This window comes from Microbacterium hanjuni (assembly GCF_043556395.1).
In the GTDB taxonomy this organism is placed as follows: Bacteria; Actinomycetota; Actinomycetes; order Actinomycetales; family Microbacteriaceae; genus Microbacterium.
Genome location: NZ_JBIGIK010000001.1, coordinates 1 through 56,740 on the forward strand (window position 1 = coordinate 1; position 56,740 = coordinate 56,740).

At 70.0% G+C, this 56,740-nt stretch carries 54 protein-coding genes, 1 tRNA gene and 1 rRNA gene (1 of these 56 cut by a window edge); 46 read left to right on the forward strand and 10 right to left on the reverse strand.

Features of this window, described 5'->3' with window-relative positions; genetic code table 11:
* The 21 genes from rrf to ACFXP5_RS00105 all read left to right on the forward strand — a co-directional run.
* A 5S ribosomal RNA gene (gene rrf / locus ACFXP5_RS00005) occupies positions 1–80 on the forward strand; the annotation flags it as partial.
* A gap of 95 nt (positions 81–175) precedes the next feature.
* Positions 176–667 (forward strand): hypothetical protein, encoded by a 492-nt coding sequence (locus tag ACFXP5_RS00010; RefSeq protein ID WP_394542986.1) that lies wholly within the window; start codon positions 176–178, stop codon positions 665–667.
* The gene (locus ACFXP5_RS00015; RefSeq protein ID WP_394542987.1) at positions 664–1,386 is read left to right on the forward strand and encodes a tetratricopeptide repeat protein; all 723 of its coding nucleotides are present in this window, start codon (positions 664–666) and stop codon (positions 1,384–1,386) included. Before ACFXP5_RS00010 ends, ACFXP5_RS00015 begins: the two co-directional genes overlap by 4 nt.
* Complete coding sequence (locus ACFXP5_RS00020; RefSeq protein WP_394542988.1) at positions 1,386–2,417, forward strand: HAD-IIA family hydrolase; 1,032 nt, start codon at positions 1,386–1,388, stop codon at positions 2,415–2,417. Before ACFXP5_RS00015 ends, ACFXP5_RS00020 begins: the two co-directional genes overlap by 1 nt.
* Before the next feature lie 18 nt (positions 2,418–2,435).
* Positions 2,436–2,603 (forward strand): hypothetical protein, encoded by a 168-nt coding sequence (locus ACFXP5_RS00025; protein WP_394525924.1) that lies wholly within the window; start codon positions 2,436–2,438, stop codon positions 2,601–2,603.
* Entirely contained in the window at positions 2,600–3,400 is an 801-nt protein-coding gene (locus ACFXP5_RS00030) for a TlyA family RNA methyltransferase (RefSeq protein WP_394542989.1), read from the forward strand. Before ACFXP5_RS00025 ends, ACFXP5_RS00030 begins: the two co-directional genes overlap by 4 nt.
* Positions 3,397–4,320: an NAD kinase gene (locus tag ACFXP5_RS00035; RefSeq protein WP_394525928.1), complete on the forward strand. Its 924-nt coding sequence runs from the start codon at positions 3,397–3,399 to the stop codon at positions 4,318–4,320. The genes ACFXP5_RS00030 and ACFXP5_RS00035 overlap by 4 nt, the downstream gene beginning before the upstream one ends.
* Positions 4,317–6,014, forward strand: a complete 1,698-nt coding sequence (gene recN / locus ACFXP5_RS00040; RefSeq protein ID WP_394542990.1) for a DNA repair protein RecN — start codon at positions 4,317–4,319, stop codon at positions 6,012–6,014. Before ACFXP5_RS00035 ends, recN begins: the two co-directional genes overlap by 4 nt.
* Positions 6,015–6,064: 50 nt before the next feature.
* Positions 6,065–8,935 (forward strand): hypothetical protein, encoded by a 2,871-nt coding sequence (locus ACFXP5_RS00045; protein ID WP_394542991.1) that lies wholly within the window; start codon positions 6,065–6,067, stop codon positions 8,933–8,935.
* Between the two features lie 49 nt (positions 8,936–8,984).
* Positions 8,985–10,694 carry a CTP synthase gene (locus ACFXP5_RS00050; RefSeq protein WP_394544154.1) on the forward strand — a complete coding sequence of 570 codons (1,710 nt, stop codon included), beginning with the start codon at positions 8,985–8,987 and terminating at the stop codon, positions 10,692–10,694.
* Position 10,695: 1 nt separating this feature from the next.
* Positions 10,696–11,283, forward strand: coding sequence for an NUDIX domain-containing protein (locus ACFXP5_RS00055; protein WP_394542992.1), 588 nt, complete (start codon positions 10,696–10,698; stop codon positions 11,281–11,283).
* Position 11,284: 1 nt separating this feature from the next.
* Positions 11,285–12,208, forward strand: a complete 924-nt coding sequence (gene xerD, locus ACFXP5_RS00060; protein ID WP_394542993.1) for a site-specific tyrosine recombinase XerD — start codon at positions 11,285–11,287, stop codon at positions 12,206–12,208.
* A gap of 100 nt (positions 12,209–12,308) precedes the next feature.
* A complete protein-coding gene (locus ACFXP5_RS00065; protein ID WP_394542994.1) occupies positions 12,309–13,952 on the forward strand; it encodes a M28 family peptidase in 1,644 nt (547 codons plus the stop codon).
* Positions 13,953–14,050: 98 nt separating this feature from the next.
* Positions 14,051–14,938: a ParA family protein gene (locus ACFXP5_RS00070; protein ID WP_394525939.1), complete on the forward strand. Its 888-nt coding sequence runs from the start codon at positions 14,051–14,053 to the stop codon at positions 14,936–14,938.
* Positions 14,874–15,749 (forward strand): segregation and condensation protein A, encoded by an 876-nt coding sequence (locus ACFXP5_RS00075; protein ID WP_394542995.1) that lies wholly within the window; start codon positions 14,874–14,876, stop codon positions 15,747–15,749. The genes ACFXP5_RS00070 and ACFXP5_RS00075 overlap by 65 nt, the downstream gene beginning before the upstream one ends.
* Positions 15,739–16,332: an SMC-Scp complex subunit ScpB gene (gene scpB, locus ACFXP5_RS00080; RefSeq protein ID WP_394542996.1), complete on the forward strand. Its 594-nt coding sequence runs from the start codon at positions 15,739–15,741 to the stop codon at positions 16,330–16,332. The genes ACFXP5_RS00075 and scpB overlap by 11 nt, the downstream gene beginning before the upstream one ends.
* Entirely contained in the window at positions 16,329–17,159 is an 831-nt protein-coding gene (locus tag ACFXP5_RS00085) for a pseudouridine synthase (protein WP_394542997.1), read from the forward strand. Before scpB ends, ACFXP5_RS00085 begins: the two co-directional genes overlap by 4 nt.
* A 39-nt stretch (positions 17,160–17,198) precedes the next feature.
* Positions 17,199–18,329, forward strand: a complete 1,131-nt coding sequence (locus ACFXP5_RS00090; protein WP_394542998.1) for a prephenate dehydrogenase — start codon at positions 17,199–17,201, stop codon at positions 18,327–18,329.
* The gene (gene cmk, locus ACFXP5_RS00095; RefSeq protein WP_394525945.1) at positions 18,326–19,027 is read left to right on the forward strand and encodes a (d)CMP kinase; all 702 of its coding nucleotides are present in this window, start codon (positions 18,326–18,328) and stop codon (positions 19,025–19,027) included. Before ACFXP5_RS00090 ends, cmk begins: the two co-directional genes overlap by 4 nt.
* On the forward strand, positions 19,017–20,540 hold the full coding sequence (der, locus tag ACFXP5_RS00100; RefSeq protein WP_394525947.1) for a ribosome biogenesis GTPase Der: 1,524 nt from the start codon (positions 19,017–19,019) through the stop codon (positions 20,538–20,540). Before cmk ends, der begins: the two co-directional genes overlap by 11 nt.
* Before the next feature lie 125 nt (positions 20,541–20,665).
* Entirely contained in the window at positions 20,666–21,565 is a 900-nt protein-coding gene (locus tag ACFXP5_RS00105; RefSeq protein ID WP_394542999.1) for an NUDIX domain-containing protein, read from the forward strand.
* Between the two features lie 596 nt (positions 21,566–22,161).
* On the opposite strand, the gene ACFXP5_RS00110 is transcribed toward ACFXP5_RS00105, so the two are convergent.
* Together ACFXP5_RS00110 and ACFXP5_RS00115 are read right to left on the reverse strand one after the other, a co-directional pair.
* A complete protein-coding gene (locus ACFXP5_RS00110) occupies positions 22,162–22,533 on the reverse strand; it encodes an RNA-binding S4 domain-containing protein (RefSeq protein WP_394525950.1) in 372 nt (123 codons plus the stop codon).
* The gene (locus tag ACFXP5_RS00115) at positions 22,530–23,234 is read right to left on the reverse strand and encodes a lysoplasmalogenase family protein (RefSeq protein WP_394543000.1); all 705 of its coding nucleotides are present in this window, start codon (positions 23,232–23,234) and stop codon (positions 22,530–22,532) included. Before ACFXP5_RS00115 ends, ACFXP5_RS00110 begins: the two co-directional genes overlap by 4 nt.
* Positions 23,235–23,287: 53 nt before the next feature.
* Here ACFXP5_RS00115 and ACFXP5_RS00120 point away from each other — a divergent pair, with 53 nt between their 5' ends.
* The 3 genes from ACFXP5_RS00120 (at position 23,288) to ACFXP5_RS00130 (ending at position 25,261) form a co-directional block, all read left to right on the forward strand.
* Positions 23,288–24,475: a low temperature requirement protein A gene (locus tag ACFXP5_RS00120; protein WP_394543001.1), complete on the forward strand. Its 1,188-nt coding sequence runs from the start codon at positions 23,288–23,290 to the stop codon at positions 24,473–24,475.
* A 26-nt stretch (positions 24,476–24,501) separates the two neighbouring features.
* A tRNA-Pro gene (locus ACFXP5_RS00125) sits at positions 24,502–24,575 on the forward strand.
* A gap of 200 nt (positions 24,576–24,775) precedes the next feature.
* On the forward strand, positions 24,776–25,261 hold the full coding sequence (locus ACFXP5_RS00130) for a GNAT family N-acetyltransferase (protein WP_394543002.1): 486 nt from the start codon (positions 24,776–24,778) through the stop codon (positions 25,259–25,261).
* A gap of 36 nt (positions 25,262–25,297) precedes the next feature.
* Here ACFXP5_RS00130 and ACFXP5_RS00135 read toward each other — a convergent pair whose 3' ends face one another.
* Together ACFXP5_RS00135 and ACFXP5_RS00140 are read right to left on the reverse strand one after the other, a co-directional pair.
* Entirely contained in the window at positions 25,298–26,035 is a 738-nt protein-coding gene (locus tag ACFXP5_RS00135; protein WP_394543003.1) for an SDR family oxidoreductase, read from the reverse strand.
* 137 nt (positions 26,036–26,172) lie between these two features.
* Positions 26,173–26,922: an SDR family NAD(P)-dependent oxidoreductase gene (locus tag ACFXP5_RS00140; RefSeq protein WP_394543004.1), complete on the reverse strand. Its 750-nt coding sequence runs from the start codon at positions 26,920–26,922 to the stop codon at positions 26,173–26,175.
* On the opposite strand from ACFXP5_RS00140, the gene ACFXP5_RS00145 reads away from it, so the two are divergent.
* The 3 genes from ACFXP5_RS00145 to ACFXP5_RS00155 all read left to right on the forward strand — a co-directional run bounded on the left by ACFXP5_RS00145 (position 26,842) and on the right by ACFXP5_RS00155 (position 30,112).
* Complete coding sequence (locus ACFXP5_RS00145) at positions 26,842–27,957, forward strand: AraC family transcriptional regulator (protein ID WP_394543005.1); 1,116 nt, start codon at positions 26,842–26,844, stop codon at positions 27,955–27,957. The two genes, ACFXP5_RS00140 and ACFXP5_RS00145, sit on opposite strands and share 81 nt — an antisense overlap.
* A 163-nt stretch (positions 27,958–28,120) precedes the next feature.
* Positions 28,121–29,140, forward strand: a complete 1,020-nt coding sequence (locus ACFXP5_RS00150; protein WP_394543006.1) for an aldo/keto reductase — start codon at positions 28,121–28,123, stop codon at positions 29,138–29,140.
* Positions 29,141–29,188: 48 nt separating this feature from the next.
* A complete protein-coding gene (locus tag ACFXP5_RS00155) occupies positions 29,189–30,112 on the forward strand; it encodes a lipase family alpha/beta hydrolase (RefSeq protein ID WP_394543007.1) in 924 nt (307 codons plus the stop codon).
* A gap of 1 nt (position 30,113) precedes the next feature.
* Here ACFXP5_RS00155 and ACFXP5_RS00160 read toward each other — a convergent pair whose 3' ends face one another.
* The gene (locus ACFXP5_RS00160; RefSeq protein ID WP_394525966.1) at positions 30,114–31,865 is read right to left on the reverse strand and encodes a DEAD/DEAH box helicase; all 1,752 of its coding nucleotides are present in this window, start codon (positions 31,863–31,865) and stop codon (positions 30,114–30,116) included.
* Between the two features lie 93 nt (positions 31,866–31,958).
* Between ACFXP5_RS00160 and ACFXP5_RS00165 the strand changes: the two genes are divergently transcribed.
* The 8 genes from ACFXP5_RS00165 to ACFXP5_RS00200 all read left to right on the forward strand — a co-directional run bounded on the left by ACFXP5_RS00165 (position 31,959) and on the right by ACFXP5_RS00200 (position 37,431).
* The gene (locus ACFXP5_RS00165; RefSeq protein WP_394543008.1) at positions 31,959–32,408 is read left to right on the forward strand and encodes a ribosomal maturation YjgA family protein; all 450 of its coding nucleotides are present in this window, start codon (positions 31,959–31,961) and stop codon (positions 32,406–32,408) included.
* Positions 32,405–33,427: an NADPH:quinone reductase gene (locus ACFXP5_RS00170; RefSeq protein WP_394543009.1), complete on the forward strand. Its 1,023-nt coding sequence runs from the start codon at positions 32,405–32,407 to the stop codon at positions 33,425–33,427. The genes ACFXP5_RS00165 and ACFXP5_RS00170 overlap by 4 nt, the downstream gene beginning before the upstream one ends.
* A gap of 60 nt (positions 33,428–33,487) precedes the next feature.
* Positions 33,488–34,414, forward strand: a complete 927-nt coding sequence (locus ACFXP5_RS00175; RefSeq protein ID WP_394543010.1) for a L,D-transpeptidase — start codon at positions 33,488–33,490, stop codon at positions 34,412–34,414.
* A gap of 2 nt (positions 34,415–34,416) precedes the next feature.
* Complete coding sequence (locus ACFXP5_RS00180) at positions 34,417–34,716, forward strand: DUF1905 domain-containing protein (RefSeq protein WP_394543011.1); 300 nt, start codon at positions 34,417–34,419, stop codon at positions 34,714–34,716.
* A 5-nt stretch (positions 34,717–34,721) separates the two neighbouring features.
* Positions 34,722–35,210 (forward strand): prepilin peptidase, encoded by a 489-nt coding sequence (locus ACFXP5_RS00185; protein WP_394527535.1) that lies wholly within the window; start codon positions 34,722–34,724, stop codon positions 35,208–35,210.
* Between the two features lie 60 nt (positions 35,211–35,270).
* Positions 35,271–36,284 (forward strand): YhjD/YihY/BrkB family envelope integrity protein, encoded by a 1,014-nt coding sequence (locus ACFXP5_RS00190; protein ID WP_394543012.1) that lies wholly within the window; start codon positions 35,271–35,273, stop codon positions 36,282–36,284.
* A gap of 65 nt (positions 36,285–36,349) precedes the next feature.
* Positions 36,350–36,637 (forward strand): DUF4287 domain-containing protein, encoded by a 288-nt coding sequence (locus ACFXP5_RS00195; RefSeq protein ID WP_394543013.1) that lies wholly within the window; start codon positions 36,350–36,352, stop codon positions 36,635–36,637.
* Positions 36,638–36,717: 80 nt separating this feature from the next.
* Positions 36,718–37,431, forward strand: a complete 714-nt coding sequence (locus tag ACFXP5_RS00200; RefSeq protein ID WP_394543014.1) for an NAD(P)H-hydrate epimerase — start codon at positions 36,718–36,720, stop codon at positions 37,429–37,431.
* A gap of 7 nt (positions 37,432–37,438) precedes the next feature.
* Here the strand turns inward: ACFXP5_RS00200 and glgP are convergent, their stop codons facing one another.
* Positions 37,439–39,985: an alpha-glucan family phosphorylase gene (gene glgP / locus ACFXP5_RS00205; RefSeq protein WP_394543015.1), complete on the reverse strand. Its 2,547-nt coding sequence runs from the start codon at positions 39,983–39,985 to the stop codon at positions 37,439–37,441.
* Positions 39,986–40,060: 75 nt separating this feature from the next.
* On the opposite strand from glgP, the gene ACFXP5_RS00210 reads away from it, so the two are divergent.
* Positions 40,061–40,288, forward strand: a complete 228-nt coding sequence (locus tag ACFXP5_RS00210) for a response regulator (RefSeq protein ID WP_394525982.1) — start codon at positions 40,061–40,063, stop codon at positions 40,286–40,288.
* Positions 40,285–40,935 (forward strand): CYTH domain-containing protein, encoded by a 651-nt coding sequence (locus tag ACFXP5_RS00215; RefSeq protein WP_394543016.1) that lies wholly within the window; start codon positions 40,285–40,287, stop codon positions 40,933–40,935. The genes ACFXP5_RS00210 and ACFXP5_RS00215 overlap by 4 nt, the downstream gene beginning before the upstream one ends.
* Positions 40,936–41,016: 81 nt before the next feature.
* Here the strand turns inward: ACFXP5_RS00215 and lpdA are convergent, their stop codons facing one another.
* Complete coding sequence (gene lpdA / locus ACFXP5_RS00220) at positions 41,017–42,414, reverse strand: dihydrolipoyl dehydrogenase (protein ID WP_394543017.1); 1,398 nt, start codon at positions 42,412–42,414, stop codon at positions 41,017–41,019.
* 9 nt (positions 42,415–42,423) lie between these two features.
* The gene (locus ACFXP5_RS00225) at positions 42,424–43,089 is read right to left on the reverse strand and encodes a copper resistance CopC family protein (RefSeq protein ID WP_394543019.1); all 666 of its coding nucleotides are present in this window, start codon (positions 43,087–43,089) and stop codon (positions 42,424–42,426) included.
* Positions 43,090–43,173: 84 nt separating this feature from the next.
* Here ACFXP5_RS00225 and ACFXP5_RS00230 point away from each other — a divergent pair, with 84 nt between their 5' ends.
* The 3 genes from ACFXP5_RS00230 (at position 43,174) to ACFXP5_RS00240 (ending at position 45,018) form a co-directional block, all read left to right on the forward strand.
* On the forward strand, positions 43,174–43,674 hold the full coding sequence (locus ACFXP5_RS00230; RefSeq protein WP_394525989.1) for an FHA domain-containing protein: 501 nt from the start codon (positions 43,174–43,176) through the stop codon (positions 43,672–43,674).
* Positions 43,674–44,363, forward strand: coding sequence for a transcriptional regulator FtsR (gene ftsR, locus ACFXP5_RS00235; RefSeq protein ID WP_394525991.1), 690 nt, complete (start codon positions 43,674–43,676; stop codon positions 44,361–44,363). Before ACFXP5_RS00230 ends, ftsR begins: the two co-directional genes overlap by 1 nt.
* 109 nt (positions 44,364–44,472) lie before the next feature.
* The gene (locus tag ACFXP5_RS00240) at positions 44,473–45,018 is read left to right on the forward strand and encodes a MerR family transcriptional regulator (RefSeq protein WP_394543020.1); all 546 of its coding nucleotides are present in this window, start codon (positions 44,473–44,475) and stop codon (positions 45,016–45,018) included.
* Between the two features lie 332 nt (positions 45,019–45,350).
* On the opposite strand, the gene ACFXP5_RS00245 is transcribed toward ACFXP5_RS00240, so the two are convergent.
* A complete protein-coding gene (locus ACFXP5_RS00245) occupies positions 45,351–46,160 on the reverse strand; it encodes a ParA family protein (protein WP_394525995.1) in 810 nt (269 codons plus the stop codon).
* A gap of 73 nt (positions 46,161–46,233) precedes the next feature.
* Here ACFXP5_RS00245 and ACFXP5_RS00250 point away from each other — a divergent pair, with 73 nt between their 5' ends.
* The 3 genes from ACFXP5_RS00250 to ACFXP5_RS00260 are packed head-to-tail and all read left to right on the forward strand — an operon-like array spanning position 46,234 to position 51,899.
* Positions 46,234–49,641 carry a pyruvate carboxylase gene (locus tag ACFXP5_RS00250; RefSeq protein WP_394543021.1) on the forward strand — a complete coding sequence of 1,136 codons (3,408 nt, stop codon included), beginning with the start codon at positions 46,234–46,236 and terminating at the stop codon, positions 49,639–49,641.
* 48 nt (positions 49,642–49,689) lie between these two features.
* On the forward strand, positions 49,690–51,405 hold the full coding sequence (locus tag ACFXP5_RS00255; RefSeq protein ID WP_394543023.1) for a MinD/ParA family ATP-binding protein: 1,716 nt from the start codon (positions 49,690–49,692) through the stop codon (positions 51,403–51,405).
* Between the two features lie 2 nt (positions 51,406–51,407).
* Positions 51,408–51,899, forward strand: coding sequence for a peptide deformylase (locus tag ACFXP5_RS00260; RefSeq protein WP_394525999.1), 492 nt, complete (start codon positions 51,408–51,410; stop codon positions 51,897–51,899).
* Between the two features lie 351 nt (positions 51,900–52,250).
* On the opposite strand, the gene ACFXP5_RS00265 is transcribed toward ACFXP5_RS00260, so the two are convergent.
* On the reverse strand, positions 52,251–54,077 hold the full coding sequence (locus ACFXP5_RS00265) for an AMP-dependent synthetase/ligase (protein ID WP_394543024.1): 1,827 nt from the start codon (positions 54,075–54,077) through the stop codon (positions 52,251–52,253).
* Positions 54,078–54,219: 142 nt separating this feature from the next.
* On the opposite strand from ACFXP5_RS00265, the gene ACFXP5_RS00270 reads away from it, so the two are divergent.
* The 3 genes in view from ACFXP5_RS00270 to ACFXP5_RS00280 are tightly spaced (at most 9 nt apart) and all read left to right on the forward strand, a layout consistent with a single transcriptional unit that may run on beyond the window.
* The gene (locus tag ACFXP5_RS00270) at positions 54,220–55,155 is read left to right on the forward strand and encodes an ROK family glucokinase (protein WP_394544155.1); all 936 of its coding nucleotides are present in this window, start codon (positions 54,220–54,222) and stop codon (positions 55,153–55,155) included.
* 1 nt (position 55,156) lies between these two features.
* Positions 55,157–55,870 carry a lysophospholipid acyltransferase family protein gene (locus ACFXP5_RS00275; protein ID WP_394526002.1) on the forward strand — a complete coding sequence of 238 codons (714 nt, stop codon included), beginning with the start codon at positions 55,157–55,159 and terminating at the stop codon, positions 55,868–55,870.
* Positions 55,871–55,879: 9 nt separating this feature from the next.
* Positions 55,880–56,740 carry the 5' portion of a class II 3-deoxy-7-phosphoheptulonate synthase gene (locus ACFXP5_RS00280; RefSeq protein ID WP_394543025.1) on the forward strand. 477 nt of this gene lie beyond the right edge of the window, so 861 of the gene's 1,338 nt are visible here — the first part of the coding sequence; its start codon is at positions 55,880–55,882; its stop codon lies off the right edge, out of view.

Sequence of the window (56,740 nt, forward strand, 5' to 3'; positions counted from 1 at the left end):
TTCCGAACCCGGAAGCTAAGCCTCTCAGCGCCGATGGTACTGCAGGGGTGACCCTGTGGGAGAGTAGGACACCGCCGGACTTCTTCCGAGAAATGGCCACCCAACGATGGGTGGCCATTTCGCGTTATACGGGCGATCATCGTTCCGGAGAGGATTGTCCACATGGCTTCCGATGATGGCGACCGCCCGAACGGCGACGAACGTCGCGATCGCGCCCCCCGCCGTGACTCCGGTTCCGGTCCATCCCGCGCCGGTGCACCGCGCCGTGATGGCAAGCCCGCTTTCGGGGGAGCCCCGCGTCGCGATGGCGCACCTTCGCGTGATGGAGCACCTCGCCGTGACGGTGCGCCTGCCCGCGGCGGAGCCCCGCGCCGCGATGGCAAGCCCGCTTTCGGGGGAGCCCCGCGTCGCGATGGCGCACCTTCGCGTGATGGAGCACCTCGCCGCGATGGTGCTCCTGCCCGTGGTGGCGCCCCGCGCCGCGACGGTGCACCGGCCCGTGGTGGCGCTCCGTATCGCGACAGGGCTCAAGGTCGCGACGGTGGCTCGACCGGGCGTCCTCCCGAGCGCGGGGGCCGACCCGCGTTCGGCGGGGGAGACCGCGACCGCGCCTCTCGTCCACCCGAGCGGTTCCGCGAGTCGGGGCCGGAGCTCCCCGATGACGTGACTGCTCGCGACCTCGCGGGCCCGGCGCGCAACGAGCTGAAGACTCTGAGCAAGGAGAACGCCGACAACGTCGCCCGCCACCTCGCCATGGCGGCGCGGCTGATCGACGACGACCCCGCACTCGCTCACGAGCACGCCCTTGCCGCCACGCGGCGCGCCGGGCGCATCGCGGTGGTGCGTGAGACGGCCGCGATCACGGCCTACGCGGTCGGCGACTTCGCCCTGGCACTGCGCGAGTTGCGCACCTACCGTCGCATCTCGGGTCGTGATGATCAGATCGCGCTCCTCGTCGACAGCGAACGAGGAGTCGGACGTCCTGATCGCGCTCTCGAGGTCGGCCGGGGGGTCGACCGTGCCTCGCTGCCCGTCGGCGCCCGCGTCGAGCTCGCGATCGCCATGTCCGGCGCTCGGCTCGACCTCGGCGAGACCGAGCGCGCCCTGCAGGAGCTGGACATCCCCGAGCTCGATCCTGATCGCGCCTTCGAATGGAGCCCGGCGCTGTTCGCGGCGCGCGCGACCGTGCTCGAAGAACTCGGTCGGGACGAGGAAGCCGCGCAATGGTACGAGCGCGCCGACGTCGCCGCCGACGCGCTCGACACAGCATCCGGAGCCGCCGACCTCGAAGTGATGGTCGTCGAGGAGACGGGCGAGCCCGACGACGCTCCCGCCCCGGCTGCGCCTGCGCCGGCAGCGACCGACCCGGAAGAGCCCGCGAACTGATGTGGGGCAAGCGCGCCGTCGACCCGACCCCGTTAGAGGGGGTCGACGTGGTGCTGGCCGACCTCGACGGTGTCGTCTACGCGGGAGCTGGACCGATCGCCTACGCCGTCGAAAGCCTCAACCGCGCGCGGGAGGGCAGGCGCCTCGGGTACATCACCAACAACGCCTCGCGCACCGACGCGTCTGTGGCTGCGCACCTGAGCGAACTCGGCCTCCCCACCGCCCCGAGTGATGTCGTCACGAGTCCGCAGGCCGCGATGCGGCTTCTGGTGGAGGTCGTGCCGCCCGGCTCGACGATCCTCGTCGTGGGCGGCGAGGGTCTCGTCGTCGAGGTGGAGAAGGCCGGTTTCGTCGTGACGCGATCGGCCGACGACGCGCCGGCGGCCGTGGTGCAGGGATTCGCCCCCGACGTCGCGTGGGTGCATCTCGCCGAAGCCGCATTCGCCCTGCAGAAGCCGCTGGATGAGGGCGGCATCCCGTGGATCGCCACGAACACCGACTGGACGATCCCGCAGGCACGCGGTATCGCCCCGGGAAACGGCACGCTCGTCTCGGCGGTCCACACGGCCGTCGGGCGCCTCGCGACCGTCGCCGGCAAGCCCGAGGTGCCGATCTTCCACGAGGCGGTGCGCCGGTTCGACGCGGTCAGTCCGCTGTTCATCGGCGATCGCCTCGATACCGACATCAAGGGCGCGGTCGCCGCGGGGATGCGCTCCGCCGCCGTGCTCACCGGTATCGATCGCCCCAAGCACCTTCTCGCAGCACCGCCCGACTCGCGGCCCGACTACATCCTGGGCGATCTGCGCGAGCTGTTCGAGCCCTATCCCGCCACGCTGACGAAGGGCACCCGCACGACGGTCGGCGGGGCAGTCGTCGAGGTCGACGGTGCGGACCTGCGGATCATCACCGCCGGTGACCGCCCCATCGACCTGGTGCGCGCCGGATGCGCGGCCGTCTGGGACTCGGGTCGGGCGATCTTCGGCTTCCGGGTGCCGGATCGGCTGTATGCCGACCCCTTCGCTCGGCGCTGAGGTCGTTACGATAGCGGCATGACCGACGCCACGTTCGCGGACGACGCCGGGCCGGAGCTGATCAGCCGCCTTCGCGTCATCGAGGGCCAACCGCTCGCCGACCGTGCCGCCGCATACGCGGGATTGCACGAGGAACTGGCTCGCCGACTCGAGTCCGGACCCGCGGATCGCGGCGCTGCCGGATGACGCCGCGCCTCGACACCCTTCTCGCCGCCTCCGGGCTCGCCCGCTCGCGCACCCAGGCCGCGCAACTGATCACCGACGGGCTGGTCACGGTGGACGGCACGATCCTGGTCAAGCCTTCGGCCGCCGTTTCCGAGACCGCTCGGATCGAGGTCGCGGGCGACGACCACTACGTCAGCCGGGCCGCACACAAGCTGATCGCCGGCCTCGACGCCTTCGACATTCCCGTGGCGGGTCGTCTGGCGCTGGACATGGGCGCCTCGACCGGCGGGTTCACCCAGGTGCTTCGCGAGCGGGGGGCGGAGCTCGTGCTCGCGGTCGACGTCGGCCACGGCCAACTCGCGCCGCGCATCGCGGAAGACCGGGGAGTCATCCTCGTCGAGGGGTTCAACGTGCGCCACATGGACGCGGCGTCCCTCGCAGCGGCGACGGGAGTCGACCGCGCGCCGTCCCTCGTCACGGGCGACCTGTCCTTCATCTCCCTCGTGCACGTGCTCCCGGCCGTGGCCGCCGTGGCCGCGCCCGACGCCGACATCGTGCTCCTCATCAAGCCGCAGTTCGAAGTGGGCCGTACGGCCGTCCGCGGCGGCCTCGTCACCGACCCGGCCCTGCGAGCGGACGCGGTCTCGACCGTGCTGTGGGGCGCCTGGGACGTGGGGCTGCGCACGGCGGGTATCATCGCTTCCCCCGTCGTCGGACACCACGGCAACCACGAATACGTGGCGTATCTCTCCTCCTCGCGAGGCAGCGATCCGTCGGAATGGGCAAGCACCGTGAACGAACTGACCGGAATCCGATGAGCTCTCCCGTACGCAACATCCTCGTCGTCGCCCACGCGCGCCGCGACGACACGGTCGCCGCCGCTGCGCGCGTCATCGCCCTGTTGACCGGAGCGGGAGCCCGTGCGGTGCTGTCGCCCGATGACCGGCAGGATCTCGAGGGCGCGATCCCGCTCGACGGCGTCGGCACCCTGGGCATCGACATTCCTCTCGACGACATCGAACTCGCGATCGTGCTCGGCGGCGACGGCACGATCCTGCGCGCCGCCGAGCTGGTGCGCGGGGGGACCGCGCCGGTACTCGGCATCAACATGGGTCACGTCGGTTTCCTCGCGGAGAGCGAGCGCGACGACATGGACGACGCGGTGCGTCGCGTGATCGAGCGCGCCTACCGGGTCGAGGAACGCCTCGCCCTCTCGGTGCGCGTGAAGGACTCCGCCGACGCCGTCATCTACGAGACCTGGGCGCTCAACGAGGCCACCGTCGAGAAGGCCAGCAGAGAGCGGATGCTGGAGGTCGTCATCGAAGTCGACGGTCGCCCCCTGTCGTCCTTCGGCTGCGACGGCGTGGTCGTCGCGACGCCGACCGGCTCGACCGCCTACAACTTCTCGGCGGGGGGCCCGATCATCTGGCCGTCCGTCGAAGCGATGGCCGTGGTGCCGCTGTCGGCGCACGCCCTCTTCGCCCGCCCGCTCGTCGTGGGCCCGGAGGCACCGATCGCGATCGAGGTGCTCGAACGCACGAGCGGCACCGGCATCCTGTGGGCCGACGGTCGGCGCTCGCACGAATTGCCGCCGGGCGCGCGCGTGGTGGTGCGGCGCTCGACGACGCCGGTGCGCCTGGCGCGCCTGCATCCGCCCGCGTTCACCGATCGTCTCGTGCGCAAGTTCCGACTGCCGGTCGCGGGCTGGCGTGGTCCGGCCGGACCGGTGTCTCCGTGATCGAGGAGATGCGCCTGCACGATCTGGGCGTCATCGCCGACGCGACCTTGCAGATCGGGCCGGGATTCACCGCCATCACGGGGGAGACCGGAGCAGGCAAGACGATGGTCGTGACCGGTCTCGGCCTGTTGCTGGGCCAGCGGTCCGATTCGGGGGCGGTGCGCTCGGGCGCGGCCCACGCCTCGGTCGAAGGAGTGTGGGCGGTTCCGGCCGCGGGCCGGGTCGTCGATCGCGTCCGGGAGGCGGGCGGCGATGTCGAGCCGATCGGCGACGGCACGGCCGAGCTGATCCTGGGCCGCACCGTGTCGAGCGAGGGGCGCGGTCGGGCAACGGTGGGCGGTCGCTCGGCGCCGGCTGGAGTGCTGGCCGACCTCGCCGACGATCTCGTCGTCGTGCACGGCCAGTCGGAGCAGCTGCGCCTGCGCTCGGCGGTCGCGCAGCGCGACGCGCTCGACCGTTTCGCGGGAGCACCGGTGAGCGAGGCCCTCTCGGTCTATCGCGCACAGTTCGAACGGTGGCAGGAGCTCGATGCGGAGCTGACCGGTCTGCGTGAGCACCGCGGTGCCCGCGTCCGCGAAGCGGAGGATCTCCGCGCCGCCCTGGCCGAGATCGACGCGGCCGCTCCGGTCGCGGGGGAGGACGCCGACCTCGCCGCCCGCGCCGAACGGCTCGCCAACGCCGAGGAGCTGCGACTCGCGGCGGCGACCGCTCATGAGGCGCTCTCGAGTGAGACGGATGCTGCAGACGCCCTGGCCTCGCTTGCCGAGGCCCGACGCGCGCTCGAGCGCGGCAGCATCCGCGATGCGACCCTCGAGTCCCTCGCCGAGCAGGCCGCCGACCTCGGGTATCGGACCGCCGACCTCGCCACTGCGATCTCGGCCTACCTCGCCGACCTCGACGAGACGGGCCCCCACGAGTTGGCGGCGGTCGAGGAGCGGCGCGCCGTGCTCGGTGCGCTCGTGCGCGCCCACGGCTCGCTCGAGGCCGCCCTTGCGCTGCAGGAGAGCGGCTCGGCGCGACTGGCCGAACTCGACGACGACGACGATCGCGTCGAGCGGCTCACCGCCGCGCGTGACGCCGCCGAGGCGAACCTCGACGAAGCGGCGCAGGCGGTGACCGCAGCCCGGGAAGCTGCGGCCGTGCGCCTCGGCGCCGCCGTCACGGAAGAACTGCACGCCCTCGCCCTTCCCGACGCCACCCTGCTCGTGCGCGTCTCGCCCGGCGCGCCCTCGGCCGCCGGTCGTGATGAGGTCACGATCCTGCTCGCCCCGCACCCCGGTGCCGAAGCGCGGCCGGTCGCCCGCGGGGCCTCCGGTGGTGAGCTCAGTCGCGTCATGCTCGCGATCGAGGTCGTCATCGCCGGTGTCGATCCGGTGCCCACCTTCGTGTTCGACGAGGTGGATGCCGGGATCGGCGGCGCCGCGGCCATCGAGGTCGGTCGCCGGCTGGCGCGACTGGCACAGACGTCGCAGGTGATCGCCGTCACGCACCTGGCGCAGGTCGCCGCCTTCGCCGGGAACCACCTGTCCGTCGTCAAGACCAGCGACGGTTCGGTGACCGCCTCGAGCGTGCGCCGCCTCGAAGGGGCGGAGCGCGAGGCCGAGATGGCCCGTCTGCTGTCGGGTCTCGCGGACTCGGACGCTGCACTCACCCACGCTCGCGAGTTGCTGGCCGCAGCGCTCGCGCGCCAGTGAGACCCTCGCCGCCCGAGAGTTCGGGTGGGGCGCACCTCCCCGATGGCGCGGTGCGCATCGCCCCGTCCCGACAGACGCCGCTCTACCAGGCGCTGTCGCGCTGGATGCTGCGTGCAGAGGCGCGCTCGCGCGCCCGGGGTTCGCGCCGGGTGCGGGCCGTGGTGCGGTCCATCTGGGTGGCGGTCGCTCTCGTCGGGGTGTTCCTGCTCTTCGGCCCGGTGATCAACGCTCCCATCACGCTCGAAGACATCACGTCCGCGGCGGAGGACGTCGATGAGCGATGGATCGCCGCGTCCTTCGACGCCGCCCACACCGTCGAACGCTCCGCTGACGGCAGGCTCGTGCTGCGGGTCGAGGAGACGATCGAAGCGGTCTTCCCCGACGAAGTCGACGAGCAGGGGATCGAGCGCACGATCGCGTCGCTGTACGAGGGGCATGACCTGCATCCCGCCGACGTCAGCGCCGAGGTCGACGGGCAACCGATCACCGTCGACGTCTCGAACAGCCCGACGCGGACCACGTTCGCGCTCGACACCGGAGCCGAACTCGACGGGCGTCACACCTTCGTCCTCCGTTACGCCCTGCGAGATGTCGCGTCCTCGGTGCTCGACGAGTCGACCGGGCAGCGGCGCGACGTGCTGCGGTGGGACATCTTCGGACCGGCGTGGGCGCAAGGACTCGGGGGGTCATCACTCACCCTCACCCTGCCGACCGAGCTCGACGCGGAGTTGCTGCAGCCCCCGTTCGCCGCGGTCGCCTGGGCGATCGTCGGCGACAGCGAACGACTCACCCCCGACAGCGAGACCGCGTCGACGGTCACCTACGTCGTCGACAACGATCAACGCCTCCCTCCGCACGCGGAGTTCTGGTTCAGCCTCGATTTCCGCGACGGCACGTTCACGATGCCCCCGCCCTCGCCCCTGTACTGGGTGCTGGTGGTGGGCCCGTTCCTGCCGCTCCTCCTACTCGGGGTTACGCTGGTGTTCTCCCTCGCCGCCCGGGCGGTGGCGTGGAGCGATGCGCGCGGTCGGGCATGGTTCGTCGCGCAGTCCGAGCCCGACCCCGACATCTCGGCCGACCTCGCGGCGCGCCTGAGCCGCTCCGTGCTCACCGCTCCGCTCGTGTCCGCCGTCGCCCGGTACGCCGCTGCCCCTTCCGACGCGACGGCGCGCGCCGCCCTCGGGCGTTCCGCCGCGCGCGCCGGCCGCTGGGGCGACCTGGCGAACGCGTGGCGGGTCTATCTCGGCGGGCCGGCGTGGGCCGAGCAGTTCCGTCGGGGCCTGCGCCGGGTGCCGCGCGGCGTCGTGCGCGACACGTTCATCGGCGCGAGCCTCGCGCTGACAGTGGTGCAGTGGGGGCTGGTGCGCCAGCTCTCGCACCAGATCTCCCTCAGCGAGTACTGGTGGCCGTGGGCGATCGTCGCGCTCTCCGCGGTTGCGGGCGTCGTGGTGCTCACGATCGCGCTCACCGCGCGCCCCTTGACCCGTCCCGGCGCGTTCGCGGCAGAGCGCTTGCGGGGGGTGCGGCTGTTCCTCGAGCAGACGAGCGCCGCCGGTCGCATCACCCTGCGCGATCCCTTACTGCCCTATGTCGCGATGTTCACGCCGCCCCGGGCCGCCGGCGAGACCATCACGGACCTGCTGCGTCAGGACGGCCATGCCGAGGTCTCGGCGGGGCAGGGCTTCCTGACCGCGCCTCGACTCATCGTTCGCGCCGTCGCCGTGGCATCTCTCCTCGCGATGCTCGTCGTCGCGTTCACCCTTCCCTCGCCCTCCGAGCGCAGCCCCGAAGAGGACGTGTCGTACTCGGGCGACCTGCCCGGCGGGCGCGGCTGGGTGGTGAGCGACGCGGACCTCGACGCCCACCTCTCGCGCGGACAAGACGGTCGGGCGCACATCGAGGCCACGGAGACCCTGCAGGTCCTGGTCGACGGGGATCGGCTCGAGATGCCCCAGCTCATGCGTCAGTACCGGGATCGGGTGAACGGAAACGACCTGGGCTTGGCGATCGTCTCGGTGCGCCTGGACGGCGAAGACGCCCCGTACGAGCTGCGCCGCGAGCAGGGGATGGCGTTCCTGCAGACGAGGTTCCTCGACCCGTGGGCGGGCGAGCACGAGATCGAGATCCGCTACGAACTGGCCGATGCGGCGACCGCCGTCGAGACCGCCGACGGCTGGCGGGACCAGGTGCAATGGACCGGCCTCAACGAAGGATGGGAGAGCGCCTGGTCGTGGCAGGAGGAGGGCGCGATCGAGCGCGTCGCCGCGCAGGTGAGCGTGGACGCCGTCCTCGATGCCTCGATCGAGGACGATGCGAGCGGGTGGCTCACCTGGTACCGCTCGAGCCGGGCCACCGACCTCACGCCCCTCACGGGCGGAGTCGCCGCGGACGACGAGGTCGTCCGCTCCTGGGAGCTCGAGGTGGAGGACGACGGTTACTGGTCGAGCGACGCGAATCGGGATGTGGGCGTGCGACTGACGTTCCCGGCGGGCACCTTCGATGAGACCGACCGCGGTGCGTGGTACCGGGCAGAGATCGCCCGAGCCGCCCCCGTGGCGGTCTCACTCGTGCTGTCCGCCCTCTCGCTGGTGTTCGGCGCGTGGCCTCTTCTGGCGCGATCGGACGAGAGGCGGCGGCGATTCCAACAGGGCGGGATGCGACGCGACCTCGTCCGATGGATTCCGGGATGGTTCGCAGCATCCGCTCTCGTCTCCTTCGTCTGGGTGACGGCGGATGCTGTTCCCGAAGATCCGGTGCTCCCGCTCGTGGGCCTCCCGGCGGTCGCTGCGTGCGTCGTCGGCGTGATCAGTCTGGTGAGAACCAGGCAGAAGGCCCTCGTCGTCGTACCCGCGCCTCGTACGAAGAGCGGGCGTCCGTCGTCGTCACGGCGGAAGAAGCGTGGCAGACTTCGCAGGAAGTGAGCGCCTGCCGCACCGCGACCGGATCGGACCGATAGGATTGAAGCCCGTGATGCAGAATTCAGAAGCGGGACGTTCCACCGGCTCCACAGAGCACCAGACCCAGACGACGAAGCACATCTTCGTCACGGGTGGTGTCGTGTCGTCCTTGGGTAAGGGACTCACCGCCGCCAGCCTCGGCAACCTGCTCACCGCGCGGGGTCTCCGCGTCGTCATGCAGAAGCTCGACCCGTATCTCAACGTCGATCCGGGAACGATGAACCCGTTCCAGCACGGCGAAGTCTTCGTCACCGACGACGGCGCCGAGACCGACCTCGACATCGGCCACTACGAGCGGTTCCTCGACATTCAGCTGAGCCAGGCGGCGAACGTCACCACAGGCCAGATCTATTCGCAGGTCATCGCGCGCGAACGCCGGGGTGAGTACCTCGGCGACACCGTGCAGGTCATCCCGCACATCACCGACGAGATCAAGCGGCGCATGCGGCTGCAGGCGAGCGAAGACCCCCAGCCCGACGTGATCATCACCGAGATCGGCGGAACGGTGGGCGACATCGAGTCGCAGCCGTTCATCGAGTCGGCACGGCAGATCCGCCACGAGCTGGGCCGCAATAACGTCTTCTTCGTGCATGTCTCGCTCGTGCCGTTCATGGGCGCGTCGGGGGAGCAGAAGACCAAGCCCACCCAGCACTCCGTCGCCACCCTGCGCTCGATCGGTATCCAGCCCGACGCTCTGGTGCTGCGCAGCGACCGTCCGGTCACCGAGTCGAACAAGCGCAAGATCGCGCTCATGTGCGACGTGGACGAATCGGCCGTCGTGAACGCCGTCGACGTGCCCAGCATCTACGACATCCCGACGATGCTGAACGAGCAGGGCCTGGACGACTACATCGTGCAGTCCCTCGGACTCGCCAAAGCGGCCGACGTCGACTGGTCGCGGTGGGAGCGCGTGCTGCAAGCGGTGCACAACCCGAAGCACGAGGTCACGATCGGTCTCGTCGGCAAGTACATCGACCTGCCCGACGCGTACCTCTCGGTGACCGAGGCGCTCAAGGCGGGCGGGTTCGCGCACGAGACGCACGTCAAGGTCACCTGGATCCCCTCCGACCAGTGCGAGACGCCCGAGGGTGCGGAGAAGGCGCTCGGCCACCTCGACGGCATCGTCATCCCCGGCGGCTTCGGCATCCGCGGCATCGAGGGCAAGCTCGGCGCGCTGCGTTTCGCCCGCGAGCAGATGATCCCCACCCTCGGCATCTGCCTGGGCCTGCAGTGCATCGTCGTCGAGTACGCCCGGAACAAGGCCGGCCTCGAGCAGGCATCGTCGAGCGAATTCGATCCCGACACCCCGCACCCGGTGGTGGCCACGATGGCCGAGCAGGTCGACATCCTCGACCGTGGCGACCTCGGGGGCACCATGCGGCTGGGGCTGTATCCGGCCGACCTCGCCGCCGGGTCACTGGCGGAGGAGGTGTACGGGGCGCCGCAGGTGTCGGAGCGTCACCGTCACCGCTACGAGGTGAACAACGCCTACCGCGAGCAGCTGGCCGACGCCGGCCTGGTGTTCTCGGGCGTGAACCCCGACCTCGGGCTGGTGGAGTACGTCGAACTGCCGCGAGACGTGCACCCGTACTACATCGCCACCCAGGCCCACCCCGAGCTGCGATCGCGCCCGACCACCCCGCATCCGCTCTTCCGCGGACTCGTCGAGGCTGCCCTGGAACGCCACCGCGCGAGCGAGCTGTTCGACGTCGAGGAGAACTGACGTGGATCCGCGCACCCTTCACGACGAAGACGTGCAGCCCGAGGTGCTCGCCTCCGAGCAGGTCTTCACCGGCGCGATCTGGAACGTACGCTCCGAGACCGTGCTCTACGGTGACGGCCAGATGGAGCGCCAGTACGTCGAGCACCCGGGCGCGGCCGCGATCGTCGCGCTCGACGCCGACGACCGGGTCGTGCTGATCCAGCAGTACCGCCACCCGATCCGCTCGCGCGATTGGGAGATTCCGGCTGGCCTGCTCGACGTCGCGGGGGAGGACCCTGCGGCGGCTGCTGCCCGCGAGCTGGCTGAGGAAGTGGACCTCATCGCCGCCCGGTGGCAGTTGCTCAGCGCCGTGCACACCTCGCCCGGCGGCAACGACGAGGTCGTGCACCTCTTCCTGGCCCGCGACCTGTCGCCCACGGACGACGCGTTCGAGCGCGAAGACGAAGAGGCGGACATCCAGGTCGAGCGCGTCGCGATCGACGAAGTGATCGCCGCGATCCTCGACGGTCGGGTGCGCAACGCCATCCTGATCACCGGAGTGCTGATGACGGCCGAAGTGCTGCGCCGGGAAGCCGACACGGCGGGCTGACGTGCGCATCGAGCGGGCGGTGGACGCGTACCTGCGGCACGTCACGCTCGAGCGCGGTCTGTCCGACCACACCGCCGCCGCATACCGCCGCGACCTCGAGGTGTATGCGCGGTGGCTGGCCGGACGTGCCATCACCGACACGGAGGCGGTGACGCCCGCCCTCATCGCCGACTTCGCCGCTGAGCGCGCCTCGTCCGTGCCGGCGCCCGCGGCGTCGTCGCTCGCGCGCATCCACTCCTCGGTGCGGGGGCTGCACCGCTTCCTCGTGCGCGAGGGGATCGAGTCCGAGGATCCCAGCGGACGCCTCCGCCCCCCGAAGGCGCCGCGACGGCTGCCGAAGGCGCTCACCATCGAGCAGATCGAGAGGCTCCTGGATGCTGCGGGCCCCCCGCCGGGGGAGGACACGGCCGCCGAGCCGGTCGCGGTGCGTGATCGCGCCCTCCTCGAGCTGTTGTACGCCACCGGAGCGCGCGTCTCGGAGATCGTGCAGCTCGACGTCGACGACCTCGCCCACGGCGAGATCCTGCGGGTGCGCGGCAAGGGCGATAAGGAACGCATCATCCCCGTCGGCTCGTACGCGCGCGCGGCGCTGGAGGCGTACCTCGCTCGAGTGAGACCCGAGCTGGCGCGGCGCGGGCGGTCGAGCCCGCGCCTCTTCCTCGGACTGCGGGGAGCGCCGCTGTCGCGCCAGAGTGCGTGGCTCGTCATCCAGCAGGCGTCGGAGCGAGCCGGGATGGAAGCCCACGTCTCACCGCACACGTTCCGCCACTCGTTCGCGACGCACCTGCTGCAGGGCGGTGCCGATGTGCGCGTCGTACAGGAGCTCCTCGGCCACGCCTCGGTGGCCACCACCCAGATCTACACCCACGTGAGCGTCGACGCCCTGCGCGACGTCTACGCCACCTCCCACCCGCGCGCACGGTAGGCATTGTTTCCGGGCCGTGACGTTTCCGTCCGGCACGGTCTTGCTGCCCTAGCCTCCGACACAGGGGCGAGGTCAGGGTCGACAAGAGGAGAACCACATCGTGGTGAAGGTGCAGCGCCGTTGGGCGCCCGTGGGAATCGGTATGGCAGCGGGGCTGCTGATGGTCGGCGTGGGTCTCACCCCCGCGATGGCGGTGGATCCGGAAGATCTCGAGGACCGCGTGACCGTCGCGGGTGTGCGGGCGCATCTCGACGCGCTGCAGGCGATCGCAACGGCGAACGGAGGCAACCGCGCAGCGGGGACCACGGGCTACGAGGCGAGCGGGCAGTACATCGAGCAGGTGCTGATCGCCGCCGGTTACGAACCGGTGCGGCACGACTTCGAAGCGACGACGCAGAGCATCGACGATTACTCCCTCGCCATCGACGGCATCACCTTCACCGACGACGAGGACGGCGACGGCGCCCCCGGCCCGCTCGGCCTGCCGATGGAGTTCACCCCGTCGACACCGGTCGCGGGCCTGACGGACGTGCCTCTCATCGCCCCTGCCGTCGCGACCGGATGCGACGACAGTGAATGGGGCGACGTCGATGCGACCGGGCAGATCGCCATCGTCTCGCGCGGCGTCTGCGCGTTCTCGGAGAAGTCGGCAGCGGCCGGTCGCGCGGGTGCGCTCGCGGTCATCGTCTACAACACCGAGGCGGTTCCCCTCGCCGGCACACTCGGCGAGCAGACTCCCGACCTGATCCCCTCCGTCGGGATCCTGCCCTCGCAGGGACAGACCATCCTGGCGGCGATGGCGCTCGGACCGGTCACGGCCGATCTCCAGCTGCAGCAAACGGTCTCGGTCATCCAGACGTTCAACATCACCGCGGACACTCCAACGGGTAACCCGGAGAACACGGTCATGCTCGGCGCGCACCTCGATTCCGTTCTCGAGGGGCCGGGAATCAACGACAACGGTTCGGGCTCGGCGGCGATCCTCGAGACCGCGGTGCAGCTCGCAGCATCCGGTCCTCTCACCAACCGGGTGCGATTCGCGTGGTGGGGCGCGGAGGAGCTCGGGCTGTTCGGTTCGGCGGACTACGTCGCCCGGTTGAGCGACGAAGAGGCGGCAGACATCGTCACGTACCTCAACTTCGACATGATCGGCTCGCCCAACTACGTCATCTCGGTGTACGACGCCGACGAGTCCACCTACGAGGCGCCGGTCGAGGTGCCCGCAGGCTCGATCGAGACCGAGGACGCGCTGACCGACTATTTCGACGAGATCGGCCAGCCCTGGATCGACACGGCCTTCGATGGGCGAAGCGACTACGACGCGTTCATCTCGGCGGGGATAGCAGCCTCCGGACTGTTCACCGGCGCCGACGACGTCAAGACGGCCGATGAAGCGGCCCTCTTCGGCGGAACCGTCGGTGAGGCGCACGACCAGAACTACCACTCCGCCGGCGACGACATCGACAACATCAACGACACCGCGCTCGGGATCATGATCGGTGCCATCGCGCATGTGACGGCCGAGTTCGCGAACGACGTGTCGGGGATTCCGGGTGCCGTCCTGGCTCCCGTCCCGCCGACCCCCACCCCGACACCGACCCCGATCCTGGCGATCGCGGACCCGGAGCTGCTCGCCGAGAGCGGCGGCGAGGCGGAGACGGCCTGGGGCGCCGGCGCTGCGTTGCTGCTGGGGCTGGGCGTGCTCACCCTCGTGGCGGCCCGGCGTCGCACCCGGATCTCCTAGCGGGGCGCGCCGAGTGGGCCGAGCCCGGTGTGCCCCGCGGGCCACCGGGCCGGCACGTCGGTAAGATCGAGCGGACGGCAGCGAAGGCAGGAGAGTCCGTGGCGGTTAGCGCAGCGAAGGGATCGGCGAAAGCCGGCGGCGACGAGGTCACCCTCGGACCCACCGGGCGCCCGTATCACGGTTTCGCGACGCCCCCGAAGCTCGACAGCCATGGCCCGGCGCGCATCATCGCGCTGTGCAACCAGAAGGGCGGGGTCGGCAAGACGACCACGACCATCAACCTGGCGGCCGCTCTCGCCCAGTACGGGCGGAAGGTGCTCGCGATCGACTTCGATCCGCAGGGCGCCCTCTCGGCCGGGCTCGGCATTCAGACGCACGACGCCCCCACGATCTACGATCTGCTGCTGGACACCAAGCGTGACCCGTACGACGTCATCGTGCCCACGCGGGTCGAGGGCCTCGACATCATCCCGGCCAACATCGACCTCTCCGCGGCCGAGGTCCACCTGGTCAATGAGGTGGCCCGGGAGTCGATCCTGGCCCGGGTGCTGCGCAAGGTCACGGCCGACTACGACGTCATCCTCATCGACTGCCAGCCCTCGCTGGGCCTGTTGACCGTCAACGCCCTGACGGCGAGCCACGGTGTCGTCATCCCGCTCGAGTGCGAGTTCTTCGCCCTCCGCGGTGTGGCCCTCCTGATCGAGACGATCGACAAGGTGCGCGACCGGCTCAACCCCTCGATCACCCTCGACGGTGTGCTCGCCACGATGTACGACCCTCGCACCCTGCACTCCCGCGAGGTGCTCGAGCGCGTCGTCGACGCCTTCGGTGACGACGTACTGGAGACCGTCATCGGACGAACGGTGAAGTTCCCCGACGCCTCGGTGTCGGGGATGCCCATCACCGAATTCGCGCCCGAGCATGCCGCGGCCCAGGCCTACCTGCGTCTGGCGCGGGAACTGGTCGCCCGTGGCGCTGTCGCCTGACGCTCCGATCGGGGCGCAGGACGCGGATGCTGCGGGGTTCCGCGTCTCACTGAGCGTTTTCGACGGACCCTTCGACCTGTTGCTGACGCTCATCTCCAAGCATGAACTCGACATCACCGAGGTCTCGCTCAGTCAGGTGACCGACGAATTCATCGCGTACCTGCGCGCCCTCGGGCCCGACGGCGATCTCGACGAGGCATCCGAGTTCCTCGTTGTGGCGGCGACCTTGCTCGACATGAAGGTCGCGGGCCTCCTCCCGCAGGGAGAGCTCGTCGATGCGGAGTCGGTCGCGCTGCTCGAGGCGCGCGACCTGCTGTTCGCGCGCCTGCTGCAGTACCGCGCCTTCAAGGAGGCGTCGGGCTGGTTCGCGTCGCGCCTGCAGGGGGAGGACCGCCGGCACGTCCGCGCGGTGCGCCTCGACGAGAAGTACCGCGCCGCGGTCCCCGAACTCGTCTGGACGCTGAGCCTCGAGGACTTCGCCGCGCTCGCCGTACTCGCGTTCTCCCCGCGCGAGATCCCGACGGTCGGGCTCGATCATCTGCACGCCCCGCTCGTCAGCATCCGCGAACAGGCCGCGGTCGTGGTCACCTTGCTGCGCAGCGCCGGCACCCTGACCTTCCGTGACCTCATCGCCGGGGTCGCTCAGCCGGGGGTCGTGGTGGCACGGTTCCTCTCCGTGCTCGAGCTGTATCGCCACGCCGCCCTCACCTTCGAGCAGCTGGAACCGCTCGGTGAGCTCACCCTGCGCTGGAGCGCCGAACGCTGGTCGGATGAGAACCTCGCCGCCCTGGGAGCCGACTATGACCGATGACCCCACTCCTTCCGCCGTCTCGGACGTCGCCCGCCGGCTGGAAGCGATCCTGCTCGTGATCGAGGAGCCGCAGAGTCTCGTGAGCCTCGCCGCGGCCGTTGCCGCGCCCGTGGCCGCGGTGCGCCAGGCCGTCGAGACACTCGTCGACGACTACGACGGCCGGGGCGCGGGTCCTCGGCGCGGTTTCGAGTTGCGCGAGGTCGGCGGGGGCTGGCGGCTGTACGTGCGGGCGGAACACGACGACCTCGTGTCGGAGTTCGTCAACACCCAAGCGCCGTCGCGGCTGTCGCAGGCCGCGCTCGAGACGCTCGCGGTGATCGCGTACAAGCAGCCCGTCACCCGCGGCCAGGTCGCCGCCATCCGGGCGGTCAACGTCGACTCCGTGGTGCGCACCCTGCTCGGGCGTGGACTCATCGCCGAAGCTTTCGCCGACCCCGAGACGGGCGCGATCCACTACGGCACGACCGACGCGTTGCTGGTGAACCTCGGCATCAACTCCCTCGACGAGCTGCCGCGCATCGCGCCGCTCCTCGACGACGGTTCGGACGGCTTCGACGGCTTCGACAGAGAGGTGGTCCGATGAGCGACCCCACAGCAGACAACGGCACGACCGATCCAGGTGTCCTCCACGACGGCATCCGCTTGCAGAAAGTGCTCTCCGCCGCCGGCGTCGCGTCACGGCGGGTCAGCGAAGACATGATCGTCGAGGGCCGGGTGCGTGTGAACGGCATCGTGGTCACCGAGCTCGGCCGCCGGATCGACCCCGAGACCGACCTCGTCGACGTCGACGGCGTGGCCATTCAATTGGATGCGACGAAGCGCTACGTCATGCTCAACAAACCCACGGGCGTCGTGAGCACGATGAGCGACGAGCGGGGACGCCCTGATCTGCAGCAGTACACGACCGAGTGGCCGGAGCGGCTCTTCAACGTCGGGCGTCTCGATGCGGACACGAGCGGGCTGCTCATCCTCACCAACGACGGCGACCTCGCGCACGTGCTCGCCCACCCCTCGTTCGGGGTCGACAAGCTCTACATCGCGAAGGTCACCGGCCGGGTCACGCCGCAGACCATCGCCCGCCTCACCCGCGGCGTCGAGCTCGAGGACGGCCCGATCGCCGCCGACAAGGCGCGGTTGCTGGACGAGTCCGATGGCTCGAGCATCGTGGAATTGACCCTGCACTCCGGCCGCAACCGCATCGTGCGGCGCCTGATGGCCGAGGTCGGCCACCCCGTCGTCGAGCTGGTGCGCCGGCGGTTCGGCCCGCTGACCCTGGGAACGCTCCCCGTCGGTCGTGCCCGCGAATTGACTAAGGTAGAGCGGGGCGCCCTTCTCACGCTGTCGCGTCGCGACTCCCCGGAAACGGGCCCCGACACCGGCTCCCCGACCGAGGCCTCGCCCACTGAGTGAGGATGGTCGCGCCTACCGCGCCGGCTACCTGGAGATTCCTTGACCGATCTGATCGCCCCATCGGCGCGTTCGGCGACGCCGTTGCCGGCGCGCGTGCGCGGCACGGTGCGCGTGGTCGGTGCGGGCCTTCTCGGTGCGAGCGTCGGTCACGCGCTGCGGGCCGTCGGCGTGGACGTGGTGCTCGATGACACCTCGCCCGCGCAGCTGCGCCTCGCTGTGGACTACGGCGCGGGTCGCCCGGCGGGCCCGGATGATGCGCCGACGCTGATCGTCGTCGCCGTGCCGCCCGATGTCACCGCCGACGTCATCGCGCGCGAACTGGCGGCGTTTCCGGACGCCGTGGTGACCGACGTCGCGAGCGTGAAGCTCGAACCCCTCCGCACGCTCCGCGAGCGGGGCGTCGACCTCACTCGCTACATCGGCTCCCACCCGCTCGCCGGACGAGAACGAGGCGGCGCCATCTCGGCGCGCGCCGACATCTTCGTCGGCCGGCCCTGGGTGGTGTGCCGCGACGAGGAGACCTCCGCCGACGATCTCGCCCTCGTCGAGGCCCTCGCGCTCGACCTGGGTGCGACCCCGATCGAGATGAGCCCCGAAGAGCACGATCGCTCCGTCGCGCTGACCTCCCACGTTCCCCAACTGGTCGCAAGTCTGCTGGCCGGCCGATTCGTCGATGCATCCGACGGCTCCCTGCGCCTGGCCGGTCAGGGCGTGCGCGACACGACGCGCATCGCGGCGTCGGCTCCGGAACTGTGGGTGCAGATCCTCGGGGCCAATGCCGCCCCCGTGGTCGACGTGCTCGAAACGCTCGCAACCGACCTGACCGAAGTCGTCGGCGCCCTGCGCGCGCCCGACGCCCCCGGAGCCCGTCGCACCCTCGCCGACACGATCCGTCGGGGCAACGACGGTGTCGATCGCCTTCCGGGCAAGCACGGGCAGAACCGTCGTTTCGAGACGCTCGTCGTGATGGTGGACGACACCCCCGGACAGCTCGGCCGACTTTTCGGCGAGCTGGGCGAGATCGGCGTGAACGTCGAGGATCTGCGCCTCGAGCACTCTCCCGGCGCGCCCATCGGCCTCGCCGAGATCAGCGTCGTCCCCGACGCCGTCCACCGAGCCTCCGAGGGTCTGCAGGCGCGCGGATGGCGGATTGCGAGCACCTCTTCATGACTGAGTCCACGACCGGCGACGAGCCGGTGGTCGTCGCGATCGATGGTCCCGCCGGTAGCGGCAAGTCGAGCGTTTCCACGGCGGTGGCCCGCCGTCTCGGCTACGGCTACCTCGACACCGGGGCTGTTTACCGCGCCCTCGCGTGGTCGGCGCTGCAGCACGACGTCGACACCACCGTGCCCGCCGCGGTGCAGGCGCTCTTCACCGACTTCCACACCGCCGTCTCGCTCGACCCCGAGGTCGTCGCGATCCGCGTCGACGACATCGACGTCACCACCGCGATCCGCGAGCCGCACGTCACCGCCGCGGTGAGCGGGGTCGCGCGGGTGTCGGCCGTCCGTGAGGGTCTCAACGGGCTCTTCCGTTCGCTGATCGCCGAGTCCACCAGGCCCGGCGTGGTGGTGGAGGGACGCGACATCACGACGGTCGTCGCCCCCGACGCTCCCGTCCGCATCCTCCTCACCGCCGACCCCGCCGTCCGTGCCGCGCGCCGGAGTGCCGAGTTGGAAGGCCAGGATGCCGGCGCCGTGGCCGATGCACTGCGCCGGCGCGATGCATCCGATTCGACCGTCGTCGATTTTCTCACCGCAGCCGATGGCGTGAGCGTCGTCGACTCCACACACTTGGACTTCGAGCAGACGGTCGATGCCGTCCTCGAAGTCATCGACCAGAGGATAGGAGCCCACCATGGGCGATGAAGACGAGTACGTAGGCGGGCCCGACCAGCTCGCTGAGAAGATGGCGCAGCTGGACGAGGAGCTCGCCGAACAGCGCGCAGCGGCCCTCCGCTCGAGCCTCGAAGAGTTCGACCTCGATCCCGAGGACGCCGAACTGCTCGCCGGCATCACCGCCGACGAGGACGGCATCTTCTACCTCCCCGCGCTGCCGGTCGTCGCGATCGTCGGCCGACCGAACGTCGGAAAGTCCGCTCTGGTGAACCGCATCCTCGGTCGCCGCGAGGCCGTCGTCGAAGACACCCCCGGCGTCACCCGCGACCGCGTCACGTACAAGGCCGAGTGGGCCGATCGCCGCTTCACGCTGGTCGACACGGGCGGCTGGGAGCCCGACGCGCGCGGCATCGACCGCTCGGTCGCCGCGCAAGCGGAGATCGCGATCGAACTGTGCGACGTCGTGCTGTTCGTGGTCGACGCCATGGTCGGGGCGACCTCCACCGACGAGCACGTCGTGAAGCTGCTGCGCCGCAGCGGCAAGCCGGTCTTCCTCGTGGCCAACAAGGTCGATGACGCGCGGCACGAGTCCGAGGCGGCTGCACTCTGGAACCTCGGTCTCGGCGAGCCCCACCCGGTGTCGGCGATCCACGGCCGCGGTGTCGCCGACCTGCTCGACGCCGTCATGAAGGTGCTGCCCGCCGTGTCCGCCGTCGCCGAACAGGAGATCGGCGGACCCCGTCGCGTCGCGATCCTCGGCCGACCGAACGTCGGCAAGTCGTCGCTGCTGAACAAGGCCGCCGGCGAAGAGCGGGTCGTCGTCAACGAGCTCGCCGGAACCACCCGCGATCCCGTCGACGAGATCGTCGAGCTGGGCGGGCGTCTCTGGCGTTTCGTCGACACCGCCGGCATCCGCCGTCGCGTGCACCTGCAGCAGGGCGCCGACTTCTACGCGTCCCTCCGCACCTCGGCCGCGCTGGAGAAGGCGGAGGTCGCCGTCGTGGTGCTCGACGTGTCGCAGCCGCTCAGCGAGCAGGACGTGCGCATCATCGACCTCGTGCTCGAGTCGGGCCGGGCGCTCGTGCTCGCCTTCAACAAGTGGGACCTGCTGACGACCCCCGAGTTGGAGAACGCCGAACGCCGCCGATACCTCGAGCGCGAGATCGAGCAGGATCTCGCCCACGTCGCGTGGGCTCCGCGGGTCAACATCTCCGCGCGCACCGGGCGTCACCTCGAGAAGCTCGTGCCGGCGCTGGAAGTGGCGCTGGCGTCGTGGGATCAGCGCATCCCGACGGGAAAGTTCAACGCCTTCCTGTCCGAACTCGTGGCCGAGCACCCGCACCCGCTTCGCGGGGGCAAGCAGCCGCGCATCCTGTTCGGCACGCAGGCCTCGACGCGCCCGCCGACGTTCGTGCTGTTCACGACCGGCTTCCTCGACCCCGGGTACCGCCGCTTCATCCAGCGTCGCCTACGGGAGATCTACGGCTTCGAGGGAAGCCCGATCGTGCTCAACATGCGCGTGCGCGAGCGTCGCCAGCGCTGACCCGCGCTGCGCCGCCGGGCTTCGCCGGGCTCTGCCGCCCTTCGCCGGGCTCTGCCGCCGATTCGGTGCCCTCTCGGCGGTTCGGTGCACGCTCGACGCGTTCCTGGGTGTGACAGGCTGGAACGGTGACGATCGAGCCGCCCGCCGCCGGTGAGCCGCGCCGCCCGCAGGGGCCGCGCGATCCCGGCGACGCCTGGGTGATCGCACCGTCGGGGGAGAAGTACTGGGGGCGTTTCGGCGCCGCCGGGTTGCTCGCGCTCGACCCCGTTCGTGGGGTGCTGCTGCAGCATCGCGTGTCGTGGAGCCACTTCGGCGACACCTGGGCGCTGCCGGGTGGCGCACGACATGAGGGCGAGTCTGCGAGCGACGGCGCCCTCCGCGAGTCGGGCGAAGAGGCCGGCGTCCCCGCCGCCTCGATCGCCGTCCGCTTCGAGAGCGTGCTCGACCTGAACGTCTGGACCTACGCGACGCTCGTCGGCGACGTCACCGTGCCCTTCGAGCCGGTCATCAGCGACCCCGAGAGCCGGGCTCTGGCGTGGGTGCCTGTCGACGAGGTCGACCACCTGCCCTTGCACCCCGGGTTCGCGGCGTCCTGGATGCTGTTGCGGCCGCTGCTGCCGATGCGACCCGTGATCGTGGTCGACGTCGCGAACGTGATGGGCGCGGTGCCCGACGGATGGTGGCGCGACCGCGCCGGCGCAGCCGAGCGCCTCCTCTCCCGCCTCGGCGGGCTCGCGGTCGAGGGAGTGCCCGCGGCCGCGCTGGAGCTGGGCGGCACCCGTTGGTTCCCACCGTTCGTCGCGGTCGTCGAGGGGCAGGCGGCCGGGGTGGATGCCGCCGTTCCGGGCGTGCAGATCGCCCGGGCGCCCGCATCCGGAGACGACGAGATCGTGGCGCAGACGGCTGCTCTCACCGACCCCGCCTCGGCCATCGTCGTCACGAGCGACCGGGAGCTCGCCGACCGGGTGCGCGCGCTCGGCGCCACGGTTCGCGGCGCGGGCTGGCTGCTCGACCTGCTCGCCTGACTCCACCCGCCCGCGGGCGGTCATCCGGCTCGCCCGTACACAACTCCTCCACTCTGCTGCCGGGTCGGGTGGAAACCTCCCGGAATCGGCTCCCGCGGGGGGAATTGGAGGAGTTGTGACCGCCGGCGGGGGAGGTGTCTCCGCACGTTGGGCAGATCTACCCCACCCGCCCGCGGGCGGTCATCCGGCTCGCCCGTACACAACTCCTCCATCCTGCTGCTGGATCGGGCCGAATCCCCCCGGAACCGGCTCCCGCGGGGGGAATTGGAGGAGTTGTGTCCGCCGGCGGGGGTGGCGTCTCCGCACGTTGGGCGGATCTACTCCACCCGCCCGCGGGGCGGTCAGCCGGCTTGCCCGTACACAACTCCTCCACACCGCTGCCGAATCGGGCTTACCCCCCCCAGAACCGGCTCCCGCGGCATGACTTGGAGGAGTTGTGTCCGCCGAGGGGGGTGGACGCCCGCGGCGGGGACGGTCGAGCCTCCTGCAGCCGGACAGAGGAGTTTCGGTCCGCAGGAGGAGAATCGCCGACGGGTTCATCCTCCGCTCGGCCGATTCTCCTTCGGGGTTGGCAAGGAGAACGGATGCTGCAGGCTTCAGCGGCCGCGGAGGCGTTCGATGTCGCGGCGGTCCCGCTTCGTGGGGCGTCCGGCGCCGCGGTCGCGCTGCGGCACGAACGGGGTGCTCTCGCGCGGGGGAGGCGGCGGGGTCTTGTCCTCCGCGGCCGCCGCCGCCTGCACTGCCCCGACCCGCTTCACGATCGTCTCGCGCACCACGAGGATCCGGTCGAACCCGGCGACGCGGACGCGGAGCTCGTCGCCCGGGCGCACCGGCTGCGACGCCTTCACCCGGTCGCCGTTGACGCGCACGTGCCCTGCACGGCACGCGGCGGTGGCGAGGGACCGGGTCTTGTAAACGCGCACCGCCCAGAGCCAGGCGTCCACACGCGCGGCGCCCGCCGCGCTCACGAGGCCACCGCCGGGCGCGATCCGCGCAGCGCGCCCGAGCGGGCGGCGCGCACGACGCCCGCCGCGATCAATCCCTGACCGAGCGTGTAGGTGAGCATGACGAGGGGGCTCGTCCACGGCGGCATCGCCTCGGGGGCGAACAGCCGGAAGGCCAGCAGGGTGTCGGAGGCCAGGAAGAACGCGGCTCCGACCGTGACCACCGGGTTGGTGCGGGCCGCGGTCGCCGCCGTCCCCGCCAGCACGACGCCGTAGACGGCGACCGCGATGGCGAGCGAACCGAGTCGGGGCCACAAGACGGCCAGCAGCACGACCCACCACAACGCATAGACGAGCGTCCACGCGGGAAAGCGGCGCGTCGACAGCTGTCGGACGAACAACCAGATGTATGCCAGGTGGGCGAGCCCGAAGCATCCGAGCATCACCGGCAATTCCGGCGCGAACGGGAAGAACGTCGCCGCGCCGTCACCCAACCAGGAGAAGGCGATCGCGACGAAGAGCAGGGAGAACGGTGCTCCCCACGCCGAGCCACGACCCGCCCACAAGACGCCGAGCGCGAGAGCCGGCATCAGCAGGAGCTTCGTCGGACCCGCCACCGCGTCCGCTGAGCCGGCGAGGGCCACGACGTGCACGAGCGAGAGGAGCGCGTACGGCGCAAAGCCCCACACCCCAGCGGGCAGGGTGACCGCTCGGTGTCCGTCCATGTCCGCTCCATCGTAGGCGGACGGGCGCGCGGGACTCCCGACATAATCGAGTCGTGAACGACGTCATCTCGCGAACGGGACTGCGGCGCATGATTGCGCGCGATGCGAACGAGCCGACGCGGGTGTCCAGCCCGCTCGAGCTGCTGTTCGACCTCACCTTCGTGGTGGCCATCTCGCAAGCATCCAGCACCCTGCATCACCTCATCAGCGAAGACCACGTCGGACAGGGCGTGCTCGCCTACCTGATGGTGTTCTTCGCCGTGTGGTGGGCGTGGATGAATTTCACCTGGTTCGCCTCGGCCTTCGACACCGACGACTGGCTCTATCGGGTGACCACGATCCTGCAGATGGCGGGCGTGCTCGTGCTCGCCGCGGGAGTTCAGGCCGCGATGGTGGACTTCGACTACACCGTGGTCACGTTCGGGTACGTCATCATGCGCCTGGCCATGGTCGCGCAGTGGGTGCGTCTGGCGATCTCCGATCCCGCCTATCGTCCCACCGCCCTGCGGTTCGGCTCCGGCATCGCCGTGGTGCAGGTGCTGTGGGTCGCGCGCCTCGCGCTCGACGCCGACCTCCAGCTCTGGGCGCTCTTCGCGCTGATGGCTGCAGAGATCGCCGTGCCGATCTTCGCCGAAGCGCGGGGGCGCACTCCCTGGCACCCGCATCACATCGCCGAGCGCTTCGGGCTGTTCACCCTGCTCCTGCTCGGCGAGAGTCTGCTCGCCTCCTCGAATGCCCTCATCGACGCCCTCGCCACGGGCGAGCATCTTGCCGATCTGCTGTGGTTGGCAGCATCCGGACTCATCATCACCGCGGCGATCTGGTGGATCTACTACGCCCGCGAACAGCACGAAACCCTCGCGAGAGCGCAGCGCGGGTTCGCCTTCGGCTACTCGCACTACCCGATCTTCGCGGCGGTCGGCGCGGTGTCGGCGGGGGTGGAAGTCGAGATCGACGAGCTGACCGGGCACACGGAGGTGTCGGATGCTGTCGCCGGACTCGCCCTGACCCTGCCGGTCGCGGTGTTCCTCGCGGTGGTCTGGGCGGTGCTGTTGCGCGGCCAGGTGTCGAGGCAGGTGTCGATCGTCGTGCTCATGGCCGTGGCGCTGGTCGCCATGGCGGCATTGCTTCCAGTGGGCGCGTACGCCGCTGCGGCGGTCGTGCTGATCGGGGTGGTCATCGCGCTCGAGGTGGACAAGACGGCACGCGTTCGCGGCGCGGTGGGGGAGCGGGTAGGATAGGGGAGTTGTCCGCGCGCGGGCAGTTCCGGGATGTGGCGCAGCTTGGTAGCGCACTTGACTGGGGGTCAAGGGGTCGCAGGTTCGAATCCTGTCATCCCGACGGAACGCGGAAAAGGGTCGGCCGAAAGGCCGGCCCGTTTCTCGTTCACCGAGGGCAGGTTCAGGCGGGCCCACGCCGCCGGCGGCAGCCAAGCAGACCACGGAGTCGAGGCGATCGTTGCTGAGCGGACGGCCCGGAGGTTCGGTTGACGCGCCCGATCGTCAGAGAGCCGTGGCCTTCGGCATCTAGGCTTGCTCGTCATGTTCACGATCGAGACCGCGCGCCCCGGCTCAGCCATCGCTGACTCCCTCGTCCGGGCATACCTGACGGACGTCGCTTCGCGATGGCACGGGCGTGCGGCGACACCCGGTGAAGTGGCGGCCGCATTGCGCGACGAGCCGTACGACGACCTGAACGGAGACACGGGCGTCTTCTTCATCGCGACGTCGGGCGACCGCGCGATCGCTTGCGCGGGCGCTCGCTTCGTCCACGGTGTCGCGGAGTTGACGAAAGTGTTCACGCTGCCCGGCCAGCGGGGCAAGGGCGCAGGCGGTGAGCTGCTCCGAGCTGTCGAACAGGCCTGTCGGGACCGGGGCATCAGCACCCTCCGATTGGATACGCGCGCCCAGCTGAAAGAAGCGTGCGCTCTGTACGAGCGGCTCGGATTCGCGCGAGTCGAGGCATTCAACGACGGGCCGTACTCCGACCGCTGGTACTCGAAGTCACTCGGCCCGGCACCCCGGTAACACGCGGATGCGTGCTGCCAGAGTGCCGCTGGGGTGTCACCAGGCGACCGGGCCGTCGACGTCGGTGAACGTGCCGGTCGGCCCGTCGGCGGGGATTGTGGCCATGGCCACTGCTGAGCGGGCACCTTCGGCAGGGGTGGAGAGCCCCCGGTGCCCGTTGAGGTCCGTGGCGACGAAGCCGGGGCACACGGCGTTGACGAGGATGTGGTCGGAGAAGAGGTCCCGGGCGTACATCATGGTCACCGCGGTCAGCGCGGTTTTGGACGGGACGTAGCCGAGCGCGATCGGGTCGGTGTTGCTGAAGTCCGAGATGGCGGCGAGGGAACCGGCGCTGCTGGAAACGTTCACGATCCGGGGCGAGTCGGATCGGCGCAGGAGCGGCAGGAATGCGCTGGTCACGGTGATGACACCGAACACGTTCGTCTCGAACACGTAGCGGACGTGGTCCACGTCCGCGGTGCGAGGCAGCTGGCCCGCGAAGTCGGCGCCAGGCTGGTGGCTGATACCGGCATTGTTGATCAGCGCATCCAGGTGTCCGTATTCGGCGCCGACTCTTTCGGCGGCCGCCGCGACAGAGGCGGGGTCGGTGACATCGAGCGCGACGGCGGTGACCGAACCGCCGGCGGCGCGGAGCTCTGCGGCGGTCTGCTCACCACGCTCGAGACTGCGTGCGCCGATGATGACGGTGTGGCCGAGCTGTGCCAGTTGCGCGGCGATCTCGCGGCCGATGCCTTTGTTACCTCCGGTGACGAGGGCGATCATGTGGTCAGTCATAGTGGTGTCCTTTCACACCGCACGCTGTGTGCGGCGAGTTTCGAGTGATGCGTCTGCGGGTGCAGGCGGCAGGGGGTTCAGGCGAGGAGGGGAGGAGCACACGGTCAGCGCCAGACTGCGCCCCCGTGCTCGCGGTGCTACCAAGGCAGCGGGCCGTCATCGCCGGAGAAAGTGCCCGTGGGTCCGTCCGGGCCGGCGAGAGCCGTTGCGACAATGTGCCGGGCGCCCTCTTCCACCGTTTTCGTTCCTTGGAAGTTGTTCAGTGCGGTGGCCGTGAAGCCGGGGTCGGCGATGTTCACCTTGATGCCGGTCGGCTCGAGCGCGGTAGCGAAGCCGAGAGTGGCCGCGTGCAATGCTGATTTCGTCGTCGGGTAGATCCCGAACATCGACCGGTGCGGGTTCGACGGGTCTGCTGTCAGCGTCAGCGAGCTTCCGGAACTGCCGACGTTCACGATCTGCGCCGCCGGTGCCTCCAGCAGAAGCGGCAGCAGGGCCTGGGTCACCGCGATCGGGCCGATCACGTTGGTCTCGAACATGCGACGCACAACGTCGATGGGCACCTCAGTGAGCCGCCCGGATTTCGCCCGGTCTTCCAACGGGGTGCTCGGGTCGCCGAGGAACGACACTCCGGCGTTGTTGACAAGCACATCCAGCCGGCCGAACTCGGAGCGCACCCGATCGGCCGCAGCGGCGATGGAGTCCGCGTCGGTGACATCCAGCTGTAGAGCGGTCGCCTCGCCCTCGACCTCCTCCGCGGCGAGGAGACCGCGATCAAGATCACGGGAGCCGAGGAGAACGGCGAACCCGTGACCGGCGAGATCTTTCGCGACCTGAAGGCCGATTCCGGTATTGGCTCCGGTGACCAGAGCTACGGGGGTGTTGTGCACGATCTTCCTTCCACGGACCGGGAACTCCGGGCCGTAGAACCAGCCTGCCGCCCGTCGGTCGTATTTGGAATAACGCGAAGTCCGTTTTTCATGCTCTATAGTCCGAATATGGCCGTTGATCGACTCTCCGAAGTTCTCGATCTCATCGAAGTGCGCAGCGTGGTGTCCGGTGGTTCCGCAGTTCGCGGTCGGTGGCGCACCCACAGCGTCATCGACGACGACCTCAAATTCATCGCCGTCGTCCGGGGTCGCGCCACCCTCGCCACAGACGGAGAGGACAGGCCGATCGTGCTCGGCCCCGGCGATGTCGCGGTGCTGAATGGGCGATCCTGGCTGACCCTCGACGGCGGCGAGGGGCTCGGCGAGCCCGTGATCGTCGAGCCGCCCTCCGCGGGGTCGAGGATCGACGAAGCTGATAGTGACGCAGCGGATGTCGACATCCTGATCGGGGGGCGAGTCGATCTGAATCCGACCGGCAAAGAACTCCTTCTGCGCACCCTGCCTCCCGTCGTGCACGTCGGAGCATCCAGTGCCGTCGGACCCCACCTGCGCGGGCACGTGCAACGGTTATTCTCGGAGATCGTGGCGCGTCGGATCGGAGCGGACTTCGCGATCCGCCAGTACGGGCAGCTGCTCGTCCTCGACATCATCCGCGGGTTCATCCAAGATCCCGATATGCCCGCCGGATGGTTGAAGGCTCTCACCGACGAGCGGCTCCGCCCCGCCCTGGCGCTCATCCATGAACAGCCGGCGAAGAGCTGGAGTTTGGAAGATCTCGCCCATGCGTCGTCGATGTCGCGCACCACGTTCGCGCAACGCTTCCGCGATGTCGCCGGAACCCCGCCGCTGGCCTACCTGATCAACTGGCGCATGCTGCTCGCGCAACGCGAACTCCGCGGGAGCGATACCCGGGTCGGCGCACTGGCCTTCACCCTCGGATACTCCTCAGAAAGCGCCTTCAGTTCCGCTTTCAAACGACACGTCGGCGAGTCGCCACTGACCTATCGAACGAGAGTTCGCCAGGAAACCCCCTGACCATGACTCCCGTAGGGGGGTCAGCGAGCGACCATCCAGGCCGGTTTTATCGCGTCCACGGTGAAAGGGGGTTACGACAGCCCCTCCCCGAGCGGCGACCACCGATCTAGCGTCGAAGCATGACCGGTCACGAACTCGCGCCCGGAAACAAGGAGATCGCCTGATGGATTACCGCCCGCTCGGACGCACCGGCGTCCAGGTCAGCCCCCTGTGCCTCGGAACCATGATGTTCGGCCCCTGGGGCAACCAGGACGAGGCGGACAGCATCCGCATCATCCACCGCGCCCTCGACGCCGGCATCAACTTCGTCGATACGGCCGACGTGTATTCGAAGGGCGTCTCGGAGGAGATCACCGGGAAGGCCCTCGCCGGACGCCGCGACGACGTCGTGCTGGCGACCAAGTTCTTCATGCCCATGGACGACGGTCCGAACCACCGGGGCGGCTCTCGACGGTGGATCATCCAGGAGGTCGAGAACTCCCTTCGCCGACTCGGTACCGACTGGATCGATCTGTACCAGGTGCACCGGCCCGACCCCGCCGTGGACATCGAAGAAACCCTCGGGGCGCTGAGCGACCTCGTCCACCAGGGCAAGATCCGCTACATCGGGTCGTCGTCGTTCTCCGGATCCCAGATCGTCGAAGCTCAATGGGCGTCGCAGCGGCGCAATCTCGAACGGTTCGTGACCGAGCAACCGCCGTACTCGATCCTGGTTCGCGGCATCGAGGAAGACGTCCTCCCCACCGCGCTGCGCTACGGCATGGGCACCCTGGTCTACAGCCCGCTGGCTGGGGGATGGTTGTCCGGTAGGTGGCGTAAAGACGCCGCAGGCACGCCGACGTCCTCGGCGCGGCCGAGCGCCCGGTTCGACATGAGCAGCCCCGACAACCAGCGCAAACTCGACGTCGTCGAAGAGTTGGCGCAGCTCGCCGAGGCAAACGACATGACGCTGATCGAGTTGGCGATCGCGTTCGCGATCAACCACCCCGGAGTGACCTCCGCGATCGTCGGGCCCCGCACGATGGAGCAACTCGAGTCCTACCTGCCCGCCGCCGACATCGCTCTCCCGGCGGAGGTGCTGGACAGGATCGACGAGCTCGTGGCCCCCGGTGTCACCCTCAACCCCGATGACAACAGCTACGGCGCCCACGAACTGCTGCCCGCAGCGCGCCGCCGAGGGTAGGACGCCCGACCGCCCGTCTGCGAGGATGAGCGCCGTGGGGGTCCTTCGATGATCGACGTGGTGCTCGTCTCCGGTGGCGCAGCGGTCACCCCGTTCACGACGCCTGAAGAGGCGGCGAGAAGCGGGCTCGCGGCAGGCAACTCCGTCACCGCCCTCCGCGCGCATCTCCTCGATGAAGGGTTCCGCGTCTTCACGGCGCCCGCCCGGATGGGTCCGGGAACGGTCATCGATGACCTCGGCTGGCAGGGTTTCACCGACGTGCCGCGGGTCCTCCCGGCCGATCTCACCATCAACGCCGTCGGAGACATTGATCAGGCCGGCGCGACCCTGGCCGCGTTCCTCGGCTACCTGGCGGATCAATACGGGGTGACGGATGCTGCGCTCGTCGCGCATTCCATGGGGGGACTCTTCTCCCGCTCGGCCATCCGCACCCTGAACGCCTCCCCGTCAGCCACGGTTGCCGTCCGCGGGCTCGTTACCCTGGGGACGCCGTGGACCGGCGCGCTGCTCGGGGACTATCTCACCGGCGCTATCGGGCTCGGCGATGCGCACGGCGACCCGTTCACAACGGGGGTGCTCACCGAGTCGGAGCAGTACGCGCGCGCCAACTCGCAGGGCGCCGCCGACGAGGTCTCGGTCGGTTACCTCGGCGGTGCCGAGGGATGGAACTCCCGCCAGGCGGGCGTGCTCGACGCGATCCCCGTCACGGTCATCGCGGGAGACCACTTCCGAGCGTTCGACGAGCCGGCCGCGCTGTGGCCTCACGATGGGCTCGTCGCCCTCCGCAGCGCTTCGGCGCACGATGTTCCCGCCGCGGCGCTGCCGAATGCGGAGCTTCTCGTCGTTCCCGACGTGCACAGCATCTTCTTCGCCGACGCGGCAGGGCTCCCCTGGGAGCGGGCGCTCACGTGGGATCCCGAGGTGCTCGCCGCGGTCGCAGCATCCGTCGGGCGCCTGCAGCCCGGGGGCTGACTCAGTACGAGCGGGGCTGGCGCTCGCGGTCGCGGCGGCCACCGGGCGCGCCGGTGTCGGGACGCAGCTCGATGAGCTTGCCGCCGATGCGGGTTCCGCTCAGGCGGTCGAGCACGTCGTCGGGCAGGTTGGCCGGCAGCTCGACGAGCGAGAAGTCGGGGCGGATGTCGATCTGCCCGAAGTCTTCCCGGCTGAGTCCGCCCTCGTTCGCGAGCGCGCCCACGATCTGACGCGGCTCCACCTTGTGCCGGCGTCCGACGGCGAGGCGGTACTTGACCAGGCCCGATGCGCTGGGGCGGCGGCGCCGTTCGGGACGGTCTCCGCCCTCGCTCGATCCGCTTGCGCCGTCCCGTGCCGGACGGTCGCGATCGAAGCGCTCGGTGCGCTCGGCGGCGGGATCCAGCAGCAGTGGCGTCTCGCCCTGCGAGACCACGGCGAGCGCTGCGGCGACGTCGGTCTCGGGGATGTCGTGGTGCTCGACGTAGTGCGCGATGATGTCGCGGAAACGCTCGATGCGGTCGGTCTGCTCGAGGGCCGCGGTGATCGCGTCGTCGAAGCGGGTGAGGCGCGTCGCGTTCACGTCGTCGACGCTGGGCAGCTGCATCTGGGTCAGGGGCTGTCGCGTCGCCCGCTCGATGTTGGCCAGCATCCGCTTCTCACGGGGGGTGACGAAGCTGATCGCGTCGCCGGTGCGACCGGCGCGACCGGTGCGGCCGATGCGGTGCACGTACGACTCGGTGTCGATGGGCAGGTCGAAGTTGACGACGTGGCTGATGCGGTCGACGTCGAGACCGCGGGCGGCGACGTCGGTCGCGACGAGGATGTCGAGCTTCCCCGACTTCAGCTGGTTGACCGTCTTCTCACGCTGAGCCTGTGCGACGTCACCGCTGATCGCCGCCGCGGTGTATCCGCGGGCGCGCAGCTTCTCGGCGAGCGTCTCGGTCTCGTTCTTCGTGCGGACGAAGACGATCATGCCCTCGAAGTTCTCGACCTCGAGGATGCGGGTGAGCGCGTCGACCTTCTGCGGGTACGACACGACCAGGTAGCGCTGGGTGATCGTCGAGCTCGTGGCCGTCTTGTTCTTGACGGTGATCTCTTCGGGGTCGCGCAGGTATTGCTGTGAGATACGACGGATCTGCGACGGCATGGTCGCCGAGAACAGCGCGACCTGCTTGTCGGAGGGCGTGTCGGCGAGGATCGTCTCCACGTCCTCCGCGAAGCCCATCTTCAGCATCTCGTCGGCCTCGTCGAGCACGAGGAACTTGAGCTGGGAGAGATCGAGGGTCTTCTTCTCGAGGTGATCCATGATGCGACCCGGCGTGCCGACGACGATGTGCACGCCGCGGCGGAGCGCCGACAGCTGAGTGCCGTACCCCTGGCCGCCGTAGATGGGGAGCACGCGAACACCGCGAAGGTGCGAGGCGTAACGTTCGAAGGCCTCGCACACCTGGAGGGCGAGCTCGCGGGTGGGAGCCAGGACGAGCGCCTGCGGCGTGGACTGCGCGACGTCGAGCTGCGAGAGGATCGGCAGCGCGAAGGCCGCCGTCTTGCCGGTACCGGTCTGCGCCATGCCGATCACGTCACGCCCGGCGAGCAGCGGCGGAATGGTCGCGGCCTGGATCGCGGAGGGTGTCTCGTAGCCGACATCCTTCAGGGCTTTCAGTACCGGTGCATCGAGCCCCAGGTCGGCGAAGGACACCTGGTCCTCCACCACGTCTACTTCTACGGGTGCTTCGGGCTCGATCGTCGTCATCCTCCAACGGTACCGCCCCCTGGGCTCGGGTCGGGAGCGCTGCCGTGCCGAGGGCCCCAGGAAAGGCCCCGCCGGCACTGCGATAGTGGTCGCATGTTCGCCCGTCCACCCGTCGGAATGCCGCCACGAGGCAGGACCCGCCGGCGACTGTGGGCTCTCGTCGCTCTGGCCGCCCTGGTGGCCGTCGGCCTCTTCCTCCACGGCGCCGGTCCCGCCTCGACCGCCACCGATATCGCCGGTGATGCCCTGTACGCCGTCGCGATCTACACGGGACTGGTCGTGCTCGCACCGGCCGCGCGTCGGTCGACGCTCGTGGTCATCGCGTCGGTGTGGTGCGTGGCGGTCGAGCTTTTCCAGTTGACCGGCCTGCCCCGACAGCTCGGCGCGGCTTTCGCGCCGGCCGCGCTCGTGCTCGGTTCCGGCTTCTCCGCCCGCGACCTCGTGGTGTACGTCGCCGCCATCGGTGTGGCCGGTCTCGTCGACGGGCTCGTGCGCCGTCGTTCCGGAATGTCGTCCGCCGTGGAAGGGTTGGATCCATCATGAAAGCGATCGTCTACACGCACCGCGGTGCCTCGTCCGTCCTGTCCGCCGTCGATCGTCCGGTGCGCGAGCCCGGTGCCGGGGAAGTGCGGGTCAAGGTGATCGTGTCGGGTGTCAACCCGACCGATTGGAAGGCCCGCGCGGGCGACGCCCCCATGGACTTCCCCGAGGTCGTTCCGAACCAGGACGGTGCGGGGGTGGTGGATGCCATCGGCTCGGGCGTCGGCGGATTCTCGATCGGCGATCGGGTCTGGGTGTACCTCGCCGCGGACAAGCGTCCGACCGGTACCGCCCAGGAGTACACGGTGGTCCCGGCCGCCCACGTGGTGCGCCTGCCGGAGGGCGTGGGGTTCGAGGTCGGCGCGAGCCTCGGTGTGCCGGCGATCACCGCTCACCGCGCGCTGACGGTTCACGAGAACGGACCCGCCCGCCTCGGGCCGGGCGCTCTCGATGACCGCGTCGTGCTCGTCGCCGGTGGCGCCGGAGCCGTCGGTCACGCGGCGATCCAGCTCGCCACCTGGGCGGGCGCCACCGTCATCACCACCGTGAGCTCGCCCGAGAAGGCCGCGCTCGCCCGCGCAGCCGGGGCCCGCCACGTCATCGATTACCGCACCCAGGACGTCGCCGCCGAGATCGGAAAGATCGTGCCCGGCGGGGTCGATCAGATCGTGGAGGTCTCGATCGCCCAGAACGCCTCCCTCGACCTGGCCGTGATCGCGAACCACGGCTCGATCGCCTACTACGCGGACAACGGTGGCGACACCTTCACCGCCGACGTGCGCCCGGCCTTCGCCAAGAACGTGCGCCTCCAGGGCCTGTTGCTCTACACGGTCGGCGACCACGCCCTGGCGACGGCGGCCGGCGACATCACCCAGGCGCTGAAGGACGGCGCTCTCCCGGTCGGTGAGGAGGCCGGGCTGCCGCTCGTCTGGTTCCCCCTCGACGAGACGGCCCAGGCCCACGACGCCGTCGAATCGGGTGTCACCGGAAAAGTGCTCATCCGCGTCGCCGAAGACGACTGAGATGGCCTCGTGGGTGCCGGCCGCCTTGCGTGAGTGCGGCGGGATCCGGACGATGAGTACATGACCTCCGACTCTGCTCGCCCGCGCCCGCGCCGGCGGTCGGGAGTCTGGGTCGCCGCGATCCTGGCGGTCGTGCTCGTGGTCGGTGTCGGGGTCTGGTGGGCGGTGTCGTCGCAGCAGCCGGCCGCGACCGAAGCCGCTTCGCCCGCGGCGACAGTGACGGCCACACCCACCCCGACACCCACGCCCACCCCGACGCCCACGCCGACGGGATTCGCTGCCAACACCACCGCGTACCCCCTCGACGCTCTGCCGGAGGCGGAGGTGTACTCGGTCATCCCCGCACTCGCCGTCGACGACGACCCGCAGGGCGGGTTCACCGGTGATCTCGTCCGCGCGGTGGCCGACCGCATCCCGGTCTTCGCCGACCCGACCGCCGCGCCCGTCGCGTTCCTTGCCCGCGACGCCCCGTACGACGGCACGACCGTGCCGGTGATCGAGCGGCAGGACTCGTGGGTGCGTGTCCTGCTGGCAGGTCGCGAAGCCACACCCTCGACCGGCGATCCCGGCCAGCTCACCGGCTGGTTGCGCGTGCAGGACGTCGAGTTCTCCCGAGCGGACTCCACGGTGGTGGTGGACCTCGCGGCGCGCACGATCGACATCGCCCACACGGACGGCACGAGCGAACGCGTCGCGGACGACTTCGGCTCGGGTGCCTCCGGCACGCCCACTCCGGTCGGGCGCACCTTCGTGATGCTGGTGCGCGCCGAACCGTCGTTCGCGTACACGCGAGGACACCCCCTGGTGTACCTGGGGGTGCAGTCGCCGACACTCGACGGCTTCGGGGGAGCCACCGTCGCCGTCACCGCGTTCCACTATCACGACGCCCGCTCGGGTGACATCTCGAACGGATGCTTGCGCCTTGGCCCGGAGGCGATCGACCGGCTCGCCCAGCTGCCCGTCGGCACACCGGTGCAGATCCGCTGACCATGATCGTCGAGTTCGAAGCGGCGATGTTCCGGTGGGCGGCGCGCACGGATGCGGATTGGTTCTTCGCCGCCGTGCCCGCGCACCTGAGCGAGGAGATCCGAGAACTCGCCGGACCCGTCACGCGCGGGTTCGGCGCTGTGCGGGTGCGCGCCCGCGTGGGCGGTTCGTCGTGGCAGACCTCGATCTTCCCCGGTGCTGACGGAACCTACGTGCTGCCCCTGAAGCGCTCGGTCCGTGAGGCAGAGACGCTGGTCGAGGGGGCTGCGGTGCCGGTGCGCCTCGAGGTCGCGCTCGGGTGAGCCCGATGTGGCTCGCCGTCGCCGCCGAGATCGCAGCGCTCACCGCTCTCGCGGTGTGGAGCGTCGCCCTCACGATCATCGACGTCCGCACGCATCGGTTGCCCGACCGCCTCGTGCTTCCCGCCTACCCGATCGCGGCGGCGCTCCTCGGCTCCGCCGCCGTCCTCCGAGGCGAACCCGAGCGTCTGCTCACCATCGGCGGGGGAGCGCTCGCCCTCTTCGCGTTCTACCTCGCACTGCGACTGGCGCGCGCCGGCGGCATGGGCGGCGGAGACGTGAAGCTCGCGGGTGTGCTGGGGCTGTTCCTCGGCGCCTTCGGATGGGAGACGGTGCTGTTCGGTGCGCTCGCCGGTTTCGTGTTCGGCGGGGTCTACGCGACGGTGCTCCTGCTCACGCGTCGAGCGAGTCGTACCCATGCGGTGGCGTTCGGACCGTGGATGCTGCTGGGTGCATGGGCGGCCGTCATCCCGGCGATCGTGGCCCGCGCGGGGTAACGCCGGCATCCGGAGTCAAGCCTCCGATCTCGCGGAAACGCCCCCACTAGCCTCGAGCACATGACGATCGGCACCGTGATCTCCCGCGCCACCGCGTGGGCCCTCGCCCGCAAGCCCGTGCGGGCGTTCCTGCGCTATTCCGGGGCGCGGGGACCGATGTTGGCGGACAGCGTCACCTACCGCACCCTGTTCAGCCTGTTCGCCGGCGTGCTGCTCGGCTTCTCGGTCGCCTCGATCTGGTTGGCGGGAAACCCCGCTGCCTGGGATGCGCTCGTGGCGGCGGTCGATTCCGCCATCCCGGGCCTCGTCGGGCCCGACGGTGTGCTCGACGTCGCCGATGCTCGGATTCAGGGTTCGGTGTTCGCGGTGGTCATATCGATCGTCGGTCTGCTCGGTGCGGCGATCGGCGCCATCGGGTCGCTGCGGGCAGCCATGCGTCAGATCGCCGGGCAGACCACCGACGACACGTTCTTCGTGTGGGTGCTGTTGCGCAACCTCGCGTTGGCGATCGGCATCGGCGCCGCTCTCATCGCGGCGGCCGTGGCCACGTTCCTCGCCACGGCCGGCCTCGATCTGGTGCGCGGCTGGATGGGCGTCGGTGAGGACAACGGGTGGGCGGGCTTCGCCGCATGGGGAGTGTCGGTGGTGGTGGTGCTGGTGCTCGACACCGTCGTCGTGGCGGCGACATTCGCCGGATTGTCCGGAGTGAAGGCCGGGCCGCGGGCGCTCTGGGGAGGAGCGCTGTTCGGCGGTATCGGACTCACGGTGCTGCAGCAGCTGTCGGGGCTCTTCGTCGGCGGGGCGGCGAACAACCCGCTCCTCACCACGTTCGCGTCGTTGATCGCCCTGCTGCTGTGGCTCAACCTCTCGAGCCAGGTCATCCTCATCGCCTCGTCCTACATCGTCACCTCCGTGGAGGAGAGCGACGACCGCGTCCACGCCCGCTACGGCGCGGCGACCCTGGTCCAGTACCGCGTGCGCAGCGCGGAGCGCGCGGTGCAGGCGGCGGCTTCGGAGCTCTCGGCCGCGCGTGCGGCCGAAGCGGACGAGCGCAAGAACGCCGCCGCCGTGTGAGGCGGTCTATCCCCGGGCCGGAGCAGGCCCTACTCTGGAGCCGCGGTGCGGAAGGGGAACCCACGATGTCATTCCAGGCGTATCTCGACACCATCGAGAAGAAGACCGGCAAGACCCCGAGGCAGTTGCTGGGGGAGGCGAAGGAGCGCGGCTTCGATGGCCCGAACGTCGTGGCCGGCGACGTCGTGACCTGGTTGACCGCTGACTACGGGCTGGGGCGCGGCCACGCGATGGCGCTCGTGCACGTCATCAAGAACGGGCCCAAGATCGACCCCAAACACGTCGATTCGGGTGGGACCCACAGTGACGAATCCGACCTGCTGTGGCTCGACGGGGCCGCGACCAAGCCCTGACCCGCAACGGCGGTGTAGCCCGTGACCCGCGACGGGGCAACCCGGCCCGGAGGCGTGCGCGGGAGGCGTAGGTTGGCCGGATGGCTGATCTCGAAGCACTGGGCGCCTATACCGCCGCAGCCGTGCGGAACGCCGAAGCCCCCTCCCTGGAAGCCGGCGAACCGCTGATGCGCGAAGCCGCCGCCGCGCTCGCCGAGGTGGCGAAAGAACACCTCGCTCGACAGCCCGGACGCGTGCTCGTGCTCGCCGGTGCGGGCGGCAACGGTGGCGACGCGCTCTTCGCAGCTGCCGAGATCGCCGCGGTGGCGGATGTCGACATCGTGCTCACCTCCGACCGGGTGCACCGCGAAGCTCTCGCCGCCGCGCTCGAGGCCGGCGGCACCCTCCATCACGCCACGGAGGTGTCCGCCGTCGGGACATACGCTCTCGTGCTCGACGGCATCCTCGGCATCGGCGCGAGTGCCGATCCCCGCTTGCGCGGCATCGGTCGCGCGGTGGTCGAGGCACTTGTTCCGGTCGCCGCATCCGCGGAGACGACGGTGATCGCGGTCGACCTGCCGAGCGGTCTGCATCCCGACGACGGCTCGGCCGACGAGGCCGTTCTTCCCGCCGATATCACGGTGACCTTCGGGGCGATCAAGGCCGGCCTGGTCCGAGGGCGAGGCCCGGAGCTGGCGGGCGAGATCCACGTCGTCGACCTCGGGCTCGGTCCGGCGCTGGCGCGAGCTCGCGCCGCCGTCACCGGGCCACTGCCCGCGATCCGGATCCCGCGTCGCGTCAGCGCCTCGCGCTGAACCCGCTCTAACTCGCGAAGGCCAGCAGGCCGAGCTCCACGTCCGACACCAGGTGGGCGTGCCGCGGAACCACGCGCACGGTGTAGCCGAACGGTCCGGTCGTTTCCAGCGCCAGCGTGCCCTCGAAGGTGGTCGTGTGCTCCCCGGAGCCCACGGCTGTCAGCGACAGGGTCTCGCGTGCGCCGGAGAGTTCGCCGTCCGCATCCGTTGTTCCGCAGATCAGCTGCACGTCGACGTCGTCGGGGTCGAGACCCCCGAGCGCGACGTCGGCGCGCACCACGATGCGGTCGCCCGCGCGCGCCAGGTCACCGACACCCTGAGCGTCGACCGATCCGACGCTCACCCCCGGCCAGGCGCGCTGCACCTTTTCCACGAACGCCGCCAGGGCTGTGGCACCAGCGAAGTCGTCGGCGCTCAGCGCACGATCGTTCGCCGCGGCGGGGGTGTACAACTTCTGGACGTACTCGCGCACCATGCGATCGCTCGTGGCCTTGCCCCCGAGGTCGGTCATGGTGTGGCGCACCCGCTCGAGCCACCCGAGGGGGATGCCGCCCTCCCGCTCATAGAACGTGGGCACCAGCTGATGCTCGATGAGGTCGTAGAGGGCACCTGCTTCGGCGTCGTCCCGTTCATCGTCGCTCGCCGCGGTGTCGGCCGTGGGGATCGCCCATCCGTTCTGCCCGTCGTACCACTCCTCCCACCAGCCGTCGAGGATCGAGAGGTTGAGAGCACCGTTGAGGGCCGCCTTCATCCCCGAGGTACCGCTGGCCTCGAGCGGACGCAGCGGGTTGTTCAGCCACACGTCGCAGCCGGGGTACAGGGTTTTGGCGAGGGTGATGTCGTAGTCGGGGAGGAAGACGATGTGGCGCCGCACCCGCGGGTCGCGGCTGAAGCGCACCAGCTGCTGGATGAGGATCTTGCCCGAGTCGTCGGCGGGGTGCGACTTGCCGCCGATGACGATCTGCACCGGGCGCTCGGGGTCGGTCAGGATGCGGGTGAGCCGCTCGGGATCGCGCATCATCAGCGTGAGGCGCTTGTAGGTCGGCACGCGCCGAGCGAATCCGATCGTGAGCACATCGGGGTCGAGCACCTCGGCCGTCCAGCTCGCGGTGGCCGCGTTCGCCGCGGCTCCGAGCCGGCGACGGGCTTCGGCCACGAGCTCCTGCTTCATCTCGGCCCGCACGCCCCAGAGCGCGCCGTCGCTCACCGCCTCGTGGTCGCGCCAGTCGTGGTCGGTGGTGAGGGCATCACCGAAGGCGCGTTCGCTCAGCGCCTTCAGAGCCGGGTGCACCCAGGTGGGCCCGTGCACGCCGTTGGTGATCGAGCCGATCGGCACCTCGTCGGGATCGACGCCCGGCCAGAGTGCGCCGAACATGCCGCGGCTGACCTTCCCATGCAGCAGCGACACCCCGTTCGCGTGCTGTCCGAGGTGCAGGCCGAGCACCGCCATGTTGAACGTGTCGGGGTCACCGCCCTCGTACGACTCCAGGCCCAGCTGCAGAGCGCGGGAGGCGTCGAGGCCCGCGAGCAGGTCACCGGCGAGGTAGTCCGACACGAGGGAGCGGGGGAAGCGATCGATGCCGGCCGGCACCGGCGTGTGCGTGGTGAACACGGTCGAGGCGCGCACCTGGGCGAGGGCGACGTCGAACGGCAGACCCCGCTGGGTGATGAGCTCCGACATGCGCTCGAGGCCCTGGAATCCGGCGTGGCCCTCATTCGTGTGGAACACGTCGGGCGCCGGGAGGTCGTTCAGGCGGCACCACGCACGCACCGCGCGGACGCCGCCGACGCCGAGCAGCAGCTCCTGCATCAGCCGGTGCTCCCCGCCGCCGCCGTAGAGCCGGTCGGTCACCCGCCGCAGGTCTTCGGTGTTCGACGGCGTTTCGGTGTCGAGCAGCAGCAGGGGCACCCGCCCGATGTCGGCGACCCACACGCGGGCGTGCAGGGTGCGACCGGCGGGAAGGGCGAGCGACACCTCGACCGGCGAGCCGTCGCTCTCCAGCAGCGCGCGCAGACCGAGCGCGTACGGATCGAGCACGGGATAACTCTCGTGCTGCCACCCGTCGTCGCCGATGGACTGGCGGAAGTACCCGGCGCGATAGAACAGCCCCACCCCGGTCAGCGGCACGCCGAGGTCGGAGGAGCTCTTCAGATGGTCGCCGGCGAGGATCCCGAGGCCGCCGGAGTACTGGGGGAGTGAGCCGTCCACGCCGAACTCGGGCGAGAAATAGGCGATGTGGGTCGGTTTCGGCTCGGGTTGGGCCTGGAACCACCGGGGGTCGGTGAGGTACGAGGTGAGGCGCTCGCCGCTTTCCCGCACCCGCTCGACGAACCCTTCGTCGGCGGCGAGCTCGTCGAGGCGGCTCTGTCCGATCATGCTCAACAGTCGTGAGGGGTTCTCCCCGACGCGGATCCATAAGTCGGGGTCCATCGAGGCGAAGAGTGCGCTGGTCGCCCGGCTCCACGACCAGCGCCAGTTGGTGGCGAGCTGATCGAGGGGCGCCAGCGACGGCGACAGGACGGGTCGGACGGTGAACGTGCGCAGAGCCTTCACGCGAGTGATTGTAGGACACCCGATCGACGGGACGGGAGGCCCGGCTTCGTCGAGCGCGAGGACTACTCTGGAGGCATGGCACTTGCACGACTGACTGGTGGGCCGCTCGACGGCCAGATTGTCCCCCTCGACGACAGCGTCGAAGACTCCTACATCGTGGGTTACGGCGAAGGGCAGCTCGTCTACGAGCGCTCGAGCGACCTCACGAACACCGGCGAGAGCGACGGCCCGACCGAGGCGGTCTTCACCTACGCCGAGACGACCGAAGACATCGACCCGAACATCGACGGACGCGACGATTGACCCACGCGTCGTCGTCCGAGCCGCACCGTTCGCTCGAGATCGAGCGTAAGTACGACGTCTCGGACGCGACGCCGCTCCCGGACTGGGATGCCCTGCCGGGAGTCGTGAGCGTCAGCCCCGCCGAAGTGCGGGAGCTGGACGCCCGCTACTTCGACACCGATCGGCTCGACCTCGCGCGGGCGGGCGTGGCCGTCCGCCGCCGCGAGGGCGGCCCGGATGCCGGATGGCACGTGAAGGCCTCGGCCACCGGTGGCCGCAGCGAATGGGGCTGGCCGCTGGATACGCGAAGCCCTGAGGATGATCCGGATGCTGCGGTGCCCGGCGTGATCGCGGAAGCCGTCGCGCAGTGGGCCGGGCCGCCGTTCCTCCCCCTCGCCCGCATCCGTAACACCCGCACCGCGTACGCCCTGCTCGACCGCGATGGCGGTCTCGTCGCGGAGTTCGTCGACGATCGCGTGACCGGCTGGGACGAGCGGGGCGGTTCGCAGACCTCCTGGCGTGAGTGGGAGGTCGAACTCGGTCCCGCCGCACCCGACTCCGAAACCGAGCGGGAGCAGCTCTTCGCCGCGGTCGACGCAGCCGTCACCGCCGCCGGCGGTGGGCCCGCAGCATCCGACTCGAAACTCGGACGCGTCCTCGGTCACTGACGTCCGACACATTCCGACGAAACGAAGACGCCGCCCCGATCAGATCGGGGCGGCGTCTTCGGTCTTCGACCCGGGTGGGCGTCAGATGTTGATCATGTGGCCAGCGAGACCGTGGAAGGCCTCCTGCACGGCCTCCGACAGGGTCGGGTGGGTGTGCACGTTGCGGGCGGCCTCGAGGGCGGTGAGGTCCCACTTCTGCGCGAGGGTCAGCTCGGGCAGAAGCTCCGACACGTCGGGGCCGATGAGGTGGCCACCGAGCAGTTCGAGGTGCTCGGCGTCGGCGATGAGCTTGACGAAGCCGATCGGCTCGCCGAGTCCGTTCGCCTTGCCGTTCGCGGAGAAGGGGAACTTGGCGACCTTGACGTCGTAGCCGGCGTCGCGCGCCTGCTGCTCGGTCAGTCCGAAGCTGGCGACCTGCGGGTTGCAGAACGTCGCGCGCGGCATCATGCGGTAATCGCCCAGCGGCATGGTCTCGGCCTTGCCGATGGTCTCGGCTGCCACGATTCCCTGCGCTTCGGCCACGTGGGCCAGCTGCAGCTTCGCCGTCACGTCACCGATCGCGAAGATGTGCGGCACGTTCGTGCGCATGAACTCGTCGATCGCGATCGCGCCGCGCTCGGTGAGTTCGACGCCGGTCTTGTCCAGACCGAAGCCCTCGACCCGCGGAGCGAAACCGATGGACATGAGCACCCGACCGGCCTCGATCGAGCCCTGGGTGCCGTCCTTCGCGGTGTAGGTGACGGTGACCTTGTCGCCGCCGTCCACGACACTGTCCACCTTGGTGGAGGTGAGGATCTCGACCCCGAGCTTCTTGTACTGGCGCTGGATCTCCTTGGAGACCTCGACGTCTTCGTTGGGGAGGGCCCGATCGAGGAACTCGATGATCGTGACCTGCACGCCGTAGTTCTTCAGGATGTAGGCGAACTCCATGCCGATCGCGCCGGCGCCGACGATGACCATCGACTCGGGCAGGTCGGGGTCGAGGATCTGCTCTTCGTACGTCACGACGTTCTTGCTGAGCTCGACACCGGGAAGCAACCGCACGGTCGAGCCGGTGGAGATGATCGCGTTGTCGAAGGTGACCCGCTCGGTCGATCCGTCGGCCTTCGCGACGTCGATGGTGTTCGCATCGACGAAGGTTCCGCGACCGTCGTATTCGGCGATCTTGTTCTTCTTCGTCAGGTAGTGGATGCCCTTGACGTGGGTCTCGGCGACCTTGCGGCTGCGCGCGTGCGCCACGCCGTAGTCGAAGGAGACATCGCCCGAGATGCCGAAGAGGTCGGCCTGGGCGTGGAAGGTGTGGGCGAGGTCGGCGTTTCGCAGCAGAGCCTTGGAGGGGATGCAGCCGACGTTGAGGCAGACACCGCCCCAGTACTTCTCTTCGATGATCGCGGTGGACAGGCCGAGCTGGGCGGCTCGGACGCCCGCGACATAACCGCCGGGGCCCGCGCCGAGGATGACGACGTCGTAATGAGGCATGTTTTCAGCCTAGCCGTCGGCGCCGGGGCGGGTGCCGGCCCCACCGTCGGTTCCTGTACGCCGGGGGCGAATCACGAGCAGGTAGAGCACGACGCCGATCACGGCCAGGAGCACGACGACACCGATGATCCAGGGGAGGGGGGTCGCGGTGGATGTGTCGTCGTCGGGCGCCGGCGCCGGGGTCGCCGTCTCGGTCGGCTCGGTCATCGTGGTCATGGTCGGTTCGGGCGTCTCGGTGGCGCTCGGTTCCGAGGTGGGTGCCGGCGATGCGGAGGGGGCGGCCTCGACGGTGAAGGCGTACTCGCCCGAGATCGGGTGACCATCGCTGGACACCACCCGCCAAAGCACCGTGAGTGACCCGGATGCTTCCCCTGTCAGCGCCTGCGTCAGCAGCACGCCGTCGACCACGGCGGGACCGTCGGACACCACGGTGCCGGCAGCATCCGTCACCTCCACCAGGTTCGAGGTGGCGTCCCCCAGCAGCTCGGAACTGAAGGTCAGCGTGACCTGCGCCGGCAGGGCTTCCAGCACCGCGTCTGCTGCCGGGTCGCTGGCCACGAGCTGGTCGTGGGCGGACGCGGGCAGGGCCGGCACGAGCAGAACGAACGCCGCGAGCAGGCCGGCGACGAGCGTCGCCAGGGTGCGGCGGGGGGCACGGGAAACGGGGGAAGTCACCGGTCCACCCTAACCGCGGCCCTGTTGACGGCGTCGGTGCGACCGCGTCTCATCCGATAGGGTTCTGGGAGCGAAGGAGGAGCCGTGGAAGAGACCCGCCGACCTGAGCCGGACGACCTCCGGCAGGGCCGTGATGACAGCGCAGCGGAGCGCCCGAACCACGACATGACGCAGACGTTCGGACACGATTCCGATCTCTCCTTCGTGCCGTTCGGTTTCGACCTCAGCGACGCCGAACTCGAAGCGATCGGGGCATTGCCCTCGCGTGCCGCTCTGCTGGTCGTTCGTTCCGGACCCACCGCCGGTGCGCGGTACCTGCTCGACACGGATGTGACCACCGTCGGTCGCCATCCCGAAGCCGACATCTTCTTCGACGACGTGACCGTGTCGCGTCGCCATTCCGAGGTCATCCGCGACGGCGCCCACTTCGACATCGTCGACCAGCGCTCTCTGAACGGCACCTACGTCAACGGTGAGCGGGTGGATCGTTCCCCGCTCGTCAACGGCGCCGAGGTGCGCATCGGCAAGTTCCGGCTCAACTTCTTCGTCTCGCCCGCTGATCTGAACTCGGCAGCCGACGCCTGATGCCGGCAGCATCCGCCCGCGGCCGTTCTCCGGCTTCCGCGGGTCTCCTGAGTATCGGTCAGGTGCTCGCGAGGCTCACTCCCGAATTCCCCGCGCTGACCTCGAGCAAACTGCGCTTCCTCGAGGTGCAGGGGATCGTCGCTCCCACCCGTACCGAGTCGGGATACCGCAAGTTCTCTCCCGCCGACCTCGAGCGGCTGCGTCTCGCGCTCACCCTGCAGCGCGATCATTACCTTCCGCTCTCGGTCATCCGCGACTACCTCGCCGACGTCGATGCCGGGCGTGAGCCCGCCGCACCCTCGTCGGTGCCCTCGATCGTGCCGGCGCCCCGGCGCTACCGCCGCGAGGAGCTGCTCTCCGCGGCCGGCGCCGGCCCGCAGCTGCTCAACGACGCGATCTCGACCGGTGTCATCGTCGGCTCCGACTCCTACACCGAACAGACGGTGACCCTGCTGCGCGCGCTCGTCGCGCTCGATCGTCACGGGATCGAGCCGCGCCACATCCGTTCGCTGCGCCAGAGCGCCGAGCGCGAAGCCGCGCTCATCGAATCGGCCATGTCGGCGGTGCTGCGGCGCACGGATGCTGCGTCCCGCGCCCGTGCGAGCGAGCTCGCCCCGGAGCTTGCCAAGCGCCTCGATGAGGTGCGGGCGATCTTCGTTCGGGGTGCGATCGAGCGCGTTCTGTCGTGACCTCGTCGTGACCTTCGCGACACGCCGGGTCGGCGGGTCGGATGTCGTTGCCCGGGGCTCCGGGCTGATCTAGCTTGGGGAGTACCGAATGGTGAGGAGGCACGACGGCATGAAGCCTGGCGAAGCTGTCGGCGAACCCCGGTTCGGCGACAATCTCCTGTTCACCGACGGTCTGCCCGAGATGGACGACGAGGTCGGTTACCGCGGTGCGGTCGCGGCTCGCGCCGCGGGCATCACCTACCGCCAGCTCGACTATTGGGCTCGCACCGAGCTCGTCGAGCCGACCGTGCGGGGCGCCAGCGGCTCGGGATCCCAGCGTCTCTACGGCTTCCGCGACATCCTCGTGCTCAAACTCGTGAAGCGACTGCTCGACACCGGCATCTCGCTGCAGCAGATCCGCACCGCCGTCGAGCAGCTGCGTGCTGCCGGCGTTCGCGACCTCGCGGGCACGACGCTCATGAGCGACGGCGCTTCGGTGTACCTCTGCACCTCGAACGACGAGGTCATCGACCTGGTCAGCCGCGGTCAGGGCGTCTTCGGCATCGCCGTCGGCAAGGTCCTGCGCGAAGTGGAGACGACGCTCGTCGACTTCGACGCGACGGTGCCCGACGAGGTCGACGAGCTGGCCGCGCGCCGCTCGAAGCGCACCGCCTGACCCCGCAGCATCCGCTCGTCTCGAGCCTGCCGCGCTTCTTTCGCCGCACCCGCGTCGCTCTTCGCGTCACCCGCGTTGCTCTTCGCGTCACCCGCGTTGCTCTTCGCGTCACCCGCGTCGGAGATTCGCGCCCTTGTCGGAGGATTGCGCGTTGTTGATCCGACGGGGGTGGGATTCTCCGACGTTGGTGCGTCGGGGTGGGTGGATGCTGTCGCCTCGGCCTCGGCTCGCCCGCTCACCCGCGTCGGAGATTCGCGCCCTTGTCGGAGAATTGCGCGTTTTTGATCCGACGGGGGTGGGATTCTCCGACGTCGGTGCGGGGCGCGGGCGGGTCAGGCCCGGGCGTCGCCGGGGACCGGGATGCGGCCCGTGCGCATGATGCGGTCCAGGAGCGCGTCGAAGTCGGCCGCGAGCTCTTGCGCCGAGTCTCCGGGCCACACGTGCAGCGGCTTGGCCGCGCCCTGCGCCTGCTGCAGCGAGGTGCGCTCGGGCAGCTGCGGGTTCAGCACGAGGGGGCCGAACATGTCGCGCAGCTCTTTGATGCGGAACTGGTGCTCGATCGACTGCGGGCGCACGCGGTTGACCACGACGCCGAGGGGCTGGAGGCGCGGCGAGAGTCCGCGGCGGATCTCCTCGATCGCACGCAGCGCGCGGTCGGCCGCGGCGACGGAGAAGAGGCCCGGCTCGGTCACGACGATCACGCGGTCGCTCGCGGCCCACGCGGTGCGGGTGAGCGCGTTCAGCGAGGGCGCGCAGTCGATGAGCACGAGGTCGTAGTCGGCCTCGATCGTGGCGAGGGCCTCCTCGAGCTTCCACACGTCGCGCACGCTCGGGTGCGGTCCGTCGAAGTTGATCGCGGAGGGGCTGCCGATCATGACGTCGATCGTGCCGGGGTGAACCTTCGCCCAGCCCGAAGAGGTGATGGCCTGGCGAACGACCTTCTCCCGCGGATTCGCAAGCACGTCGGCGATGTTGAGTCGTCCGGCGACTTGGATGTCCATGCCGGTGGAGACGTCGGATTGCGGGTCGAGATCCACCACCAGGGTGCGCACTCCGCGGGCGAATGCCGCCGAGGCCAGCCCGAGCGTCACGGTGGTCTTACCGACCCCACCTTTTAGCGAGCTGACCGAGAGAACATGCACGGGGGTCTACGTTACCGTCCCCTAGGCTGTGAGCACACTTCGGCCTTCCCTTCGGCAATCCCGAGAGGCGTGCATGTTCAGCAAGATCCTGGTGGCCAACCGCGGCGAGATCGCCATCCGCGCCTTCCGTGCCGCATACGAAGTGGGTGCGCGCACTGTCGCGGTGTACCCCTACGAAGACCGCAACTCGCTGCATCGACTGAAAGCCGACGAGGCCTACCTCATCGGCGAGCGCGGACATCCGGTGCGCGCGTACCTCGACGTCGACGAGATCGTGCGCGTCGCGCTCGAATCCGGTGCCGACGCGATCTACCCGGGCTACGGCTTCCTCTCCGAGAATCCCGAGCTCGCCGAGAAGGCCGCCGCCAACGGCATCGCCTTCATCGGCCCGCCCGCCTCGGTGCTGCAGATGGCCGGCAACAAGGTCACCGCGAAGCAGCACGCCGTGGCTGCGGGCGTGCCGGTGCTGCGCTCCACCCAGGCCTCGGACGACATCGACGCGCTGGTCGCCCAGGCCGACGACATCGGCTTCCCGCTCTTCGCGAAGGCGGTCGCCGGAGGCGGTGGACGAGGGATGCGACGGGTCGCGTCCGCCGCTGAACTGGCACCCGCGCTGGCCGAGGCCATGCGCGAGGCGCAGAGCGCTTTCGGTGATGCTCGGATGTTCCTCGAGCAGGCCGTCCAGCGCCCGCGCCACATCGAGGTGCAGATCCTCGCCGACCAGGGGGGCGAGACCGTGCACCTGTTCGAGCGGGACTGCTCGCTGCAGCGCCGGCACCAGAAGGTCATCGAGATCGCCCCCGCGCCGCACCTCGCCGACGAGACGCGGTCGGCGCTGCACGCCTACGCGATCGCGTTCGCGCGCTCGATCGACTACCAGAACGCCGGCACGGTGGAGTTCCTGCTCGAAACGGCGGGCCCCCGTGCGGGCGAGGTCGTCTTCATCGAGATGAACCCCCGTATCCAGGTCGAGCACACCGTGACGGAGGAGGTCACCGACGTCGACCTCGTGCAGTCGCAGATGCGGATCGCGGCGGGGGAGACCCTCGCCGAACTCGGTCTCCAGCAGCCCGACATCCGCCTCCGCGGAGCCGCGCTGCAGTGCCGCATCACCACGGAGGACCCCACCCAGGGCTTCCGACCCGACACCGGCAAGATCACCACGTATCGCTCGCCGGGCGGGGCGGGCATCCGCCTCGACGGCGGCACGACCGCCGCCGGCTCGCAGGTCAGCCCGCACTTCGATTCGATGCTCGCCAAGCTCACCTGCCGCGGGCGCGACTTCCCCGCAGCGGTCGCGCGTGCTCGCCGGGCGCTGGCGGAGTTCCGCATCCGCGGCGTCTCCACCAACATCCCCTTCCTGCAGGCGGTGCTGGATGACCCGGCGTTCCTCGCGGGCGACGTGAGCACGGCGTTCATCGATGAGCGTCCCGAGCTGCTGCAGGGCCGCGAGTCGAAGGACCGCGGCACGAAGATGCTCAACTGGCTCGTCGACACGACGGTGAACCGCCCCCACGGCGAGAACCCGCTCAGCGTCGACCCGCGCGCCAAGCTCCCCCCGCTCGACCTGTCCACGCCGCCCCCGCCCGGATCCCGGCAGCAACTGCAGCAGCTCGGCCCCGCGGGGTTCGCCCGGGCACTGCGCGAACAGACCGCGCTGGCCGTGACCGACACGACCTTCCGCGACGCCCACCAGTCGCTGCTGGCGACGCGGGTGCGCACGCGCGACCTCGTCACAGTCGCGCCCTACGTCGCTCGGCTGACTCCCCAGCTGCTCTCGGTCGAGGCCTGGGGCGGCGCCACCTACGACGTGGCGCTGCGGTTCCTCGGCGAAGACCCCTGGGAGCGGCTCGACGCGCTCCGCCAGGCGCTTCCCAACATCGCCTTGCAGATGCTGCTGCGCGGGCGCAACACGGTCGGCTACACGCCGTACCCCACCGAGGTCACCGATGCCTTCGTGGCCGAGGCCGCAGCATCCGGGGTCGACATCTTCCGCATCTTCGACGCTCTCAACGACGTCAACCAGATGCGTCCCGCGATCGACGCGGTGCTCGCCACCGGCTCGGCCGTGGCCGAAGTCGCGCTCTGCTACACGGGCGACCTGCTCGACCCGGCTGAGGACCTCTACACGCTCGACTACTACCTGGGCCTCGCCCAGCAGATCGTCGACGCGGGAGCGCACGTGCTCGCGATCAAGGACATGGCCGGGCTGCTGCGCCCCGCCGCCGCCGCGCGGCTGGTCACGGCCCTGCGCGAGCGCTTCGACCTGCCGGTGCACGTGCACACGCACGACACCGCCGGTGGACAACTCGCCACGCTGCTCGCCGCGTCCGCGGCGGGGGCGGATGCTGTCGACGCGGCCGCCGCGCCCCTGTCGGGCACGACCAGTCAGCCCTCGCTGTCGGCCCTCGTGGCCGCGATGGCGCACACCGACCGCGATACCGGGCTCGATCTCGCCGCCGTGTCGGATCTCGAGCCGTACTGGGAGGCCGTGCGCCACCTCTACCGTCCGTTCGAGTCGGGGCTGCCCGGGCCGACCGGGCGCGTGTACCGCCACGAGATCCCGGGCGGGCAGCTGTCGAACCTGCGCCAGCAGGCGATCGCGCTCGGCCTCGCCGACGATTTCGAGCTGATCGAGGACATGTACGCCGCGGCGAACACGATCCTGGGTCGTGTTCCGAAGGTGACCCCGTCGTCGAAGGTCGTGGGCGACCTGGCGCTGCACCTCGCCGCGGTGAAAGCCGATCCGGCCGACTTCGCCGAGAACCCCGGCAACTACGACGTGCCCGACTCCGTCGTCGGCTTCATGGCCGGCGAACTGGGCGAGCTGCCCGGCGGGTGGCCCGAACCCTTCCGCACGAAGGTGCTGGCCGGACGCGATGTCAAGATCGGGGTGACCCCGCTCACCGAGGCGCAGTCGGCGTCGCTCGCCGGCTCGAGCGTCGAGCGTCGGGACGCCCTGAACGCCCTCTTGTTCCCCGCGCCGACGCGCACGTTCCGCGAGGTGCGCGATGCGTTCGGCGATCTGAGCGTGCTGAACACGGCCGACTACCTCTACGGGCTGGTGCCCGGCGGCGAGCATGTCGTCGAGATCGAGAAGGGCGTGCAGCTCTTCGTCGGCCTCGAGGCGATCGGTGAGGCCGACGACAAGGGCATGCGCACCGTCATGACCACCCTCAACGGGCAGCTGCGTCCGGTGTTCGTGCGCGACCGCTCGATCGAGGTCGACGCTCGCCAGGCCGAGAAGGCCGACACCTCGAAACCCGGGCAGGTCGCGGCGCCGTTCTCGGGGGTCGTCACCCTCAAGGCGGGGGTCGGCGACAAGGTCGCAGCCGGTCAGCCGGTCGCCTCGATCGAGGCGATGAAGATGGAAGCGGCCATCACTTCACCGGTCGGCGGAGTCGTCGAACGGCTCGCGATCGGCGCCACTCAGCAGGTGGAGGCCGGGGACCTTTTAGTCGTCATCCGTCCTGCCCAGTAGCCTGAGGGGATGGGCGCCAGCGCCCGACACCCGTTTGGAGCCCTTGCAGTGACACCCGATCGAGACGACGAGACCCCCGAGGTGACCGTCGAACACGGCATCCTTTCCGATGCCACGAGCGTCGACACCGCCGGCATCGGCCTGATCGGGCCGGCGACCGCTCAGTTCAGCGTGGTCTTCCCCAGCAATGACGATGACGACCTCGACGATGACGACGACGTCATCGGCGACGAGATCCACCTCGACGAGATCGCCACCGGCGACATCATCCTCGAAGACCTTCCCGTCGCCGACGAGGCGCCCGCCCTCGAAGAGATCGACGAGGAGCCGGAAGCATCCGGCCTCGAGATCGACGCCCACGACATCTCCGCCGACTCCGCCGCGGATGACGCGCCGAGCGGCGACCCGACGGCGATCGTGGTGGATGCTGCGGGATCCGCCGACGCCTCCGCGATGGCCGAGCCCTTCGCCCCGAGCACTCCCGCGGCGGCGATGTCAGAGCCCGAACCGGCCGCCGTCTTCGAGGCCGCTCCGCTCGAGCCGGCGGCTGCACCGGCCGCTGTGCCCCCCGTTGCCCCGGCGCCCGTTGCCGAGACGGTGCCGGCGGCCGAAACAGCACCCGCCGTCGCCGCTCCCGTTGCTCCGGCGGCCGCGGCCGAACCGGCGCCGGTGACCGCGTCGGTGCCGACCACACGGCGCGAGGCGCACAACACCGGTGCGCACGCCCGGCTCGACCGCGCCCACGCCGTCGAACGCGTGCACCCGCCGGAGCCAGAGGTCGTGCTCGCCTCCAAGCGTCTCGGCGAATTCGAGAGCGGCCGCGAGAGCCCCGACCTGCTGACCGCCGATCGCCTGCTCGACCGCGGCCAGCTCACGAAGCCCGAGCCCGAGGGTCTCTGGCCGCAGCTCGTCTACTCCCTCTCGCGCCACCGCATCAACCTCGGCGACGGACGCCGCGCCCGCGCGCGCAAGGCCTTGGACCGCCGGATTTCGGCGTCGCTGTCGGGCGGCGCGCGGTTCGTGCCCGTGCTGTCGCGCAAGGGCGGCGTCGGCAAGACGACCGTGACCGCGCTGCTGGGTATGGCCCTCGCGGACGCGCGGGACGACCGGGTCATCGCCGTCGACGCGAACCCCGACCGGGGCACGCTCGCCGACCGCATCTCGCGCACCAGCACGCGCACCGTGCGCGATCTCGTACGCACCTCGGGCGACGTCGCCGGGTACAGCGACATCTCCGCCCTCGTCGCTCGCGACGAGACCCGGCTGGACGTGCTGTCGTCGGATCCCGACCCCCGCGTGTCCGAGGCGTTCAACGACGAGGACTACCGCGACGTCGCCGTGCTCGCCGCGCGCTTCTATTCGCTGGTGCTGACCGACACCGGAACCGGCATCGTGCACTCGGTCATGGGCGCGACCCTCGAGATGGCCGATCAGATCGTCGTGGTCGCCGGCCTCAGCGTCGACGAGGCGCGCTTGGCGTCCGAGACCCTCACGTGGCTCGAGACCAACGGCTACGCCGAGCAGGTGCGTCACGCCGTGGTCGTGCTCAACAACGCGCGACCGGGCGCTCCGCTCGTGCGCGAGAGCGAGCTCGAGGCCCACTTCCGCACACGCGTGCGGGCGGTCGTGCGCGTGCCGTACGACACGGCCATCGGCACCGGAAGCGCGATCGTCTACCGCGACCTGCAACCGGCGACCCGGCAAGCGGCGCGCGAGCTGGCGGCATCCGTCATCGAGGGCCTCCGCGCCTCGCAAGGAGCCTGAGCGTGGCTGTTCGTCCCATCCGCCTCTTCGGCGACCCCGTCTTGCGCGCCCCGAGCGAGCCGATCACCGAGATCGACGACGGCGTCCGCGCCCTCGTCCGCGATCTGGTGGACTCCGTGGAGCCTCCCGGGCGTGCCGGGGTCGCGGCCCCGCAGATCGGCGTGGGCCTGCGCGCCTTCAGCTACAACGTCGACGGCGAGATCGGCTACATCTTGAACCCGGTGCTGGTCGAAACGCGCGGGGAGCCCGAGCTCGTGGGCGAGGGCTGCCTGTCGATCCCGGGGGTCTGGCACGAAGCGCTGCGTCACCCGTGGGCGAAGGTCGTGGGGATGGACCTCGACGGCGCCGAGCTCGTGCTCGAGGGGGAGGGGCTCATGGCCCAGGCCCTGCAGCACGAGACCGATCACCTCGACGGGATGCTGTTCCTGCAGCGCCTTCCCGCGCCCGCGCGGCGCGAGGCGATGCGCGAGATCCGCGAGTCCGACTGGTTCTGAGTCGGCCCTTCGTCTCGCCGCGCTCGCTGGGCCCTTCGTCTCGCTGCGCTCGCTCAGGGACCGGTGGGTCCCGCCCGCTGAGCGAGACGAGCGCAGTCCCGCCCGCTGAGCGAGCCGAAGGCGAGACGAAGCGCAGCGAGCCGGGCCCTTCGTCTCGCTGCGCTCGCTCAAGGACCGGGGTGGCTGCGCTCGCTCAGGGACCGGGTGGTTCCGCCCGCTGAGCGAGCCGAAGGCGAGACGAAGCGCAGCGAGCTGGGCCCTTCGTCTCGCTGCGCTCGCTCAGGGACCGGGGTGGCTGGGCTCGCTCAGGGACCGGGTGGTCCCGCTCGCCCGGGACCGGATGCTGCGGGGTCAGGCGAGCGAGATGTTCGTCGTGTTCACCGGCACCCGGTAGAGCTCTTCGATCTCGGCCGCGAAGTCGCCGACGATCACGTTGCGCTTGATGCTGAGCTTCGGCGTGAGGTGTCCGCTCGCCTCGGTCCACTCGGTCGGCACGATCTCGAACTTGCGGATCGATTCGGCCCGAGACACGGTGGCGTTGGCCACGTCGATGGCCCGCTGCACCTCGGCGCGGACCGCCGGGTTCGCGGCAGCATCCGCCAGCGACATGTCAGCGGAGAGGCCGTTGTTCGCGAGCCACGTCGGAAGCATCTCGGAGTCGAGCGTGATCAGTGCCGAGATGAACGGCTTCTGATCGCCCACGACGACGACCTGGCCCACGATCGGGTTGGCGCGGATGGGATCCTCGAGCACGGCCGGGGCGACGTTCTTGCCGCCGGCGGTGACGATGATCTCCTTCTTGCGTCCGGTGATCGTGAGGAAGCCCTCTCCGTCGAACGAACCGATGTCGCCGGTGTGGAACCAGTCGCCGTCGAAGGCCTCGGCGGTCGCCTCGGGGTTTCGCCAGTACTCCTTGAACACGTTGATACCGCGCACCTGGATCTCGCCGTCATCGGCGAGGCGCACACCGACGCCCGGGAGTGCGGGGCCGACGGTTCCGATCTTCGAGCGCGTGGCGAGGTTGACCGTCGCAGGCGCGGTGGTCTCGGTCAGGCCGTAGCCCTCGAGGATGACGACGCCGAGGCTGTGGAAGAAGTGCCCGAGGCGCGCGCCGAGCGGAGCGGAGCCGCTCACGGCGTAGACCACGCGGCCGCCCATCGCGGCGCGCAGCTTGCTGTAGACGAGCCGGTCGAACAGCGCGAACTTCACCTTGAGGGCGAGCGGAATGCGCTGGCCGTCCTGCTGCAGGCGGGAGTGCTGGATCGCGGCGGCCGCGGCGGAGCGGAAGATCTTGCCCTTGCCCCCCGCTTCGGCCTTCTGCTCGGCGGAGTTGTAGACCTTCTCGAACACGCGCGGCACGGCCAGCAGGTAGGTCGGCTGGAACGATCCGAGGGCGGGGAGCAGCTGCCGGGTGTCGGGCTGGTGGCCCGTCTTCACGCCGGCGTGCACGTTGAGCAGCGAGATGAATCGAGCGAAGACGTGTGCGGTGGTGATGAACAGCAGCGTCGAGGCGCCGGGCACGTCCACGACCTCGCGCAGCGCGACCGCGGAGTTGCGGCACAACTCGACGAAGTTGCTGTGTGTGAGCACGCAGCCCTTCGGTCGTCCGGTCGAGCCCGAGGTGTAGATGAGGGTGGCGATGTCGCTGCCGACGGCGAGGGTGCGCCGACGCTCGATCTCGGCGTCGTCGATCGAGACTCCCTCGCGGGTGAGTCGGTCGAGGTCGCCGCCGTGCATCGTCCAGACGTCGCGGAGCAGGGGCAGTTCGCCCTGCACCTCGGCGAGGCGGGCGGAGTGCTCGGGAGACTCGACGATGCACGCGATCGCGCCGGAGTCGCTCAGGATCCACTGGATCTGGGCGGGCGAGCTCGTCTCGTAGACGGGGACCATGACGGCCCCGGCGAAGAAGAGGCCGAAGTCGACGAGGGTCCAGTCGTAGGTGGTCCGCGCGAGGAAACCGACCTTGTCGCCCGGCTGGATGCCGGCGGCGGCGAAGCCCTTCGCGAGGGCGAGCACCTGCCGGTGGAATTCGGCGGTCGAGACGTCGCGCCATCCGGCGCCGTCGGGGACGGCGAAGAGGGGACGGTCGGGGCTGGCGGCGACACGGTCGACCAGCAGGTCGGTGATGTTCGCTTCGGGGTCGGCTGCGACGACGGGTGGGACATCGAATTGGATCACGGCAACTCCTTCGGTACCGGACGGGGTGTCGGTCTGACCCTTGGAGTCTATCGGGTGGCCTTTCGGCATCCTTCCGGGGCCGTCCGGCATGGCTAGACTTCACAACGCCGCCGCGCGGGCGTCGGCCGGAAGGGACACGGCGGTGCTCAACGTCGGTATCGACATCGGTGGCACGAAGATCGCCGGGGGCGTCGTCGACGCCGACGGCCGCATCATCGAGAAGCTCCGGGTCGACACGCCCATCGACGCCGACGAACTGCTGGATGCCGTCGTCGACATGGCCACACACCTCCGCCGCGCACACCGCATCACCGGTATCGGCGTCGCCGCCGCGGGTTTCATCGACCGAGATCGTCGCAGCGTCATCTACGCGCCCAACATCGACTGGCGGGACGAGCCATTGCGCGACCGTCTCGAGGCGCGCCTGGACTCTCCCGTCACGATCGAGAACGACGCCAACGCCGCCGGGTGGGGCGAGTTCCGCTTCGGGGCCGGCCGCGGGGTGTCCGACATGGTCATGCTCACGATGGGCACGGGCGTGGGCGGAGCCGTCGTGGCCGGGGGCGTCTTGTACCGGGGCGGCAACGGGATCGCCGGAGAGCTCGGCCACACGCGCTTCATCCGCGGCGGCCTGCCCTGCGGATGCGGGCAGAACGGATGCTTGGAGCAGTACGCCTCCGGCCGTGCCCTGCAGCGCGAGGCGAACGCGATCGCCGATCAGCCGGGCATCGGCGACGGCCTTTCGGCCCTCCGAGCGGAGCGCGGCACGATTCCCGGACCGGGCATCTCCCGCCTCGTGCTCGCGGGCGACCCGGGCGCGATCGAAGCGCTCCGGCGCGTTGCGACGGCGCTCGGCGAGGCCTGCGGCGGATTCCAGGCCGTGCTCGACCCCCAGCTCTACGTCATCGGCGGGGGAGTCGCCCAGCTCGGTGACGACCTGCTCGAGCCGGTACGTCTGGCCTACGAGACTTCGCTCCCCGGCTACGGCGACCGCCCCGTGGCCGACTTCACCATCGCGCAGCTCGGCAACGATGCCGGACTGATCGGCGTCGCCGACCTCGCGGGGAGGGACAGCTGAGATGTTCTACTGGCTGATGAAGTACATCGCGATCGGGCCGGTGCTCAAGGCGATCTTCCGCCCGTGGGTCGTCGGCCGACGCAACATCCCGGTCGAGGGTGCCGCGATCCTCGCGAGCAATCACCTCTCCTTCGCCGACTCCATCTTCCTGCCGCTGATGATCGATCGGCCGATGGCCTTCCTCGCCAAGAGCGACTACTTCACCGGCAAGGGGATCAAGGGGTGGGCGACCCGGGTGTTCCTCAAGGCGACCGGGCAGATCCCGATCGACCGCTCCGGGGGCAAGGCCTCCGAAGCATCCCTCAACACCGGTCTCGGAGTACTGGGTCGCGGCGATCTCCTCGGCATCTACCCCGAGGGCACCCGCAGTCCCGACGGCAAGCTCTACCGCGGCCGCACGGGCTTGGCGCGCATGGCGCTCGAGGCCCGCGTGCCGGTCGTCCCGGTGGTCATGGTCGACACCGACACGATCCAGCCGATCGGCAAGCGCATCCCGCGGATCGGCCGCGTGGGCATCGTCATCGGCGAGCCGCTCGACTTCTCCCGCTTCGCCGGGATGGAGGGCGACCGGTACATCCTTCGCTCGGTCACCGACGAGATCATGGTGGCGCTGCAGCGCCTGGGCGAGCAGCAGTACGAAGACGTCTACGCCTCGACGGTCAAGGACCGGCTGGCGGCGTCCAAGGCGGCAGCCGAGGCCCCCGCGCGTCGTTAGACTTCCAGGATGCCTTCTCAGCCCGATTCCCTCGACCACTGGCGGACCCTGCCCATCAAGCAGCAGCCCACCTGGTATGACACGGATGCTGTGGCCGAGGTGTCTGCGGAGCTGTCGATCCTTCCCCCGCTGGTCTTCGCGGGCGAGGTCGATCTGCTGCGCGAGCGGCTCGCCCGGGCGGCCTCCGGACGGGCGTTCCTGCTGCAGGGCGGCGACTGCGCCGAGACCTTCGCCGGGGCGACCGCCGAGCAGATCCGCAACCGCATCAAGACCGTGCTGCAGATGGCCGTCGTGCTCACCTACGGCGCGTCGATGCCCGTGGTGAAGATGGGGCGGATGGCGGGGCAGTTCGCCAAGCCCCGTTCGAGCGACACCGAGACGCGCGGCGATGTCACGCTGCCGGCGTACCGGGGTGACATCGTCAACGGTTACGACTTCACCGAGGCCTCGCGGCGCGCGGACCCGGCTCGGCTGCTGAAGGGGTACCACACCGCAGCATCCACCATCAATCTCATCCGCGCGTTCACCCAGGGCGGGTTCGCCGACCTGCGCGAGGTGCACAGCTGGAACCAGGGCTTCGCGAAGAACCCCGCCAACCAGCAGTACGAGCGCCTCGCCGGTGAGATCGACCGCGCGATCAAGTTCATGGAGGCGGCGGGAGCCGACTTCGATGAGCTGCGCCGAGTGGAGTTCTACACCGGCCATGAGGGTCTGCTGATGGACTACGAGCGCCCGATGACGCGCATCGATTCGCGCACCGGCACGCCCTACAACACCTCGGCGCACTTCGTGTGGATCGGGGAGCGCACCCGCGATCTCGACGGGGCGCACGTGGATTACTTCTCGAAGATCCGCAACCCGATCGGGGTG

What these genes read in the sequence shown, in the direction of transcription:
- lpdA (WP_394543017.1), bottom strand. Translation starts at nt 42,414, where the DNA reads ATGCCTCATTACGACGTCGTCATCCTCGGCGCGGGCCCCGGCGGTTAT.
- ACFXP5_RS00150 (WP_394543006.1), top strand. Translation starts at nt 28,121, where the DNA reads ATGGATTACCGCCCGCTCGGACGCACCGGCGTCCAGGTCAGCCCCCTG.
- cmk (WP_394525945.1), top strand. Translation starts at nt 18,326, where the DNA reads ATGACTGAGTCCACGACCGGCGACGAGCCGGTGGTCGTCGCGATCGAT.
- scpB (WP_394542996.1), top strand. Translation starts at nt 15,739, where the DNA reads ATGACCGATGACCCCACTCCTTCCGCCGTCTCGGACGTCGCCCGCCGG.
- ftsR (WP_394525991.1), top strand. Translation starts at nt 43,674, where the DNA reads ATGCCGGCAGCATCCGCCCGCGGCCGTTCTCCGGCTTCCGCGGGTCTC.
- ACFXP5_RS00130 (WP_394543002.1), top strand. Translation starts at nt 24,776, where the DNA reads ATGTTCACGATCGAGACCGCGCGCCCCGGCTCAGCCATCGCTGACTCC.
- ACFXP5_RS00155 (WP_394543007.1), top strand. Translation starts at nt 29,189, where the DNA reads ATGATCGACGTGGTGCTCGTCTCCGGTGGCGCAGCGGTCACCCCGTTC.
- ACFXP5_RS00160 (WP_394525966.1), bottom strand. Translation starts at nt 31,865, where the DNA reads ATGACGACGATCGAGCCCGAAGCACCCGTAGAAGTAGACGTGGTGGAG.
- ACFXP5_RS00025 (WP_394525924.1), top strand. Translation starts at nt 2,436, where the DNA reads ATGACCGACGCCACGTTCGCGGACGACGCCGGGCCGGAGCTGATCAGC.
- ACFXP5_RS00175 (WP_394543010.1), top strand. Translation starts at nt 33,488, where the DNA reads ATGACCTCCGACTCTGCTCGCCCGCGCCCGCGCCGGCGGTCGGGAGTC.
- ACFXP5_RS00010 (WP_394542986.1), top strand. Translation starts at nt 176, where the DNA reads ATGGCGACCGCCCGAACGGCGACGAACGTCGCGATCGCGCCCCCCGCC.
- ACFXP5_RS00030 (WP_394542989.1), top strand. Translation starts at nt 2,600, where the DNA reads ATGACGCCGCGCCTCGACACCCTTCTCGCCGCCTCCGGGCTCGCCCGC.
- ACFXP5_RS00115 (WP_394543000.1), bottom strand. Translation starts at nt 23,234, where the DNA reads ATGGACGGACACCGAGCGGTCACCCTGCCCGCTGGGGTGTGGGGCTTT.
- ACFXP5_RS00165 (WP_394543008.1), top strand. Translation starts at nt 31,959, where the DNA reads ATGTTCGCCCGTCCACCCGTCGGAATGCCGCCACGAGGCAGGACCCGC.
- ACFXP5_RS00185 (WP_394527535.1), top strand. Translation starts at nt 34,722, where the DNA reads ATGTGGCTCGCCGTCGCCGCCGAGATCGCAGCGCTCACCGCTCTCGCG.
- ACFXP5_RS00240 (WP_394543020.1), top strand. Translation starts at nt 44,473, where the DNA reads ATGAAGCCTGGCGAAGCTGTCGGCGAACCCCGGTTCGGCGACAATCTC.
- ACFXP5_RS00020 (WP_394542988.1), top strand. Translation starts at nt 1,386, where the DNA reads ATGTGGGGCAAGCGCGCCGTCGACCCGACCCCGTTAGAGGGGGTCGAC.
- der (WP_394525947.1), top strand. Translation starts at nt 19,017, where the DNA reads ATGGGCGATGAAGACGAGTACGTAGGCGGGCCCGACCAGCTCGCTGAG.
- ACFXP5_RS00085 (WP_394542997.1), top strand. Translation starts at nt 16,329, where the DNA reads ATGAGCGACCCCACAGCAGACAACGGCACGACCGATCCAGGTGTCCTC.
- ACFXP5_RS00195 (WP_394543013.1), top strand. Translation starts at nt 36,350, where the DNA reads ATGTCATTCCAGGCGTATCTCGACACCATCGAGAAGAAGACCGGCAAG.
- ACFXP5_RS00250 (WP_394543021.1), top strand. Translation starts at nt 46,234, where the DNA reads ATGTTCAGCAAGATCCTGGTGGCCAACCGCGGCGAGATCGCCATCCGC.
- ACFXP5_RS00180 (WP_394543011.1), top strand. Translation starts at nt 34,417, where the DNA reads ATGATCGTCGAGTTCGAAGCGGCGATGTTCCGGTGGGCGGCGCGCACG.
- ACFXP5_RS00075 (WP_394542995.1), top strand. Translation starts at nt 14,874, where the DNA reads ATGCCGCGGCCCAGGCCTACCTGCGTCTGGCGCGGGAACTGGTCGCCC.
- ACFXP5_RS00050 (WP_394544154.1), top strand. Translation starts at nt 8,985, where the DNA reads ATGCAGAATTCAGAAGCGGGACGTTCCACCGGCTCCACAGAGCACCAG.
- ACFXP5_RS00210 (WP_394525982.1), top strand. Translation starts at nt 40,061, where the DNA reads ATGGCACTTGCACGACTGACTGGTGGGCCGCTCGACGGCCAGATTGTC.
- ACFXP5_RS00035 (WP_394525928.1), top strand. Translation starts at nt 3,397, where the DNA reads ATGAGCTCTCCCGTACGCAACATCCTCGTCGTCGCCCACGCGCGCCGC.
- ACFXP5_RS00275 (WP_394526002.1), top strand. Translation starts at nt 55,157, where the DNA reads ATGTTCTACTGGCTGATGAAGTACATCGCGATCGGGCCGGTGCTCAAG.
- ACFXP5_RS00190 (WP_394543012.1), top strand. Translation starts at nt 35,271, where the DNA reads ATGACGATCGGCACCGTGATCTCCCGCGCCACCGCGTGGGCCCTCGCC.
- ACFXP5_RS00170 (WP_394543009.1), top strand. Translation starts at nt 32,405, where the DNA reads ATGAAAGCGATCGTCTACACGCACCGCGGTGCCTCGTCCGTCCTGTCC.
- ACFXP5_RS00135 (WP_394543003.1), bottom strand. Translation starts at nt 26,035, where the DNA reads ATGACTGACCACATGATCGCCCTCGTCACCGGAGGTAACAAAGGCATC.
- ACFXP5_RS00200 (WP_394543014.1), top strand. Translation starts at nt 36,718, where the DNA reads ATGGCTGATCTCGAAGCACTGGGCGCCTATACCGCCGCAGCCGTGCGG.